This is a genomic window from Streptomyces erythrochromogenes (genome assembly GCF_040684695.1).
Classification (GTDB): domain Bacteria; phylum Actinomycetota; class Actinomycetes; order Streptomycetales; family Streptomycetaceae; genus Streptomyces; species Streptomyces erythrochromogenes_C.
Genome location: NZ_JBFBGM010000005.1, coordinates 226,626 through 282,122, shown reverse-complemented (window position 1 = coordinate 282,122; position 55,497 = coordinate 226,626). Strand labels below are relative to the sequence as shown.

Sequence of the window (55,497 nt, the reverse complement as noted above, 5' to 3'; positions counted from 1 at the left end):
GGCGCTGAACGTCGCCCGCATGCGCATGCTCGGCGCCGAGGTCATCGCGGTGAAGTCCGGCTCGCGGACCCTGAAGGACGCCATCAACGAGGCGTTCCGCGACTGGGTCGCCAACGTGGACCGCACCCACTACCTCTTCGGCACGGTCGCCGGCCCGCACCCCTTCCCGGCGATGGTCCGCGACTTCCACCGCGTCATCGGCGTCGAGGCCCGCCGCCAGATCCTGGAGCGCGCCGGCCGGCTGCCCGACGCCGTCGCGGCCTGCGTCGGCGGCGGCTCCAACGCCATCGGCCTCTTCCACGCCTTCATCCCGGACGCCGGCGTCCGCCTGGTCGGCTTCGAGCCCGCCGGGCACGGCGTCGAGACCGGCGAGCACGCGGCCACCCTGACCGCGGGCGAGCCCGGCATCCTGCACGGCTCCCGCTCCTACGTCCTGCAGGACGAGGAGGGCCAGATCACCGAGCCGTACTCCATCTCGGCCGGCCTGGACTACCCCGGCATCGGCCCGGAGCACTCCTACCTCAAGGACGCCGGCCGCGGCGAGTACCGCGCGGTCACCGACGACGCCGCGATGCAGGCCCTGCGCCTGCTCTCCCGCACCGAGGGCATCATCCCGGCGATCGAGTCGGCGCACGCCCTCGCCGGCGCCCTGGAGCTGGGCAAGGAGCTGGGCAAGGACGGCCTGCTCGTCGTCAACCTGTCCGGCCGCGGCGACAAGGACATGGACACGGCGGCCCGCTACTTCGGGCTGTACGACGGCGCGAGCGCCGAGGGGGAGTCGAAGTGAGCAACGGCAACATCCAGCTGCTGAGCGACACGCTCGCCAAGGCGAAGTCCGAGGACCGCGCCGCGCTCGTCGCCTACCTGCCGGCGGGCTTCCCGACCGTCGACGGCGCCATCGACGCGGTCAAGGCCGTCATCGCGGGCGGCGCGGACGTCGTCGAGATCGGCCTCCCGCACAGCGACCCGGTCCTCGACGGCGCCATCATCCAGACCGCCGACGACATCGCCCTGCGCGGCGGGGTCAAGATCGCCGACGTGCTCCGCACCGTGCGCGAGGCCCACGAGGCGACCGGCGCGCCGATCCTGGTGATGACCTACTGGAACCCGATCGACCGCTACGGCGTCGAGCGGTTCACGGCCGAGCTGGCCGCGGCGGGCGGCGCCGGCTGCATCCTGCCCGACCTGCCGGTCCAGGAGTCCGCGCTGTGGCGCGAGCACGCCGAGAAGCACGGTCTCGCGACCGTCTTCGTCGTGGCGCCGAGCAGCAAGGACGAGCGCCTGGCCACCATCACGGCGGCCGGCTCCGGCTTCGTCTACGCCGCCTCGCTGATGGGCGTCACGGGCACCCGCGAATCGGTCGGCAACCAGGCGCAGGACCTGGTGCGGCGTACGCGGGCCACCACCGAGCTCCCGGTCTGCGTCGGCCTCGGCGTCTCCAACGCCGCCCAGGCCAAGGAGGTGGCCGGCTTCGCCGACGGGGTGATCGTCGGCTCGGCCTTCGTGAAGCTGCTGCTGGACGCGCCGGACCTGCCGGCCGGGCTGGACGCCGTACGGGCGCTGGCGGGCGAGCTTGCGGCAGGCGTACGCAGGAGCTGAGACAAAACGGACACCTGATCGGGTTCTGTAGTCCGATCGGGTGGAATGGCGAGCAGGGAGGCACGCGAGTGCCTCCCTGCTTCGTTTGGCGGAGCGTGAGCGACAAGAACGACGGTGCCAACCGCGATGCGACGAAACGATCGGCCCGGGAGCGACTCCAAGCGGAGCGCGAGCGGCAGAAGACCCGGGACAAGCGCCGGCGGACCCTGATCGTGGCGGCGGCGGTGGTCGGCGTCCTCGGCCTGGCGACGGTCGTGGGCGTGATCGCGGCCAATGCCGGCAAGGACACCAGCGCCAAGGGCGGCCCGGTCGTCGCCCCGAGCGGCGCCACCGGCAAGGACGCTCTCGCCATCCAGACGGGCAAGCCCGAGGCGAAGGCCACCCTCACCGTGTGGGAGGACTTCCGCTGCCCGGCCTGCAAGTCCTTCGAGGACAACTACCGGGACACCATCCACGAGCTGGAGGCCAAGGGCCTGCTCAAGGTGGACTACCACCTGGTCACGCTCATCGACGGGAACATGGGCGGCAGCGGCTCCCTGAAGGGGGCGAACGCGGCGGCCTGTGCCCAGGACGCCGGCAAGTTCACCGAGTACCACGACGTCCTCTTCCAGAACCAGCCGCAGGAGGTCGACGATGCCTACGGCAAGAACGCCAAGCTGCTGGAGCTGGCGGGCAAGGTGGACGGGCTGGTCACCCCCGAGTTCACGGCGTGCGTCGAGGAGGGAACCCACAACAGCTGGGTGGCCAAGTCGCACGAGGCGTTCGCCGCCGGGAACTTCCGCGGCACGCCGACCGTGCTGCTCGACGGCAAGGACATCTTCTCCGACCAGGCCAACCCGCTGACCCCGCAGAAGCTGAAGGAGAAGGTGGAAGCGGGCGCCAAGGGCTCCGGCGGGGCCGGCGCGAAGGGTTCCGGGACGGAGACCGGCAAGGAGTCGGGCAAGGACACCGGGACGGACAGCGGGACGGACACCGGGAAGGGCGGGGCGAAGGCCTCACCGTCGGCGTCGAGGACGGCGTCGAGGAATTCCGCGACCGTTTCGGGGAGCGGGTCCGGGAACGGCACCGGGAACGGGACGGGGAACGGCTCCGGGAGCGGCTCCGGGAACGGGTCCTCGGGGGGCTGACTTCCGCCGATCCATGTCTGGATTTGGTTTCGACCCTGCCGGGCGGGTTGCGGTACGCACCGTCCGGCAGGGTAGCGTCAGGTCTGCCATGGACATTGCTTACATCCCCAGTCCGTCGACCGGCGTGATCCATCTCGGACCGATCCCGCTCCGCGGCTACGCGTTCTGCATCATCATCGGCGTCTTCGTCGCCGTCTGGCTCGGCAACAAGCGCTGGATCGCGCGCGGCGGAAAGCCGGGCACGGTCGCGGACATCGCCGTGTGGGCGGTGCCGTTCGGGCTGGTCGGCGGTCGCCTGTACCACGTGATCACCGACTACCAGCTCTACTTCGGCGAGGGCCGCAACTGGGTCGACGCCTTCAAGATCTGGGAGGGCGGCCTCGGCATCTGGGGCGCGATCGCGCTGGGCGCGGTCGGCGCCTGGATCGGCTGCCGGCTGCGCGGCATCCCGCTGCCGGCCTGGGCCGACGCCCTGGCCCCCGGCATCGCGCTGGCCCAGGCCTGCGGCCGCTGGGGCAACTGGTTCAACCAGGAGCTCTACGGCCGGGCCACCGACCTGCCCTGGGCGGTGGAGATCAGCGCCGGCCCCAACCGGGACGCCGGGACCTACCACCCGACCTTCCTGTACGAGTCGCTGTGGTGCGTCGGCGTCGCCCTCCTGGTGATCTGGGCCGACCGCCGCTTCAAGCTCGGCCACGGCCGGGCCTTCGCCCTGTACGTCGCCGCGTACTGCGTCGGCCGCGGCTGGATCGAGTACATGCGCGTCGACGAGGCGCACCACATCCTGGGCGTCCGGCTGAACGTCTGGACCTCGATCGTCGTCTTCGTGCTCGCGGTGGTCTACTTCGTCCTCTCGGCGAAGCTGCGGCCGGGCCGCGAGGAGATCGTCGAGCCGGACCGCCCCGGCGATGAGGGCGGCAAGGACGGCAAGGCTGCCGTCGACGCCAAGGACACGGGCAAGGCCGCGGTCGAGGCCAAGGACAACGGCGAGGCCGCTGTGGCGAAGACCGAGGACAAGCCGGCGGTGGAGGCGGCCGAGGCCGCGCCCAAGGGCTCCGCTCCGGCCCTCGCCCAGGGCGCCGTCAAGGCGGACCTGCGCAAGCCGGCCACGGACGCCGAGGCCACGGACGCCGACAAGTCCTGACCGGGAAACGGTCGCAAGGAGGGGTGCCGCGTACGACGCGGCACCCCTCTCGCACGTCCGGGCGGCGGGGCTTCAGTGGACCGCCACCCGCGCGGCCAGCGCCAGCGTGCGGTGCGCCGACGCCACGACGGCCGGATCCACGAACCGGCCGTCCGGCAGCGCCAGCGCCCCCGGCGCGGCCCGCGCCGCACTGAGCACCTCCACGGCGGCGCTGACCTCCTCGGGCGCCGGGAGGTAGGCCCGCTCGATCACCGGGAGCTGGCGCGGGTGGATCGCCGCCCGGCCGAGGAAGCCGAGGGCCCTGCCGCGGGCGCAGGAGACCGCCAGCGCCTCCAGGTCCCGGATGTCGGGGAACACCGACTGCGACGGGGGCGCCAGCCCGGCCGCGCGCGCCGCGACCACCACCCGGGAACGGCACCAGTCCAGGCCCTCCTCGGCGCTGACCGCCAGGTCCGCCCGCAGGTCCGCCTCACCGAGGGAGAGCCCGCGCAGGGCGGGGTGCGCGCGGGCGATCTCGTACGCGCGCTCCACGCCCACCGCAGACTCCAGCAGGGCGTACAGGCCCACCCCGCCCGTACGATCGGCGGCCGCGGCGATCTGCTCCGGCGCACAGATCTTGGGCAGCCGCAGCCCCGAGAGCCCGCGCAGCCCGGCGAGCGCGGCGAGGTCCGCGCCGCCCCACGGGGAATCGAGGGCGTTGACGCGGACGTGAACGGGGACCGGCGGCCGTTCGGAGAGCAGCTCGACGGTGGCGGCGCGGGCGTACTCCTTGCGCGAGACCGCCACCGCGTCCTCCAGGTCGACGATGACGGCGTCCGCCCCGCGGCCCAGCGCCTTGCCGACCACCGCCGGGCGGTCGCCCGGCGCGTACAGCCAGGTCAGGATCACAGGGCCCCCTCGGTGCGCAGCGCGGCGATTTCGGCCCCGGACAGTCCGAGCTCGGCCAGTACCTCGGTGGTGTCCGCGCCGTGCGGACGGCCCGCCCAGCGGATACCGCCGGGGGTCTCGGACAGCCGGAAGAGGACGTTCTGCATCCGCAGGGGGCCCAGTTCCGGATCCTCGACCTCGGTCACCGTGTCGAGGGCCGCGAACTGCGGATCGGCCATCACGTCGCGGACGTCGTAGACGAGCGCGACGGCCGCCTCGGCCTCCTCGAAGGCGCACACGACCTCCTCCGCCTTGCGCTCGGCGATCCAGCCGCCGACCGCGTCGTCGAGGACGTCGGCGTGCCGGGCCCGCCCGGCGCCGGTGGCGAACCAGGGCTCGGCGATCAGCTCCGGCCGGCCGACCAGCCGCATCACCCGCTCGGCGATGGACAGGGCGGAGGCGGAGACCGCCAGCCAGCGGCCGTCGGCGCTGCGGTAGGTGTTGCGCGGGGCGTTGTTGGCGGAGCGGTTCCCCGTGCGCGGCTGGACGTGGCCCAGTTGGTCGTACCAGAGCGGCTGCGGGCCGAGCACGGTGAGGATCGGCTCGATGATGGCGAGGTCCACGACCTGCCCGTGCCCGGTGCGGTCCCGTCCGGCGAGCGCCGTCATCACGGCGTACGCGCAGGTCAGCGCGGCGATCGAGTCGGCGAGCCCGAAGGGCGGGAGGGTCGGCGGGCCGTCCGGCTCCCCGGTGACCGCGGCGAAACCGCTCATGGCCTCGGCGAGCGTGCCGAAGCCGGGGCGGTGGGCGTACGGGCCCTGCTGGCCGAAGGCCGTCACGCGGGCCAGGATCAGGCGCGGGTTGGCCGCCGACAGCTCGGGCCAGCCCAGGCCCCACTTCTCCAGGGTGCCGGGGCGGAAGTTCTCGACGACCACGTCGGCGGTGGCGGCGAGCCGCAGCAGGGTGTCCCGGCCGCCGGGGGTGGACAGGTCGAGGGTGATGGTCCGCTTGTTCCGGCCGAGCAGCTTCCACCACAGGCCGATGCCGTCCTTGGCGGGGCCGTGGCCGCGGGAGGGGTCGGGGACGGCCGGGTGCTCGACCTTGACGACGTCGGCACCGAAGTCCCCGAGCAGGGTGGCGGTGAGGGGCCCGGCGAAGAGCGTCGCGAGATCGAGCACCCGCAGCCCGCGCAGGGGCCCCTTGGCGGGGCTCCGCCCCGGCCGGGCGGCGGGCGCGGGGTCGGAGCCTCGGCCGCGCTTCGGGGGGACGGGGCCGGTGCGGTGGGGGAGCGGGGTGGCCGCGGCTTCGGCGGGGCCGGGCGCCCGCCGGTGCGTCTCCTCGGGGCTCACGAGGCGGCTCCGGTCCCGGTCCCGGCCTCGCCGGAGCCGCGGCCCGCCGGGCGGGGTTCCGCTTCCCAGGCGGCCAGCGCGAAGGCGTCGGTCTCGGAGCGGGTCGGCATCGAGTCCTGGGCCCCGTGCCGCTGCACCGACAGCGCGGCCGCGGCCGAGGCCCACCGCAGCGCCTCCGGCATCGGCCGGCCCTCGCCCAGTGCCACGGCCAGGGCGCCGACGAAGGTGTCCCCGGCCGCGGTGGTGTCCACGGCCCGGACCCGGGGCGCGGGCACGCTCAGCGGGTCCCGGCCCCGCACCGCGTGCAGGACGCCGGCCGCGCCGAGGGTGATGACCACCTCGGGCACGGTGGCGAGCAGTGCCTCGGCGGCCTGCCGGGGGTCGGTCAGCCCGGTCAGGGCCGCCGCCTCGTGCTCGTTGGGCACCAGGAGGTCGGTGGCGGCGAGGAGCTCGGCGGGCAGCGGCTGGACGGGGGCCGGGGTGAGCACCGTACGGACGCCGTGCGCGCGGGCGGCGCGGGCCCCGGCGAGCACGGCGGACAGGGGCAGCTCCAGCTGGAGGAGGAGGGCGCCGGCGGCGGCGATCCGGGCCTCGTCCCCCGCCTCCAGGGCGGTGACGCTGCCGTTCGCCCCCGGGACGACCACGATGCGGTTGCCGCCCTCGTCGTCCACGGTGATGTGGGCGGTGCCGCTCGTGCCCTCGACGGTGCGCAGGGCCGCCGTCTCGACACCGGCGGCGGTGAGCGCGGAGCGCAGCCGTACGCCGAACTCGTCGGCCCCGACCGCGCCGATCATCACCACCTTCCCGCCGGAGCGGGCGGCGGCGACGGCCTGGTTGGCGCCCTTGCCGCCGGGGACGGTCCGGAACGCGCGGCCGGTGACCGTCTCCCCGGGGAGGGGGGCCTTGGCGACGTAGGCGACGAGGTCCATGTTGGTGCTGCCGAGCACGGCGATGGCCGTCATGAGCGTGCTGCCTCCTGTGCGGTGAGGTGGGCGAGGGTGTCGAAGCCGATGCCGTCGAAGCCGGGGACGCTGGTGGCGAGACGGTTCTTGAGGGGGGCGGTCCAGCGGTGCGGGATCCGGTCCGGGGAGCCGGTGAGCAGCCCGGCGAGGGCGCCGGCGGTGGCTCCGTTGGAGTCGGTGTCCCAGCCGCCGGACACCGCACGGCAGACGGAGCGGGTGAAGTCTCCGTCGGCGTGGGTGAGGGCGGCGGCGATCAGGGCGGTGTTGGGGACGGCGTGGACCCAGTGGTAGTGCCCGTAGCGGGCGTGCAGCCGGTCGACGACGAGGTCGAAGTCGGCCTCGTCGGCGGCCGTACGGACCCCGAAGCGGATCGCCTCGGCGAGGCGGGAGCGGGGCGGTACGGCGGCCAGCCCGGCGCGCAGGGCGGTGTGGACGTCGGCGCGGCCGGTGGCGGCCTCGGCGGTGGCGGCGGCGACGAAGAGGGCGGCGTAGACGCCGTTGCCGGTGTGGGTCAGGGCGGCGTCCCGGTACGCCTGGGCCGCCGCGGCGGCCGGGTCGCCGGGGTTGGTCCAGCCGTGCACGTCGGCGCGGATGAGGGCGCCGATCCACTCGCGGAAGGGGTTGTGGTGGGTGGCGGTCGCGGGGGGCTCCAGACCGAGGAGGAGGTTGCGGTACGCGACGCGCTCGGCGGTGAAGGTGCGTCCGGCGGGCAGCTCGTCGAGCCACAGGCGGGCGACGTCGGCGGTGGTGAAGGACCGGCCGTGGCGTTGGAGCAGGAGGAGGCCGAGGAGGGGGTAGTTGAGGTCGTCGTCCTCGGGCATGCCGTCGATGTTCTCGGCGAGGGAGGTGGGGGCGGAGCGGCGGTTCCACGGGTGGGCCGCGAGGAGCTCCGGGGGCACGCCGCGGGCGGTGAACCAGTCGCCGAGCGGCCAGTTCCCGGTGGCGCGGGCCAGGGCCCGGATCCCCTCCAGCGGCAGCTTCTCTACGGGCTTCCCGAGCAGGCACCCGACGGCCCGCCCGACCCAGGCGGCTTCGAGCCGTCCGCGCAGTGCGTCGCCGGGCGGCGGGCCCCCGTCGCCCGGCCGGGCGTGCGCGTCCCGGCCGGAGGCCGCGTGTCCGGCCCCCGGGCCGGCAGCCCGCGCCGCCCCGTCCGGCCCGGCCCCGGGAACCGGGCCGGACGGCCCCGGGCCCGTACGGGCGGGGGCCCGGGAGTCGGCCGTCGGGCAGGCGGCGACGATGGCCGCCCAGGCGGTGGGCTCGTCCGCGGTCAAAGGGGAGGGCAGGCGGGCGAGTTCGTCCAGCAGGCGGGCCGCCAGTGCGCGCAGGTGCGGGGGCGCGGGGGTGGGCGAGGCTCCGGCGCGCCCGGGCGCCGGGTGGCCGCCCGCGGCCGCCCAGGCCCGCTGCGCGGGGCCGGGGTCGCGCCCGTCCTCGGCCGCCTGGCGCAACTCGTGCCCGAGGAGGTCCTCGGGCTGCGCCCAGGTCAGCCGCACGCGGTCCGCGGAGGGCGGCGGCGCGGTACCCGCCGCCCTCGCGGCGGCGCGGGGCGCGGACGCGGGTCCATCGGGGCGCTCGGGGGCGTGGGGCGCCGGATCCGGCGACGCGGATCCGGCGTCGCGCTGCGGGCCGTCGGTCTCCGGGCTCCGGGGCGAGGGCCGACCGGTGGGGTCCGGGTCGACCGTCGGCCCCGTGGCCGCGCAGTCACGGGCGGCCGCGCGGGTGCTGAAGGCGGAAGCCGGTCCGGCGTCGCGCTCCGGGTGGGCGTTGTCCGGGCCCCGGGCCGGGCCGGGGCGGTCGGGCGGGGCGGCGGCAAGGCCGGGGCCGGCCGGCGGTGGGGGTGCGGTGGGGGCGTCCGGGACCGTGGCCCGGTGCCGGACGGCGGGGGGCGCGGGGGGCGCCGCCGGTCCGTGGTGGAGGGGGTCGCAGGGGGGCGGGGGCATCAGGGGGCCGTGATCGCGGCGAAGGCCGATTCGTGGGCGCGGCGGCGGGCCCGGTCGCGGGCGTGGATCTCCCGGGCCACGGCGGCCAGCGCAACGGCCGGGGCCTGCAGGTCCAGGCGGCTGGCCTCGGCCACCTGCTTCGCCCAGACCGCCGGCACCACGGCCTCGCCGCCCAGGGTCCCGGCGATCGCGCCCGCCATGGTGGCGATGGAGTCGCAGTCCCGCCCGTAGTTGACCGCCCCGAGCACGGCCCCCTCGTACCGTCCGTCCGCGACGAGCAGCATCCCCAACGCGATCGGCAGCTCCTCGATCGCATGGAGGCGGGACGGGCGGCGGGCGTCGAGCGACGGGGCGCGGTAGTCCGGGCCGACCGAGTCGTAGGGGGCCACCGCCGCCCGCAGCGGAGCGAGCGCCGACTCGAAGTCCCTGTACCCGCCCGCCACTTCGGCCACGGCCGCGATCGCCGCCCGCGTGCCGTCCTTGGCCAGGGACAGGGCCGTCTCCACCACGGAGGCGGCCGTCGCCCCCGGCACGCATGCCGCCGCCACCGCCGCCGCGAACACGCCCGCGGCCTCCCGCCCGTACGAGGACTGGTGCGCGCCGGCGATGTCGAGGGCCTCGGCGTAGGCCCCGGCCGGATCGCCCGCGTTGGCGATGCCGACCGGAGCCATGTACATGGCCGCGCCGCAGTTGACGATGTTGCCGGTGCCGGCCTCGCGCGGGTCCGCGTGCGCGTAGTGCAGGCGGGTCACCATCCACTTCTCCGCGAGGAAGATCCGCTGCAACGGCAGTGCCTCCGCCTCCAGTTCGGGGATCCAGCGCGGAACGGACATCAGGTCGGGGACGAGGTGCTCGGCGACGGCGTACGCGTCGAGGTGGTCCCGTACCGTCTCGTAGACCCGTACCAGCGCGTGCGTCATCAGGGTGTCGTCCGTGACGTGTCCGTCGCCCTTGTGGTACGGGGCGATGGGGCGGGCGGTGCGCCAGTTCTCGTGCCACGGGCCGACGATGCCGTGCACGCGGCCGCCGTGCCGTTCGACGATCTGGTCCGGGGTCCAGCCCTCCACCGGGCCGCCGAGCGCGTCGCCGACGGCGGCGCCGACGAGGGCTCCGCGGGCCCGGTCCTCCAACGTGAGCGTCATGTCCGAATCATCCTTTGGGTGAGGTGAGTTCCGTGTGCGCGAGGAGCGCGGCGAGTTCCACGAGGTCGGTGCCGGCGAGGCGGGGGAGGGCGCAGCCGGAGAGGGTGCGGCAGGCCTCGCGCCAGGCGGCCGGGACGGAGTCGCCGCCGCCGATCGCGCCGGTGAGCGCGCCGGCGAGGGCGGGGGCGGAGTCCGCGACGCGGGAGAGGCAGGCGGCGGCCGGTACGGCCTCGGCCGTCCTGCCGCGGGCGGCGGTCGCGAGGGCCAGGGCCACGGGGACGGTTTCGGCGGCGGCGATGCCGTAGCTGTACACGTGGTCAACGATCTCGTGTTCCAGGGTCGGGACGATGGCGAACGCGCCGCCGTCGGCGTGGGCGCGGGCCAGTCCGACGGCGTGCCGGGCGTTGCGGCCGATCTCGGTGGCCCCGGGGAGCTGGGCGAGGGCGGCGTCGACGGCCGCGTCGACGTCCGCGGTGGTGAGGGCGGTGGCGACGGCGGCGGCCATGGCGCGGGCGCCGTGCACGCCGTCGCCGTCCTGGGTGTAGCGGGCGTCGAACTCGGCGAGGTCGGCGGCGGCCAGGGCGTCGCCGGGGTGGACGACGGCGAGCACGCAGGCGCGGACGCAGGCGGCGTCGTCGAAGTAGTGCGGGTTGTCGTGGCCGGTGGCCGGCGGGCGCAGACCGGTGGCGAGGTTGCCGAGGCCGGCGCGTACGGAGATGCGGGCGCGGAGGGGGAGTACGGCGGACTCCACCTCGGGTGCGCGTTCCGCGGCGGCGGCGACCTCGGAGGCGAGGGCGTTCCAGGCGAGGTCGATGGCGGCGCGCATGCGGCGGGAACGGGACAGGTCGCTGAGGAGGACGCCGGCGGCGGTGAGCACGGACTCGGCGACGAAGGCCGCCCATTCGGCGTCGTCGGACGGGCCGAGGCGCAGCGGCTCCGGGGGCTGGTTGAGGGCGATGGGGACGGGGAGGGTGGTGGTGGCGTTCTGCTCGGCGAAGGTGTCGAGCTCGCGGGTGAGGCGGCGGGTCCACTCGGGCATCCGGCTGGCGCGGTGGCGGGCCGCGGGCCAGCCGGCCGCGTCGCCCGCGGCGAGCCCGAGGAGGAGGCCCTCGATGGGGCGGCGGTCCGCCGTCGGCTGCCCGGGCGGGGCGTCCGCGGGGTGCGGCGGCGCCCCGGCCCGGATCACGGCCCGCAGCGGAGCCGCCGCCCCTGCCGGCACGGGCCGCAGCCGGGCCCCCGCCCCGGGCTCCGCCGGGTCCGCCGGGAGGTCCGTCGGGACGGGCAGCGTCCGGGCGTCCGCCGCCGGGGCGGTCGGTACGGGCCACCTCCGGGCCTCCGGCCCGGGGCTCGGCGCCGGGTCGGGTGCCGGCGGGGCCGAGCGGTCCGCCGGGGCGGGGTCGTTCAGAGGGGTCTGGGTCATCGGGCGGCCTCGTATTCGGGGGTGAGGAGGTCCGCGATGTCCAGGACGTGGTAGCCCCGCATCGACGGGAGACAGCTGCCGCGCACCGGGCCGATGGCCGAGCCCCAGGCGGCGGGGATCGCCGCGGCTCCCGACATCGCGCCGGCCAGGGCCCCCGCCACCGCGGCCGTGGTGTCCGCGTCGCGGCCCATGTTCACGGCGGTGAGCACGGAGGAGGAGAAGTCGCCCCGGCAGGCGGCGAAGGCGCCGAACGCCAGGCCCACCGCTTCCGGAGCCAGGTCCGTCCACGGGTAGCCGCCGATGACCACCGCCGAGCGGACCGCCCGTTCCCCGCGCGGGGCGGCGGTGACCGCGCGGCGCAGGGAGCGGGCCGTCCACGAGTCCGACGGGATGACGGAGAGAGCCGCGGAGATCACGGACGCCGCGCTGCCGCCCGCCATCGCGGCCGCCACGCCCGCCGCCACGGCCTGGCCGCCGTAGATGCCCTCGCCGTCGTGGCTGACCGTGCCGTCGATGGCGACCAGCCGCGCCGCCTCGGCGGGCCGTCCCGCCGCGAAGACGCCGAACGGCGCGGCCCGCATGGCCAGTCCGTCCGACCACGCGTGCCGGTGCTGGGCGGAGATGGGCGCGGCCAGGCCCCGGCGGAGGTTCTCCAGGGTGCCGCGTTCGGAGAACCCCGCGCCCCGGAAGGGGCCTTCGTCGAGGTCCGCGATCCAGTGGTGCCACGCCCGTTCGACGTGGCTGACGGTGAGCGCCGAGCCGTGGCGGGCCAGCAGCAGCCCCGAGAAGATCGCGTACTCGGTGTCGTCCGTGCCCGCCGGGTCGTCCGAGACGAAGCCCTCGATGCGGCCCCATCTCGCCCGGATCTGCGACGGCTTCATGTTCTCCGCGGGGGCGCCGAGCGCATCGCCCACCGCGAGCCCCAGGAGTGCGCCCCTCGCCCGTTCCAGGAGGACCTGCGGATTGCATGCAATCTGCTTCACCGGCTCCATTGGCGCGCCTCTCCCGCTCGGATGGGGCCCATCATGGGCCCTTGGGGGATTTGTGCCATGTCATGCGGTTTGTCGCGCGCCGCGAAACACCCCGCGAACACCCGCGTCACCCGGTCGCCGAGGCGCAAAACCGCAGGTAAGTACGGCCTTCCTTGCTGGCGGGCGGCAAAAATCGTGCGTAGTTTCGAGGTGTCCAGGGGGAGCCGGGCGCGTCATGGCGCCCATGAAGACAATTGGGGAGATAGCACCGCATGTCCATCATCGACATCGAAGCACCGCTGCACACCGCCCACCGCGACAACCACACCCACCGCGACGTGAACGGTGGATGGCTGCGGCCGGCCGTCTTCGGTGCGATGGACGGGCTCGTCTCCAACCTCGCGCTGATGACCGGCGTGGCCGGCGGGGCCGTCGCCCCGCAGACCGTCGTGATCACCGGCCTCGCCGGCCTCGCCGCCGGAGCCTTCTCGATGGCCGCCGGCGAGTACACCTCCGTGGCCTCGCAGCGCGAGCTGGTCCTCGCCGAGCTCGACATCGAGCGGCAGCAGCTGCGCAAGCACCCCGTCGACGAGATGGAGGAGCTCGCCGAGCTCTACGTCTCCCGCGGCGTCGAGCCGGCGCTCGCCCGCGAGGTCGCCATGCAGCTGTCCCGCGACCCCGAGCAGGCCCTGGAGATCCACGCCCGCGAGGAACTCGGCATCGACCCCGACGACCTTCCGTCGCCGCTGGTCGCGGCCGTCTCGTCCTTCGGCTCCTTCGCGCTGGGCGCGCTGCTCCCCGTACTGCCGTACCTGCTCGGCGCCACGGCCCTGTGGCCGGCGGTGCTGCTCGCGCTGGCCGGGCTCTTCGCCTGCGGCGCGGTCGTCGCCCGGGTCACCGCCCGGTCGTGGTGGTACAGCGGCCTGCGCCAGCTGCTGCTCGGCGGCGCGGCCGCCGGTGTGACGTACGTCCTGGGAACCTGGATCGGCGCAGCCATAGGCTGACCGCCCTCGGAGTGAGACACTATGCAGGACGCAACATAAGTAGTCCGTTACTCGGCGGTTTCGATCCCGTGTCCGCCGGGCATTACTCCAGGACTCCGGGCGGGCAACGATGCTCGCCCTGTATCGGGACCTCCGCCCCACGCGATACGCCGGGATGCGCGGGAACACGCCGGGAACACCCAGCGCCACCCCCGCGATCCGCCCGTGGAGCGCCGCGGAAGTCCCCTCTTTCTGCCTCGCGCAGTGTCCGCATGCTGGAATGGCATATCCGCTTCTCGGGATTGTCGTCATCATGTAATCTGCACGAAATTTCGCAGAGGGCCAACGTCGTCCCTCGGCAAGCACCTATGCCACGACGACGACGGGAGAGCCGATGCGTTCCGCATCCACGCACTCCGCGACCGGCTCCAGCACCACCGCCTGGTCGCCCATGGACGGTCGCCCCGCCCAGCAGGGCATGTACGACCCGCGCAACGAGAAGGACGCCTGCGGCGTCGGATTCGTGGCGAACCTCACCGGCGAGGCCACCCACACACTCGTTGAGCAGGCCCTGACCGTTCTGCGGAACCTCGAGCACCGTGGCGCCACCGGCTCCGAGCCGGACTCCGGCGACGGCGCGGGCATCCTGTCCCAGGTGCCGGACGCCTTCCTCCGCGAGGTCGCCGGATTCGAGCTCCCCGAGGCCGGCGCGTACGCCGTCGGCATCGCCTTCCTCCCCGCCGACGGCACCGCACAGGCCGTCGCCGCGGAGCAGATCGAGGCCATCGCCGCCGAGGAGAACCTCACGGTCCTCGGCTGGCGCGAGGTCCCGGTCACCCCCGACCTGCTCGGCAACGGCGCCCGCGCCACCATGCCCGCCTTCCGCCAGCTGTTCGTCAGCAACGGCAGCACGGGCATCGAGCTGGACCGCAAGGCGTTCGTGCTGCGCAAGCGCGCCGAGCGCGAGGCCGGCGTGTACTTCCCGTCGCTCTCCGCCCGCACCATCGTCTACAAGGGCATGCTGACCACCGGCCAGCTGGAGCCCTTCTTCCCGGACCTCTCCGACCGCCGCTTCGCCTCGGCGCTCGCCCTGGTCCACTCCCGGTTCTCGACGAACACCTTCCCGTCCTGGCCGCTCGCCCACCCGTACCGCTTCGTCGCGCACAACGGCGAGATCAACACGGTCAAGGGCAACCGGAACTGGATGAAGGCCCGCGAGTCCCAGCTGGCGTCGGACGCCTTCGGCGACGGCGTGCTCGACCGCATCTTCCCGATCTGCACCCCGGACGCCTCCGACTCGGCCTCCTTCGACGAGGTCCTGGAGCTGCTCCACCTCGGCGGCCGGTCGCTGCCGCACAGCGTGCTGATGATGATCCCGGAGGCGTGGGAGAACCACACCTCCATGGACCCGGCCCGCCGCGCGTTCTACCAGTACCACTCCACGATGATGGAGCCCTGGGACGGCCCCGCCTGCGTCACCTTCACCGACGGCACCCAGGTCGGCGCGGTCCTCGACCGCAACGGCCTGCGCCCCGGCCGCTACTGGGTCACCGACGACGGCCTCGTCGTCCTCGGCTCCGAGGTCGGCGTCCTCGACATCGACCCGGCCAAGGTCGTCCGCAAGGGCCGCCTGCAGCCCGGCCGCATGTTCCTCGTCGACACCGCCCAGAAGCGGATCGTCGAGGACGACGAGATCAAGAACGAGCTCGCCTCCGCCGCCCCCTACGCCGAATGGCTGGAGACCGGCGAGATCGAGCTGACGGACCTGCCCGAGCGCGAGCACATCGTGCACACGCACGCCTCCGTCACCCGCCGCCAGCAGACCTTCGGCTACACCGAGGAAGAGCTGCGCGTCATCCTCGCGCCGATGGCCCGTACCGCCGGCGAGCCGCTCGGCTCCATGGGCACCGACTCCCCGATCGCGGCCCTCTCCGAGCGCCCCCGGCTGCTCTTCGACTACTTCACCCAGCTGTTCGCGCAGGTCACCAACCCGCCGCTGGACGCCATCCGCGAGGAGCTCGTCACCTCGCTGCTCTCCTCGATCGGCCCGCAGTCCAACCTGCTGGAGCCGACCGCCGCGTCCTGCCGCAGCGTCACCCTGCCCTTCCCGGTGATCGACAACGACGAGCTGGCCAAGCTCATCCACATCAACGCCGACGGCGACATGCCCGGCATGAAGGCCGCCACGCTCTCCGGCCTCTACCGGGTCTCCGGCGGCGGCGAGGCCCTCGCCGCCCGCATCGAGGAGATCCGCGGCGAGGCCGACGCGGCCATCGCCAACGGCGCCCGCCTGATCGTCCTCTCGGACCGCCACTCGGACGCCGAGCACGCGCCGATCCCGTCGCTGCTGCTTACCGCCGCCGTGCACCACCACCTCATCGCCACCAAGCAGCGCACCCAGGTGGGCCTGCTGGTCGAGGCCGGCGACGTCCGCGAGGTGCACCACGTCGCCCTGCTCATCGGCTACGGCGCCGCCGCGGTCAACCCGTACCTCGCCATGGAGTCCGTCGAGGACCTGCTGCGCGCCGGTACCTTCCTGTCCGGCCTGGAGCCGGAGCAGGCCATCAAGAACCTGATCTACGCGCTCGGCAAGGGCGTCCTGAAGGTCATGTCCAAGATGGGCATCTCCACCGTCGCCTCCTACCGCGGCGCCCAGGTCTTCGAGGCCGTCGGCCTGAACGACGAGTTCGTCGAGACCTACTTCAACGGCACCGCCACCAAGATCGGCGGCGCCGGCCTGGACGTCATCGCCAAGGAGGTGGCCGCCCGCCACGCCAAGGCGTACCCGGCCTCCGGCGTCGCGGCCACGCACCGCGCCCTGGAGATCGGCGGCGAGTACCAGTGGCGCCGCGAGGGCGAGCCGCACCTGTTCGACCCGGAGACGGTCTTCCGCCTCCAGCACGCCACCCGCAACCGCCGGTACGACATCTTCCGGCAGTACACGGACCGCGTGAACGAGCAGTCCGAGCGCCTGATGACGCTCCGCGGCCTGTTCGGCTTCAAGACCGGCCAGCCGGGCCGCGCCCCGATCTCCATCGACGAGGTCGAGCCCGTCTCCGAGATCGTCAAGCGCTTCTCCACCGGCGCCATGTCGTACGGCTCCATCTCCAAGGAGGCGCACGAGACCCTCGCCATCGCCATGAACCAGCTGGGCGCCAAGTCCAACACCGGTGAGGGCGGCGAGGACCCCGAGCGCCTGTACGACCCGGCGCGCCGCTCCTCCATCAAGCAGGTCGCCTCCGGCCGCTTCGGTGTCACGAGCGAGTACCTGGTCAACGCGGACGACATCCAGATCAAGATGGCGCAGGGCGCCAAGCCCGGCGAGGGCGGCCAGCTGCCCGGCCACAAGGTCTACCCCTGGGTCGCCAAGACGCGTCACTCGACGCCCGGCGTCGGCCTGATCTCCCCGCCGCCGCACCACGACATCTACTCCATCGAGGACCTCGCCCAGCTCATCCACGACCTCAAGAACGCCAACCCGGTCGCCCGCATCCACGTGAAGCTGGTCTCCGAGGTCGGCGTCGGCACGGTCGCGGCGGGCGTCTCCAAGGCCCACGCGGACGTCGTCCTGATCTCCGGCCACGACGGCGGTACGGGCGCCTCCCCGCTCACCTCGCTCAAGCACGCGGGCGGCCCCTGGGAGCTCGGCCTCGCCGAGACCCAGCAGACCCTGCTGCTCAACGGCCTGCGCGACCGCATCGTCGTCCAGACCGACGGCCAGCTCAAGACCGGCCGCGACGTGGTCATCGCCGCGCTGCTCGGCGCCGAGGAGTTCGGTTTCGCGACCGCGCCGCTCGTCGTCTCCGGCTGCGTCATGATGCGCGTCTGCCACCTGGACACCTGCCCGGTCGGCATCGCCACCCAGAACCCGGTGCTGCGCGACCGCTTCTCCGGCAAGCCCGAGTTCGTCGTGAACTTCTTCGAGTTCATCGCGGAGGAGGTGCGCGAGATCCTCGCCGAGCTGGGCTTCCGCACGATCGAGGAGGCCGTCGGCCACGCCGAGCTGCTGGACACCACCAAGGCCGTCTCGCACTGGAAGGCGCAGGGTCTCGACCTGGAGCCGCTCTTCCACGTGCCCGAGCTGCCCGAGGGCGCGGTCCGCCACGCCCTCATCGAGCAGGACCACGGTCTGGAGAAGGCCCTCGACAACGAGCTGATCGAGCTCGCGTCCGACGCGCTGAACGCCGAGTCCGCCGAGGCGGCCCAGCCGGTCCGCGCCCAGGTCGCCATCCGGAACATCAACCGGACCGTCGGCACGATGCTCGGCCACCACGTCACCAAGAAGTTCGGCGGTGCGGGCCTGCCCGACAACACCATCGACCTGACCTTCACGGGCTCGGCCGGCCAGTCCTTCGGCGCCTTCGTCCCGAAGGGCGTCACGCTCCGCCTGGAGGGCGACGCCAACGACTACGTCGGCAAGGGCCTCTCCGGCGGCCGGATCGTGGTCCGCCCGGACCGCGGCGCCGACCACCTCGCCGAGTACTCCACCATCGCCGGCAATACCATCGGCTACGGGGCCACCGGCGGCGAGATGTTCCTGCGCGGCCGCACCGGCGAGCGCTTCTGCGTCCGCAACTCCGGCGCCCTGGTCGTCTCGGAGGGCGTGGGCGACCACGGCTGCGAGTACATGACCGGCGGCACGGCGGTCGTCCTGGGCGAGACGGGCCGCAACTTCGCGGCCGGCATGTCGGGCGGCGTCGCGTACGTCGTCGACCTCGACCCGCACAACGTCAACGTCGGCAACGCGGGCGCGGTCGAGGCCCTGTCCGACACCGACAAGCAGTGGCTGCACGATGTGGTGCGCCGCCACGAGGAGGAGACCGGCTCGACCGTGGCCGCGAAGCTCCTGGCTGACTGGTCCGTCGCGGTGGACCGCTTCAGCAAGATCATCCCGACCACGTACAAGGCAGTGCTCGCCGCCAAGGACGCCGCTGAGCTCGCCGGACTCTCGGAATCCGAGACCACGGAGAAGATGATGGAGGCGGCGACCCATGGCTGACCCGAAGGGCTTCCTCACCACCACCCGCGAGACCGCCTGCTCCCGTCCCGTCGCCGACCGGCTGAAGGACTGGAACGAGGTCTACGTCCCGGGCTCGCTGCTGCCGATCATCAGCAAGCAGGCCGGCCGCTGCATGGACTGCGGCATCCCGTTCTGCCACAACGGCTGCCCGCTCGGGAACCTGATCCCCGAGTGGAACGACTACGCCTACCGCGACGACTGGGCGGCGGCGTCGGAGCGGCTGCACGCGACGAACAACTTCCCGGAGTTCACGGGCCGCCTGTGCCCGGCCCCGTGCGAGTCGGCGTGCGTGCTCGGCATCAACCAGCCGGCCGTCACCATCAAGAACGTCGAGGTCTCGATCATCGACAAGGCGTGGGACAACGGGGACGTCACCCCGCAGGCCCCCGAGCGCCTGTCCGGCAAGACCGTCGCCGTGATCGGCTCGGGCCCGGCGGGCCTCGCCGCCGCCCAGCAGCTGACCCGGGCCGGCCACACCGTGGTCGTGTACGAGCGCGCGGACCGCATCGGCGGCCTGCTCCGCTACGGCATCCCCGAGTTCAAGATGGAGAAGGTGCACATCAACCGCCGCATCGAGCAGATGCGCGCGGAGGGCACCAAGTTCCGCACCGGCATCGAGGTCGGCCGCGACATCACCGCCACCGACCTGCGCAAGCGGTTCGACGCGGTGGTCGTCGCGGCGGGCGCCACCGTCTCCCGCGACCTGCCGGTCCCGGGCCGCGAGCTCAACGGCATCCACTTCGCGATGGAGTACCTGCCGCTCGCCAACAAGGTCCAGGAGGGCGACTTCCTGGCCCCGCCGATCACCGCCGAGGGCAAGCACGTCGTCGTCATCGGCGGCGGCGACACCGGCGCGGACTGCGTGGGCACCGCCCACCGCCAGGGCGCGGCCTCGGTCACGCAGCTGGAGATCATGCCGAAGCCGGGCGAGGACCGCAACGCCAACCAGCCGTGGCCGACGTTCCCGATGCTCTACAAGGTCACCTCGGCCCACGAGGAGGGCGGCGAGCGGGTCTACTCCGTCTCCACCACCCACTTCGAGGGCGACGAGGACGGCAACGTCCAAGCCCTGCACCTGGTGGAGGTGGCCTTCGAGGACGGCAAGCTCGTCCAGAAGCCCGGCACCGAGCGCGTCCTCCCCGCGCAGCTGGTCACCCTGGCCATGGGCTTCACGGGCACCGACCAGGCGAACGGCCTGGTCCAGCAGTTCGGCGTGGACCTGGACGCCCGCGGCAACATCGACCGCGACGCCTCCTACGCGACCAACGTCGACGGCGTCTTCGTCGCCGGCGACGCGGGCCGCGGCCAGTCGCTCATCGTCTGGGCCATCGCGGAGGGCCGCTCGGCCGCCCGCGGCGTGGACCGCTTCCTGACCGGCAGCAGCACCCTCCCGTACCCGGTCAAGCCGACGGACCGCTCGCTCACCGTGTAGTCCTCCTGGACGCCGTGCTCGCACCGCTCGGCCGCGGGCGGCCTCCCGGGCTTCGCCCGGCTGCGCCGGCCGTCGGTGCGGGCCCGGGCCCCGGGGCCCTGCAGCGCCCCCGCCTCGCGAAGGGCGGGACCCCTCATACGGTCCGTACAACGGCGTACGGAACACCCGACGCAGCGCCCGCCACGTCCCCGACCAGGGGTGGCGGGCGCTGTGGCGTGTTCGGTCACGTCTCGGGCGCGAACTCGTACTGAAGCTCGTAGAGATGGCCGGCCTTGACCAGGACGGTGACTTCGACCGGTCGGGCGTCGTCGCCGTACACCGTGCGGAGGGTGCGCAGGACCGGCAGTTCACCGGGGAGTCGCAGGGCCCCGTACTGCTCCTGCGTCGCCACGCGGGCGGAGACGCGGTCGACGCTGTGGCGCGGCGGGAAGCCGAGAGCGGCCAGCAAGGTCGGTGTACCGCCCCGGATCAGGCGCGGCTCGGCAAGTGCCGTGGCGTGCGCGATGTCCAGGGGGTAGTAGGAGGCGACCAGTTCGGCCGGTTCACCGTCGATGGTGATCAGCTGTCGGCGGCGGACGGCCGTCTCCCCGCTCGGCAGGCCGAGGGCTTCGGCCACGTCGCCGGTGACCGGCACTTCCTCGACGGACAGCAGGACACTGCGCACGGAGGAGCGACGGTTCGTGACGTTCGCGAGCCACGGGTACGCCTCCCCGGAGCCCGCCGGAGTGAGGGATTCGGCCGGGCGGACGGTCCGCTGCCGGTTCGCCCGTACCGTCACGGCGGCTCCAGCCCGTCCGACCGCCAGTCCCTCGTCCTTGAGCAGCTGCACGGCCTTCTGGATGGTGGCATTGGAGGCGTCGAAGCGCTCCTTGAGTCGAGCGGTCGAGGGGAGCTTGGCACCCGCCGCCGGCTCGCCGCTCAGGATCTCCTCACGGAGATCGGCGGCGATGCGGGCGTGCAGCGGTCGAGGGTCGTGTCCGTCGGCTTCGTGGCTGGGCAAGGTCATCCGATCGTGATCTCGTACCGAAGGCTCTGGCGGCCGGCGGGCATGATCATGATGTCCGCCTGGATGGCCCGGTCCGTTGAGTCGTAGGTGGTACGGGCGAGTTGCAGAACCGGCTCCGTCGGAGCGAGGTCGAGCTGTGCGCACTCATGGGCGTCGGGCATCCGTGCCGTCACGTCCTCGACGACGCGTACGCCGACGTGCCCCAGGGCTGCCAGCAGGGTGACGGCACCGCCGCGGATCTTCGCCGTGCCGGCGAGAGCGGTACCGGTGGCGATGTCCGGAGGGTAGTAGGTGTCCGTCAGCTCGTTCGGTTCGCCGTCGAGTTCAATGATCCTTCGGCGCGTCACCACTGTGCTTCCGGCGGACAGGCCGAGCATCCGGGCTACGGCGGCGGGAGAGGTCACCTCTCCCGCGTGCAGGACGCGCTGACCGCCCCGTCGGCCGGCGTCCGCGGCCTCCCCCGTCCAGGCGTCCGTCGCGCCGGGCGGGCGCGCCGTCAGATACGGCATCGACCTACTGGTCCACTTGCTGCCGCTCACAGTGCCTCCCATGCCTGAAGTCCGCTCCGTAGCTTCCACGTTATGCGACGGAGCCCGGCGCACCCACAGTCTCCAACCTTGCTGGCTTTCGCGAAAAGCGATACTTTCTGTGCTGCTGTGAAAGCGCAGAGTGAGGTGGTGGGTCCGTGTCCTCCTTCAGGGAACAGCGATTCCCGCGAGTTCGCGTTTCGGCGCGTGCGGTCCGGCAGTTCGTCGGCGACACGCTTGCCGGGTGGGGCGTGTCGGAACGGTGGGACGACATACGCCTGTGCGCCTCCGAGTTGGCGGCGAACGCCGTGCTGCACGGGACTCCGCCCGGACGTGAGTTCTTGGTGAGGCTGACGCGGGAGCGGGACGTGCTGTGGATCGAGGTGCGCGACAGCGGACCGGGCTGCCCGGTGCTACGGCAGCCCGGTTCCGAGGCGGAAGGAGGGCGTGGCCTCTGGCTGGTCGGCGTGCTCGCTGACGAGCTGGAAGTCCGCGAGGAGGTGGTGGGCAAGACGGTCAGGGCCGGGTTCAGGTGGGTGCCCGCCTGACAGGAGGGCGACGCAGCGCCCGCCACGTCCCCGACCAGGGGTGGCGGGCGCTGTGGCGCTTGTGGGGTTACTCGGGCTGGACGACCGTGGCGCCCCAGCGGGTGGAGGGGCCCGAGGCCGTCACCCAGGCCTGGAAGCCGCCCCCGAGGCCGGTGCCGAGGGGGACGGTGACGCGCGCCGGGTCGCTCTCGGGGCAGTCGACCGTGAAGGGCGCCGGGTCGCGGTCCGGGTGGTTCTCCAGGTGGAAGGCCACCTCTATGGTGCCGCCGCCCGCGCAGCCGAAGGTGATGAACGTGTCCAGCCGGGGCGAGAGGCCGCCCGAGACGAAGCCGCTGGAACCGGCCTGCTCGGGAATCCAGATCAGCCCGTCGGGTCCCGGGTAGCCGATGATCTCGTCGCCCGACGAGGCCTGGGCCGTACCGGCGGCGAGTGCCAGCGTGAGCGCGGCGGTCAGTGCGGTGACGGCGACGGCCCGGCCGCGCCCGTGTACCTGCTTCACGTGATCCCCCATGTGTCTCCGGTTCCGGACGAACGTTCCGGACGAACACCGTTCACGCTAACCAGCGGCACTGACAGCGACGTTCGCGAAAACCGTCGTCGCGCGAGCCACCCTGGGTTCAAGTGCGCCGTATCGCGAGGTGCCGGCCGCAGTCGCCTTCGAGGCACGCCTACGAGCGATGCTTCCCCCGCAGGGTCAGCGAACCCCTTCGTCCATCAGGACGTAGAGGAGGCCGACGAGGGAGCCGCTGCTGACGATCTCGCGGCGGTCGATCATGCCCCGGATGTTCGCCAGCGGGATCCACTCGATCCGGTCCGACTCGTTCTTCTCGGTCGGCGGGCCGTCGTACGTGGCGCCGTCGGCGCGGAACAGGTGGTGCTGGGAGTCGGTGATGCCGTTAGCCGGTTCTGCGTAGATCAGCGGCTTCATCGGGCCGGGACGCCAGCCGGTCTCTTCGAGGACTTCACGGGCGGCAGCCTCACCGGGTGTCTCGTCCGCTTCGACCAGGCCCATGGGCAGCTCCCAGGCCCACGCGTTCGTGATGAAGCGGTGGCGCCACATCATCAGGACTTCTTGGCGGTCGTTGATCACAGCGGCCACGGCCAGGTGGCGGAGCTTGACGACGTGGTGTTCCCAGCGGTGCCCGTCCGGCGTCTCGATGTCGGTGAGCCACAGGTTCACCCATGGGTTCTCATAGATCGGACGTTCCCCGTGGATCTTCCACTGCATCGCTGCGGCCCCTCTCGATCGGCCCCAAGCATCGCAGAGCAGGCTGAACGACGCCTAAGTGCAAGCAAATTCGCGTCATGGTGACGAATATGGTGTGGGATGCGCAGAGGGCTGGGGGCCCGGCGCCGTGAAACGTGCAGGTCAACCACCAGAGCAATGCCACCCGCAGTACTCTCTTGAAAACCGTTGCGCGGACCGGCGTGGCCGCTGGTACGTTTCCGTGGGCCGTGCGACAGCAGGAGGAGGTGGTACCCGTGAACGCAGTATCGACATGGGTGCTCCCCTGCGGGGTCACGGTCGGGCGGTAGGCAGGTCGTCCGGGAGCGCCGTCAACGCGCATTCCCGAAGGGCACGACCATGCACGTCACCTCCGAACGCCGCCTCGACGACGGCGTCCTCGCACGCGAATTCACCCTCGGCGAGATCCCCGGCACCCTGTGGACGCCCGAGTCCGCCGCGCCCGTCCCGCTGATCCTGATGGCCCACAACAACGGCCTGCCCAAGAGCGCGGACCGGCTGGTGGCCCGGGCCCGGCACTGTGCGGCGGCCGGCTACGCGGTGGCGAGCATCGACGCTGCCGGGTGCGGCGACCGGCCCCGGTCCGCCGCCGACGAGCAGGTGCGGGCCGAGCTCCGCCGCGCGATGCAGGCCGGCGAGCCGGTCGACGGGATCTTCGAGTCCCTGATCGGCCCGCTGGTCGAGAACGCGGTCCCGGAATGGCGGACCACCCTGGACGCCCTCCTCGAACTGCCCGGGATCGGCGGCCCGGTCGGGTACTCGGGGTGGACCGCCCTCGGCATCCGCCTCGCCGTGGCCGAGCCGCGCATCGCCGCCGCCGGCCTCTTCGCCGGGGGCTACGTGCCCCGCGCCCAGCGCGAGGAGGCCCGGCAGGTCACCGTGCCGCTGCTGTTCCTGCTGCAGTGGGACGACGAGGGGAACCCCCGGCAGCGGGCCCTGGACCTGTTCGACGCCTTCGGCGCCGAGGAGAAGACGCTCCACGCCAACCTGGGCGGACACACGGGCACCCCGTGGTTCGAGGTGGAGGACGGGAACCGGTTCTTCGACCGCCACCTGAAGTAGACGGTCCGAACCGTCGGCCCCTGCCGAACTACCGGCGGGGGCCGACGTGGATTCGGTGATCGGTCACTCGGCGTTCGGGTCGCCGCGGAGCTCGGACCGCAGAGCGAGGGCCGTCCGGTCCGCCTGCTCAGCCGTCACCCGTTCCCGCTCCGGTCGCCGGAGCAGCTCGAAGACGCCCGGTCCGCGATGCTCCGGGGGCAGATCGGCCATGCGCGGCACGATGTGGAAGTGGACGTGCGAGAAGCCCTCGGCTTCGGCGAACTGCACGACGTAGGTCTTGGCGCAACCCGTCACGTTCTGCAGGGCCCGGGAGAGCCGGACCTGCCACACCCCCAGGGTTGACGCCTCGGCATCGGTGAGGTCGTGAACGGCGGTGACGTGGCGTCGCGGCAGGAGCACCAGCCAGCCGGGCAACGCGGTGTTGAAGTCGTGAGCCACTCGCCAATGCCGGTCCTGCACCACGCACTCCCGTGGCGGGAGGCCCTTCGACTCGGCTTCGGACTCCTTGCCGCACGCGTAGCAATCGGGCGTCGTCATGGACCGAGATCCTAAGAGCCCGTTCCCGTGCTGCCCACCGCCACCTTCCGGCCCTACTCGCCCGGGCCCGTCTCACTCGTGCAGGTGACCCGCCCCGACGGGCCGGGCTGGGACCCGATGGGCCGGACGGTCCAACTGCGCGCGATCGGAGCACCGTTCACGAGGTCCGGCGTCTGGTACCCCTCTGGACCATGGCCCCCATCCGAACGCTGCTGAGCGGGCTCCTCGGCGCCGCCGCCCTGCTCATTCCCGGCGCGACCGCCACGCCCGCCGCCGCCGAGGCGCAGACCGTCGACTACCACGGGCTGCGCCTCGCCCTCCCCGCCGACTGGCGGGTCGTCGACCTCGACCGGAACCCCGACGCCTGCCTCCGCCTCGACCTGCCCACCCTGTACCTCGGCCACGCCGGCACGCAGGGCGAATGCACCGGCCGGGCCGTCGCCGCCCGCGCCGACACCCTGCACCTCGAACCCCTCGACGGGGCCCCCGAGCGCGCCGACATCCCCACCGTCACCGTGGAATCCGCCCGCTCGCTGCCCGGAGCCCCCCACCGGTCCGCGAGCAACGAGCTGCGCTACGCCCTGCTCCGGCCCGGGGTCATGGCCACCGTCTCCTACGGGGCCGCACCCGACGCCGTACGCAGGGTCCTCGGCCGGTCCCGCGCCGTGCCGGCCGACGCCGCCCCGCCGGCTCCCGGTCCCGCCGCCCCGCCGGCCCCCGGCCCCGCCGCCCCCTCGGCTCCCCGCCCCGCCGCCCCGCCGGCCCCCGGTCCCGTCGCCACGCCCGCCGCGAACGCCGGCGGCGCGAAGCCCCGCACGGTCCAGGAGGCCTTCAGGGGCGAGGGCTTCGACACCTGCACCGCCCCCACCCAGAAGGCCATGGACACCTGGCGCACCGCCTCGCCCTTCGGCGCGATCGGCGTCTACATCGGCGGCCCCGCACGGGCCTGCGCCCAGCCGCGCCTCACCGCCGACTGGATCCGGCGGCAGGCCGCGGCCGGCTGGCACCTGATGCCGATCTGGGTGGGCCCGCAGCCCTGGCACAACGCCGCCACCGGGATGTCCGCCGACCCCTCCGAGGCGAACGCGCAGGGCCGGACGGCCGCCGAGGGCGCCGTGGCGGCGGCCCGCTCGCTGGGCCTGCCCCCCGGCACGCTCCTCTACAACGACGTGGAGAACCACCAGGACCGCGCCACCTGGGACGCCCCGGTCGTCTCCTACCTGACCGCCTGGACGGTCCGGCTGCACGAGCTCGGCTACCGCTCCGCCGCCTACGTCTCGGCGAGCGCCGGCGCCAAGACGCTGAGCGCCCACCACCACCAGGCCCCCGAGGCCATGCCGGACGTGCTGTGGGTGGCCCGCTGGAACCTCTCGGCCTCCGTCGGCGACGCGGACATGGGCCTGCCCGCGCGCACGACCCAGTGGGCCGGCCCGCGCCGCGCCCACCAGTTCCGCGGCGACCACGCCGCCGGCTACGGCGGGGTCACCCTCACCATCGACCGCAGCTGGGTGGACGTCGACCCGTCCGCCCTCGGCCCGGCGGGTACCGCCCCGGTCGCCGGGAAACCCCGCTAGCGGGCCAGGCCCCCGCCGCCCGGCTCGTCCTGCGGCGCCGGGTCCTCGCGCGGCGGTTCGTCGTCGTTGCCCCGGCGCCAGGTGCGCAGGCCGTGCTCCGGGACCCAGGTCCGCACCACCAGGTCGTCGCCCTCGATGCCGATGTGGACGACCTCCGTGAGGTCGGCGTAGAAGAGGTGGAAGGGGTGCGGGGTCTCCGTCTCCTCCGCGTACCGGTGGAGTTCGGGCGGGTCCAGGAGCTCCACCGCGCGCCCGGAGATCCGTACGTCCCCGTCCGGCATGGTCTCGCCCTCGCCCGGATTGGTGTGCAGCGCGAACCGCGGGTCGCGCTCCAGGTCCCGGGCCTTCATCGAGCCCGCCATCATCCCCAGCCACAGCTCGCCGCCCCGGATGTCGACGTTCAGGCCGGTCACCCGGGGGGAGCCGTCCTTGCGCAGGGTCGCCAGGACGTGGTGCGGGTACTGCGCGAAGCGGGCCTCGACGGCCGCCGCGAAGTCCGGTTCCGCCTTCTCGAACACTGCCCAACTGGTATGCGTCATACGTCCATCAAAGCGCGGCCACCGGCGCGCCCCGGTCAGGCGCGCACGATGCCCGCACCGCGCGCCGCCGCCAGCCAGGCCGGGAACTCCCCGACGAGGCGGTCGTAGAGTTCGCCGTCCGGTACGGTCCGCGGGTCGAGGCCCGCGTGGAAGTAGCCCGCGTTGTCCACGGGCCGCTTCTCGGGCACGGGCAGCTCGTCCAGCCGGCGCAGGAAGTCGAACTGCGTGCTGCGGGTGTTGCCGAAGCCGACGAACTGCCAGAACAGCGGCAGCCGGGCCGCCTTGCACACGTACTTCTCGGCCAACGGCTTGTTGATCGGCCCGCCGTCGGTCTGGAAGACGACGAGGGCGGGGGCCGTCGCACCGGAGTCGAGGTAGTGGTCGATGACCGCGTCCATCGCCGCGTGGTAGGCCGTCTTGCCCATGTGGCCCAGGCGGGAGGCGATCTCGGTGACCCGGCCCTCGTGCCCGGGCAGGGAGATCTCCTCGACTGCGTCGACCTCCGTGGAGAAGAAGACCACCGGCACGCGGGCGTCGTCGTCCAGGTGGGCGGACAGCCCCAGCACCCGGTCGGCGAGGGCCTGCACGCTGCCGTCCTGGTAGTACGGCCGCATCGACCCGGAGTAGTCCAGGACCAGGTAGACGGCGGCGCGCCCGCCCTCCAGGCCGTGCTTGCGCAGGGATATGCCGGCCGTCTTGTAGAGGTTCACGAGGGCCGGAGCCGACTCCTCGACCTTGCGGAGGCTGATGGCGCTGCTCGTCATGGGCCGAGGGTACGGGGAAGGGCCGCCGCCGCGGGCTACGACGACGGATCGGCCGACCGGCCCCGGTCGGGCCCGCCGGCCCCGCCGAGCCCGGCGATGTCGTCCAGCGCGGCGGCCGCCAGGTCCCGCTCCGAGGCGTAGTAGCGCTCGGCCCACTTGAGGGTGAGGGCGGGGTAGGCCCAGGCCGGGTCGGCCTGCGCCGCTTCCGCGTCCGCCGCCGCGCGGCGGCGCATGTCCTCAGCGAACTCCTGCTGCTGGAGCAGGAGTTCGCGCATCTGCTCCGGCTCCAGCAGGTGTCCCAGCCACAGTCGCAGCATCGGCCCGTGCTTGAGGACGGGCGGGTCGACCGGGGCCGTCCGGGCCCAGTCCCGAACGGCCGCCATGCCCTCGTCGGTGATCCGGTAGACCCGCTTGTCGCGCGTCCCGGTGTCGTGGCCGATCCGGCGCGAGGTCGCGTAGCCCGCCTTCTCCAGGCGCTTGAGCTCGCTGTAGATCTGGCTGAAGGACGGGCTCCAGTAGAAGAACCGCAAGGAGAGGTCCGACCACTTCTTCAGGTCGTAGCCGGAGAGCTCCTCCCCGAAGGAGAGCAGTCCGAGCACCGCCCAGCCGGTCGCGGGGAGCGCGCGCGTGTTCGTCTCGTCGGCCACGCAGGGCAGTCTACGACCGGCTCCCGTGGCGCCCCCGGCGCCCTTCCGCCCGACGGACCCGCCTGCTAGAAGTATGCCTAATCGTCATATGGGGAGGGGATGGAAGTGGCGCGCACCGGGCTGGACGGGAAGGTCGTCGTCATCACCGGCGCCGGGCGCGGCCAGGGAGCCGCCGGGGCGCGGCTCTTCGCCGGGGCCGGCGCGCGGGTCGTGGTCACCGACGTACGGGAGGACGAGGGCCGGGCCGTCGCCGCCGAACTGGGCGACCGGGGGCTCTACGTACGCCACGACGTCGCGGACCCGGCGAGCTGGGCGGCGGTGATCACCGAGGCGGTCCGCGCCTTCGGCACCGTGTCGGCCCTGGTCAACAATGCCGCCCTGTGGCGCACGGCCCACGTGGAGAAGCAGCGGCTCGACGACTTCGAGGCCCTCCTGCGGGTCAACCTGCTGGGACCGTTCCTCGGCATCCAGGCGGTGGCCCCGGTGCTGCGGGCGGGCGGGGGCGGCTCGATCGTCAACGTCTCCTCCACCGCCGGGCTGGTCGGGATACCGGGCCACGCGGCCTACGGCTCCACCAAGTTCGCCCTGCGCGGGCTGACCCGGTCGGCGGCGCTCGACCTGGCCGGTGACCGCATCCGCGTGAACTCGGTGCACCCGGGGGCCATCGACACCCCGATGGTGGCCGGGGCCGTGGAGGGGCGGGACTGGTCGCACCTGCCGCTGGGGCGGATCGGGCGGCCGGAGGAGGTCGCCGAGCTCGTCCTCTTCCTCTGCTCGGACGCGTCCTCGTACGTGACGGGCGCCGAGTTCACGGTCGACGGCGGGATGACCACCGCCTGACGCCTGCCCGATCACGGCCCCGCGACCGCCTGGCGGACGGGGTGCCCCCGCTCCGCCGGGCCCGGGCATGATGTGTCCATGGCTGATCTGACACGGAGGCTGACGGGAGCGGTCCTGCGCAACTGCCTCCTCCTGGCGGTGGAGTTCGGCGCGATCTGGATGCTGCGCGGGCCGGAGGGCCTCTGGGTTCCGGTCCTGCTGGCCGTCTTCGTCGCCGGCGCGGCCGTACCGCACGGCACGGACGCCGAGTTCGTGGCCCGTACCGCCGTGGCGCTCACCGCCGTCGGGATCGCCGTGCTCGGCGGGATCACCTGGGACCGGCACGTCCTGCACGACCGGGGCCGGGAGGAGGTGGCGGTGGTCGCCGGGCGGACGATGGTGGAGGACGGCGGCGGCCTGTCACCCTCGCTGCGCCTGCGCACCGAGGCCGGCCGCGAGCTGCCCGGCCCGCTGACGATGGACCTCGCGGTCGGGGCGCGGCTGACGGTGACGGTGGATCCCGACGGGCCGGCCTGGGCCCCGGGCGGCCGCCCCGAACGGCCGTTGTGGCAGGCGGCCGGCACCGGCGCCCTCCTGCTGCTCCAGACCGCCGTCCTGGTCCGGATCTCCCTGCGCCGTTCTCCCGCCTGACGGCAGGACGGCAGGGCGGCAGGGCGGCGCGTGGCGCGCGGCACCGCGGCAGGGTGGCGCAGGGGTCCGCCGGCTACTGCTTGATCGTGTAGGAGCAGCCCTTCACGTTCGTCACGCCGTCGCTCTGCGCGACGACCTTGCCGTCCACCTTGATGGTGCAGGGGGCCTGCTGGAGCTTGCCGTCGGCGCCCGTGACCGTGCCGGGGACGACGCTGACCAGGTAGCCCACCTTCTGCTCCGCGGCGGTCAGTTCGGCCGTGCCCGACTTCGACCACGGCAGGTCCTGCTGCTCGAAGCCGCTGCCGAGGCCGTTGTACATGACGGCCGTCCTGCCCGTACCGCCGACCTCCAGGGTCACGTCGTGCTTCGCGCCGCCGCCGGCGGCCGGGGCCGGCGCGGGCTTCTGGCCCTGGTCCTGCGAGGCCGCGGGCTGCGGCTGCTGCTTCCCGCCCTCCGGGGCGGGCTTCGGCTCCGCACTCCCGCAGCCGGTGAGCAGCAGCGCCGCCGCGCACAGCGTCATGGCGGAGATGGTCCTGCGCATGTCCTGATACCTCGATCTTGTTGCCTGGTACGTGTGATCGAAAACAATGGACGCATGACGACACGTGCCCGTTCCTTCGATGCCGCAGCCGCTTCCTACGCCGCTCACCGGCCCGGCTACCCGCCGGCCCTCCTCGACGCCGTCGAGGAGCTCGCCGACCGCCCGCTCGCCGGGGCGCGCGTGGCCGACGTGGGCGCCGGCACCGGCATCGCCACCGCCCTGCTGCACGAGCGCGGCGCCGAGGTCGTCGCCGTGGAGCCCGGGGACGGGATGGCCGCGCAGCTGCGCCGGGCGCACCCCGCGATCCCGGTCGTGCGCGGCGACGGGGACCGGCTTCCGCTGGCCACCGGCGCGTTCGACCTGCTCACCTACGCCCAGGCCTGGCACTGGACCGACCCGGCCCGCTCCGTCCCCGAGGCCCGCCGCGTGCTGCGCCCGGGCGGTGCGCTGGCCATCTGGTGGAACGACGCGGACCTCACCGTGCCCTGGATCGCCGAGCAGGAGGAGCGGCTGGCGGACTTCTTCGGCGCGGCCAAGGGCAACGGCTTCCGTACGCTGCCCCGCGGGCTCGGCGGGTTCACCAGCCGGTCCGTGCGCTGGTCCCGGCGCATCCCGCTGGACGCGCACCTCGCCAACCTCGCCAGCCACTCCGCCTTCCTGATGCTGGGCGAGGCCGGCACCCGCGCCTACTTCGCCGCCGAACGGGAGCTGCTCGCCCCGCTCTTCCCCGACGGCACCGTCGAGGAGAGCTACGTCGTCAGCCTCCATGTCACCCGGGTGTGACCGACCGCAGGACCTCGGCCCGGCAGGCCGACGGCGTGCCCCAGGCGTCCCGCAGCGGGCGCGCCTTGCGCAGCCACAGCGACAGGTCCAGCTCCTCGGTGTAGCCGACCGCACCGTGGAGCTGGAGCGCCGTCATCGCCGCGCGGTACGCCGCCTCGCCGCACCGCAGCTTCGCGGCCGCCACGTCGCCCGGTGCCAGCGTCAGCGCCGCCGCCCACACCAGCGGGCGGGCGAACTCCAGGGCCAGCAGGGTGTCGGCCAGCCGGTGCTTGACCGCCTGGAAGGAGCCGATCGGCGTCCCGAACTGGGTGCGCTGCTTGACGTATCCGACCGTCCGCTCCAGCAGGGCCTCGCCGACGCCCAGGCACTGGGCCGCCGTCAGCAGCCGGGCCCAGCGCCCGGCCGCCCCGGCCGCGCGGGCCACCGCCGGGCCCGCCGCGAGGAGTTCGCCCCCGGCCACCGCGGGCCGGGACAGCCGCCGCGCCGGGTCCGTGGACCGCAGCGCTTCCCCCGGGGCCGGGTCCGGTGCGGCGAGCCGCAGTTCGCCCGCCGCCGACACGGTGAAGCAGTGCGCCGCCGCGTCCGCGTCCAGGGCGTAGGGACTTCCGCCCGGCAGCGTCAGCGTCGCCCAGGCCCGGCCCGCGACCAGGTCCGGCAGGAACCGCTTGGCGAGGGCCTCGTCCCCCAGCTCCGAAAGCAGCACCGACACCGCCGCGCTCTCCACCGCCGGCCCCGGCACGCCCGCCCGGCCCAGCTCCACGAAGCCCAGCGCCAGTTCCAGCGGCAGCAGGCCGGCCCCCTCGTACGCCTCGGGTGCGGCCAGCGCGAACAGGCCCGTCCCGGCGAGCCGCGACCGCAGCGCCAGCCCGGGCCCGTGATCGCCGTCCGCCCAGGCCCGTACCGCCGCCGGGACCTGCGCCGAGCCCAGCAGGGAGCGCAGCGTACGGGCGAAGTCCGACTGCTCGTCGGTCGGCAGGAAGCGCATCAGCGGCGGCCCTTCGGCAGGCCGAGCAGCCGCTCGGCGATGATGTCGCGCTGGATCTCGTTCGTTCCCGCGTAGATCGGCCCGGCCAGCGAGAAGACCCACGGCTCGGCCCACTCCCCGTCCGCGAGCTCGGCGTCGGCGCCCAGCAGGTCCAGCGCCGTCTCGTGCAGGGCGATGTCGTACTCCGACCAGAACACCTTGTTCAGACTGGACTCGGCGCCCACGGCCCCGCCCGCCGCGAAGCGGGAGGCGCCGGCCCAGGTGAACAGCTCGTAGGCGCGCGCCCCGACCACCGCGTCGGCCACCCGGTCGGCCAGCGCCGTGTCGGCGGGGTCCCCCTGGGCGCGCCACAGGGCGGCCAGCCGGTCCGCGGCCGCCAGGAACCGGCCGGGGGAGCGCAGGGTCAGCCCGCGCTCGTTGCCGGTGGTCGACATCGCGATCCGCCAGCCCTGCCCGGGCTCCCCGATCACGTCCTCGTCCGGTACGAAGACCTCGTCCAGGAAGAGTTCCGCGAAGGCCGGCTTACCGTCGAGGCGGCCGATGGGCCGCACCGTGACCCCGGGCGCCCGCAGGTCGAACATCAGGTACGTCAGCCCCTGGTGCGGTTTCGGGGCGTCCGGGTCGGTGCGGAAGATGCCGAAGGCCCGGTCGGCGAAGGCCGCCCGCGAGGACCAGGTCTTCTGCCCGGACAGCAGCCAGCCGCCCTCCGCGCGGACCGCGCGCGAGGTCAGCGAGGCCAGGTCGGAGCCCGCCTCCGGCTCCGACCAGGCCTGCGCCCAGACGACCTCTCCGCCCGCCATCGGCGGCAGCACGCGCGCCCGCTGCTCCGCCGTCGCGTGGTCGAAGAGCGTCGGTGCCAGCAGGCTGATGCCGTTCTGCGAGACCCGGCCGGGCGCGCCCGCCGCCCAGTACTCCTCCTCGAAGACCAGCCACTTCACGAGGTCGACGCCCCGGCCGCCGTACTCCTCGGGCCAGGACACCACCGCCCAGCGGTCGGCGTGCAGCAGGGCCTCCCACTCCCGGTGCGCGGCGAAGCCCTCCCGGGTCTCCAGCGAGGGCAGGGGGGAGGCGGGTACGTGGTCGGCCAGCCAGGCGCGCGCCTCGGCCCGGAAGGCCGCCACCTCCGCCGTCTGGGTCAGGTCCATCGGGTGCCCGCCTCCTCGAACGCCGTCACTTCCCTAACAAGTGTTTGGTAGGTTAACGTACGGCCATGAGCAGCGTCGAGGAGTTCGCATGAACGAGCCCCGGTACACCGCCGGCCACCACCTGCTGCAGGGCCGCACCGCCGTCATCACCGCCGCCGCGGGGGCCGGGATCGGCGGGGCCACCGCCCGCCGCTTCCTGGAGGAGGGCGCCCGCATCGTCATCGGCGACGCCCACGCCCGCCGGCTCAAGGAGACCGAGGACGCGCTCACGGCCGAGTTCGGAGCCGGCCGCGTCGCCTCCCTGCCCTGCGACGTCACCGACGAGGACCAGGTCCGCGCCCTCTTCGCGCTCGCCGAACAGGCCCACGGCCAGCTCGACATCGTCGTCAACAACGCCGGGCTCGGCGGCACCGCGGCCCTCGTCGACATGACCGACGAACAGTGGACCCGCGTCCTCGACGTCACCCTGAACGGCACCTTCCGCTGCACCCGCGCCGCACTGCGCTCCTTCAAGGCATCCGGCGGGGGCGGAGTCGTCGTCAACAACGCCTCCGTCGTCGGCTGGCGCGCCCAGACCGGCCAGGCCCACTACGCCGCCGCCAAGGCCGGGGTCATGGCGCTCACCCGCTGCGCGGCCCTGGAGGCCGCGGGGTTCGGCGTACGCGTCAACGCGGTCGCCCCGAGCCTGGCCATGCACCCGCACCTGGTGAAGGTCACCAGTGAGGAGCTCCTCGCCGAACTCACCGCCCGCGAGGCCTTCGGCCGGTACGCCGAGCCCTGGGAGGTCGCCAACGTCATCGTCTTCCTGGCCAGCGGCTACGCGTCGTACATGACCGGCGAGACGGTGTCCGTCAGCAGCCAGCGCGCCTAGCCCGACAATGGACGCGTGCCCACGAACAAGCCCGCGGCCCAGCCCGCAGCCAAGAAGAAGCCGCAGGTGACCCCCTCGCCCGAGCGGCGCCGCGAACTCCTCGACACCGCCGCCGAGGTCTTCGCCGCCCAGGGCTACAACGCCACCACCGTCCGCAAGATCGCCGACGCCGCCGGGATGCTCGCCGGCAGCCTCTACTACCACTTCGATTCCAAGGAATCGATGCTCGACGAGATCCTCTCGGCCTTCCTGACCGAGCTGTGGGACGGCTACGACGCCGTCCTCGCCGCCGGACTCGGCCCCAGGGAGACCATCGAGGCCCTCGTCACCGAGTCCTTCCGCGAGATCGACCGGCACCGCGCCGCCGTCGCGATCTACCAGAAGGAAGCCCGCACCCTCTCCGCCCAGCCCCGCTTCCACTACCTGTCCGACTCGCAAGTGAAGTTCGAGAAGGCCTGGCTGGGGACGCTGGAGCGGGGGGTCGCCGCCCAGGTCTTCCGGGCCGACCTCGACATCCGCCTCACCTACCGCTTCGTGCGCGACACGGTCTGGGTGGCGGCCTCCTGGTACCGGCCGGGCGGACAGCACAGCCCCGACGAGATCGCCCGCCAGTACCTGTCGATGGTCCTGGACGGGATCGCCCTGCGCCCCACCTGACCGGTCCGACCGGTCCGACCGTCCGAGGAGTCCCGATGCCCGAGGCCTACATAGTCGACGCCGTGCGCACCCCCGTGGGGCGGCGCGGAGGCGGTCTGTCCGCCGTCCACCCGGCCGACCTCGGCGCACACGTCCTGAGGGAACTCGTCGCACGCTCCGGGGTGGACCCGGCGGCCGTGGAGGACGTGGTCTTCGGCTGCCTCGACACGGTCGGCCCGCAGGCCGGGGACATCGCCCGCACCGCATGGCTCGCCGCCGGCCTGCCCGAGGAGGTCCCCGGGGTCACCGTCGACCGCCAGTGCGGCTCCTCCCAGCAGGCGGTGCACTTCGCCGCGCAGGGAGTGCTCTCCGGCACCCAGGACCTGGTGGTCGCCGGCGGCACCCAGAACATGTCGATGATCCCGATCGCCTTCGCCTCACGGCAGGCCGCCGAACCCCTGGGCCTCACCGAGGGCCCCTACGCGGGCTCCGCGGGCTGGCGCGCCCGGTACGGCGACGCCCCCGTCAACCAGTTCCACGGCGCCCAGTTGATCGCCCGGAAGTGGGGGATCTCGCGCCGCGACATGGAGGAGTACGCGCTCACCTCCCACCGGCGGGCCGTGCGCGCCGCCGACGAGGGCCGCTTCGACCGCGAGATCGCGCCCTACGGGGCCGTCGCCGCGGACGAGGGGCCGCGCCGGGACACCACCGCGGAGAAGATGGCGGCGCTGAAGCCCGTCGTCGAGGGCGGCACCATCACCGCCGCCGTCTCCTCCCAGGTCTCCGACGGCGCGGCGGCCATGCTGCTCGCCTCCGAGCGGGCCGTCCGCGAACACGGCCTGCGGCCCCGGGCCCGCATCCACCACCTCTCGGTGCGCGGCGAGGACCCCATCCGCATGCTGTCCGCACCCATCCCGGCGACGGCGTACGCCCTGAAGAAGACCGGCATGTCACTGGCCGACATCGACCTGGTGGAGATCAACGAGGCCTTCGCCCCGGTCGTGCTGGCCTGGCTGAAGGAGACCGGCGCCGACCCGGAACGCGTCAACGTCAACGGCGGCGCCATCGCCCTGGGCCACCCGCTCGGCGCGACCGGGGTCAGGCTGATGACCACCCTCCTGCACGAGCTGGAACGCACCGGCGGCCGGTTCGGCCTCCAGACCATGTGCGAGGGCGGCGGCCAGGCCAACGTGACGATCATCGAACGCCTCTGAGGGGTGTCCGGCGCGTCCCGGCGGGGCCCGGCGCGTCCCGGCGGGGCCGGCGGTCCGCCGCCCCCGCCGCGGCGGTCAGGAGGAGACCAGGGCGAAACCGAGGAGGACCGCGGCGTCGACGCGGACCGAGCCCGGGGCGAGGGTGCCGTCGTGCTCGTGGTCCGCGCCGCCGACGCTGTGGCCGTGGCCGCCGCCGAACTCCGGGTTCACGTCCTCGATGTGGATCACCGCTCCCAGCTCGACCCCGCAGGCCTCCGCGTAGACCTCGGCCTTGCGCCGGGCGGCCGCCACCGCGCGCTGCCGCGCCTCGTCGCGCATCGCGGGCTTGTCCAGGACCTCGAAGCGCACGTCGTCGACGCGGTTCGCGCCGGCCGCGACGGCGTCCTCGATCAGCAGCTCGATCCGGTCGAGCGCCTCCGTCTGCACCGTGTACCGCGCCTCGCAGCTGTAGCCGAGGAAGGCGCGGTCCGCGCCGTACCCGCTGTGCTGCGAGGTCAGCCGCAGCCGCGAGCCGGAGACGTCCGCGTCCGGTATGCCGTGGTCCCGCAGGGTCTGCCGCAGCCGGGCGACGGCCGCCCCCGCCTCCGCGAAGGCCACCTTCGGCGTCGGGGCCATGAGGTCGACCGCAAGGTCCACGAAGGCGAGACGGGGTTCGGCGGACACGCTGCCCGCACCGAGCACACTGAGCCCCCAGGGCTCTCTGATCGCTGCCATCCGATGATCAAACCAGCTGGGGGAGCCCGCCACCAGGCACTTCCGAGCCCCGGCCGGTAGCACGCGGGGCGCAGTTCACACCCGCCCGTCCACACCTCGGGACCAGGATGTGCTAGCTTAGGCAGCGTTGCAGTTGTGGTACCCATGAACTTTATGTGCGCCTGACGGGAATGTTCCTCAGGCGCTTTTATTGTTTTTCCCGGGATCTCCGGATGGGGCCCTTGCCGCCTATTCAGGAGATTCAAAATGGCACTTGGCACCGTGAAGTGGTTCAACTCGGAAAAGGGCTTCGGCTTCATCGAGCAGGACGGTGGCGGTCCGGACGTGTTCGCCCACTACTCGAACATCGCCACCCAGGGCTTCCGTGAGCTCACCGAGGGCCAGCGCGTGTCCTTCGACGTGACGCAGGGCCAGAAGGGCCCCCAGGCGGAGAACATCATCCCCGCCTAATTTCTTCAGCATGCCGGGGTCCGCACCGCGAGGTGCGGGCCCCGGCTTGTCTGCTGTCTCGACCTTTGTTCTACCTGCCGGTTTCAGGAGGGCTTTCTCGCATGACCAGCTCCAGCTCCGCACGTCCCAGCCGCCGCCCCACCCGGGGACGAGGAGCGGCCCAGGGGCGTCCGAAGGCTGGCGCGGGACGGCAGAAGTCCGCCCCGCCCGCACCCCGGCCGCAGGAATTCACCATGCCCGAGCCGACCGTCCCGGCGCTGCCGCCGGTCGCCGCGTTCGAGGACATGGACATGCCCGAGGCGCTGCTGAAGACCCTCGCCGCCCAGGGCGTCACCGAGCCGTTCCCCATCCAGGCCGCGACCCTGCCGAACTCCCTCGCCGGCCGCGACCTGCTCGGCCGCGGCCGCACCGGCTCCGGCAAGACCCTCGCCTTCGGCCTGGCGCTGCTGGCCCGTACCGCCGGCCGCCGCGCGGAGCCGAAGGCGCCGCTCGCGATGGTCCTCGTACCGACCCGCGAGCTCGCGCAGCAGGTCACCGACTCCCTGGCTCCGTACGCCACGGCCGTCAACCTGCGCATCGCCACCGTCGTCGGCGGCATGTCGATCAACCGGCAGTCGGGCGCCCTGCGCCGCGGCGCCGAGGTGCTCGTCGCCACCCCCGGCCGTCTGAAGGACCTCATCGACCGCGGTGACGCGGACCTCTCGCAGGTGTCGATCACCGTCCTCGACGAGGCCGACCAGATGACCGACATGGGCTTCATGCCGCAGGTCACCGCGCTGCTCAAGCAGGTCCGGCCCGAGGGCCAGACCATGCTCTTCTCGGCGACCCTCGACAAGAACATCGACAAGCTCGTCAAGATGTTCCTGTCCGACCCGGTCGGCCACTCCGTCGACCCGTCGGCCGGCGCGGTCACCACCATGGAGCACCACGTCCTGTACGTCATGGACGAGACCGACAAGAAGGCCGTGGCGACGCGCATAGCCGCCCGCGACGGCCGGGTGATCATGTTCGTGGACACCAAGCGCGGCGTGGACCGCATGGTCAAGAAGCTCCTGGCGGACGGCGTACGCGCCTCCGGCCTGCACGGCGGCCGCTCCCAGCCGCAGCGCAACCGCACCCTGGACTGGTTCAAGACGGGCGAGGTCACCGCGCTGATCGCCACCAACGTGGCGGCCCGCGGCATCCACATCGACGACCTCGACCTCGTCGTCAACGTGGACCCGCCCACCGACCACAAGGACTACCTGCACCGCGGTGGCCGCACCGCGCGCGCCGGCGAGTCCGGCAGCGTGGTCACGCTGGTGCTGCCCGACCAGAAGCGGGACATGACCCGGCTGATGTCGGACGCCGGGATCTCCCCGCGCACCGCGCAGATCAAGTCCTCCGACGAGGAGCTGGCCCGGCTGACCGGCGCCAAGGAGCCCTCGGGCATCCCGGTGGTGCTGGAAGTGCCGCAGCAGCCCGCGCCGAAGGCGCGCAGCGGCTCCGGTTCGGGCTCCGGCTCGCGCCGCCGCTCGGGCGGCCCGCGCACCGGATCCGCCACCGGCGGCGCCCCGGCGGCCGGCGGCCGCAGCCGCCGTTCCGGCGGCGGCTCCGGTTCCGGCCAGGCCCCGGCGGCCTCCGGCGCGGGCCAGGCCCGCCGCGGCGGCCAGGGCGGCGGTCAGGGCGGCTCCGGCGGCTCCGGCGAGCGCGGCCGGCGCGGCACGGGCGGCTCCGGCGGCGGCGCCGCCGCGGCCTCCGCGCGCAGCCGGGTCGGCACCGGCGGCCAGGGCCGCCGCCGCGCCGTCTGATCCGCTCCCCGCGACGGACGACGACCGACGTACGACGACCGGTATACGACGACGGGCAGTGCTTCGCGCACTGCCCGTCGTCGTGTCCGCTACCGGACCAGCCGGCTCTGCAGCTTCGCCAGCGTCCGCAGGTCCAGGCCGAGGCCCTCGGTCAGGTAGCCGTAGAAGCTGCCGTAGTCGGCCTCCATCTGCGCCGTCGCCGAGTCCAGGTAGTCCTGGCGGACCTCCTGGAGCGGGATCAGCAGGTCCGGGTTCTGCATCCGGCCCGACTGCTTCAGACCCGCCCGCACCTTGGCGTCGTAGGCGGCGCGGAAGGTGTTCGACGCCAGGTAGTCGCGCTCGGCGGTGCCCTCGGGGACGGCGAGGGCGCGCAGCAGCACGTAACTCATCCAGCCCGTCCGGTCCTTGCCGGACGTGCAGTGGTACAGGACCGGGCCCTGCCGGCCGTCCGCGAGCTCCCGCAGCGTCGCCGCGAACTGCGCCCGGTTCTCGGGGCTCGTCACGAACGTGCGGTAGATGTCGCGCATGTAGGCCTCGGCGCGCCCGCCGCCGAGCATCTGCTCCTGCGTGACGGGGTCGCCGCTGCCGATGGCCCCGACGAGGGTCGCATAGAGGCCGAGGTCGCTGACCGGGCGGGCGGTGGCGGACAGTCCTGCGGGCAGCCGGTCGGCGCCGTCGTACTGGACCTCCATAGGGATGCGGAAGTCGATGACCTTCGTGAGGCCGAGACCGGAGACGGTGGTGACGTCGGCATCGGTCAGCTTGCCCAGTGCGTCGGACCGGTAGACCAGGCCCTGGCGGACCTGGCCGCCGGTCCAGGTGCGGTAGCCGCCGAGGTCGCGGACGTTGACGGCGCCCTGGAGAGTGATCTGGCGGATCGTTTCAGCCTGCTGGTGGTGCCGGGCAGCGACCCCGGCTGCGGGCGCCGCCGACGCGTACGCGGCGGTCGGTGAGGCGGCGAGGGCGAAGGCGGCGACGGCCGCCGCGGCCACTCTGCGGATTCTGACACGGCTCATGGGAGCGACTCCTGTGACGGAGAAGGGGGATCACCCTGGTGGTGGCAGGGCGTCGAGCGGGTGCGGTCCGTGCGACCCGTGGAGACGGTCCAGCACGGAGTGGGCCTCGGCCATGACGCGGGAGACGAGCTCCGCACAGGACGGAAGATCGTCGATCACCCCCGCGACCTGGCCCGATGCCATGACGCCGAGGTCCGTGCGGCCCTCGACCATGGACGCCTTGAGGAGCATGGGAGTGTTCGCGGCCAGCAGGACCTGGCTCCAGGACAGGTCCTTGCCGTGCTTCATCGCCAGGCCGTCGCGGACCATCTGCGGCCAGCTCAGGCCGGTCAGCTTGCGCAGGCCCGCCGCGTGCCGGACCGCCCGGACCAGCGCCCGGGCCCGGCCGGCCCGCTCCAGGGACTCGACCAGCTCCGTACGGAGCATGCGGTGCGGGAGCCCGTCGACGGCCGTGGTGACGGTGACGTCCCGGACCGTCGCCCTCAGGTACTCGGCCTTCACCGCGTCCGGGACGGTCGAGTCCGAGGTCAGCAGGAACCGCGTGCCCATCGCGATGCCCGCCGCCCCGTACGCCAGGGCCGCGACCAGACCGCGGCCGTCGCCGAAGCCGCCCGCCGCGACCACCGGGATGTCCACGGCGTCCACGACCTGCGGCAGCAGGACGGTGGTGGCCACGTCCCCGGTGTGCCCGCCGCCCTCGCCGCCCTGCACGATCACCGCGTCGGCGCCCCAGGCCGCCACCTTCTCGGCGTGCCGCCGGGCTCCGATCGATGGGATGACGACCACGCCCGCGTCCTTCAGCCGGCCGATCAGCTCCTCGGACGGCGCGAGTGCGAAGGAGGCGACCCGCACCCCCTCGTCGATGATCAGCCGGACGCGTTCGGGTGCGTCCCCGGCGTCGGCGCGCAGGTTGACGCCGAAGGGGGTGCCCTCCGGGACGCGGGACCTGACCTCGCGGACCGCCGAGCGCAGCTGCTCCGTGGTCATCGTCGCCGAGGCCAGGATGCCGAGGGCGCCGGCGTTCGCCGCGGCCGACACCAGGCGGGGGCCGGCGACCCAGCCCATGCCCGTCTGCACGATGGGGTGCCGGACCCCGACCAGCTTCGTGAACGCCGTCTCCACCGGATCAGCCCCGCACTTCCCGGTCGCGCAGACCCTTCGGATCGATGACCTCGCGGATCAGCCGCAGTTCGGGCCCGGTCGGCTCCCGCGTGTACGGGACCTCGTCGGGCAGCGCCAGCTCGAAACCGGTCGCCGCCCGGACCTGCTCGACGGTGACCCCGGGGTGCAGGGAGGCCAGCCGCATCGTGCGGCCGGGGCCGGCGAAGTCGAAGACGCCCAGGTCGCTGACGACCCGCGGCAGCCGGTGGAAGCGGGTCACCCCGGCCTCGGCGGCCCGGTCGTGGCCGACGCCGCAGACCATGTCGACGCGCTCGACGAACACCCGCGTCGAATGCCGGGGGATCCAGTAACTCACCGGATTGTTCAGGGTGTTCACGGGAGCGCCGCGCACACCGAGCAGCTGGCGGTCGGGCCGCTCCCAGTCGCCGATGCAGGAGATGTTCTGGTTGCCGAACCGGTCGATCTGGCTCGCGCCCATCATCACGTGCCGCCGGCCGCCGGTGACCATGGTCAGGTGGCGCCGGTACGGGAGCCAGCCCTCGGGCGTGCCGTCGAGCCCGACGAGCAGGGCCTCCCCGTCCGTGAGCAGCAGGTCGGGGGAGAAGGTCCGCTTCGCCAGCCGGGCCCCGAAGGAGGGGATCAGGCCCATCGGGCTGGCGAGTACCTCGCCGTCGCCCCGCCAGGCCTCGGCGCAGGCGATCACGCAGTACTCGGCGCGGGTGGCGGTCGTCGTGGTCACTGCTGCTCCTCCTGCCAGGCCCGGACGGCCTGCTGGTAGTCGTGCTCGCCCGCCCCGGACAGGAAGCGGGCCGAGAACTCGGGCCAGGGCGTGCTCGCGTAGAGCTTCTGGAAGGCCTCGTCGCGGCCGTAGTCGGGCGCGCAGGAGGTGAAGTGCGCGCCGTTCGGGGTCTCCACCACCCCGGTGACGCAGTGCCGGCTGATCAGCAGGGACTGCGGCGGCCCGCCCTTGGCGAGCTCGGCGGTCTCGACGAGCTGTTCGCAGGAGACGTAGGCGGCGTCGGCGGCCTCGCAGAACAGGTCGTCGAAGTACGGGTCCGGGCCCAGGTACTGGGCGTTGCCGAGGCGGTCGGCGCGGTTGAGGTGGACCAGGGCGGCGTCCAGGCGCAGGGCGGGCACGGCGACGAGCTCCTCGCCGTCGGCGTAGGGCGAGGTCACGGTGCGCAGCTCCGGGTTGACCCGCATCACGTCGGAGCCGAGGCCGGCCCGGACCGGCAGGAAGGGCAGCCGGTTGGCGGCGGCGTGCAGGCCCCACATGAACATGGCCTCGTCGTACTCGGTGAGCGCGAAGGCGGCCCGTTCGCGGGCGGCCCGGTAGTGGGGCTCCAGGGGGACGGAGTCGAGGGTGACGAAGGGGGCGACGAGCCGGCGGATCCGGCCGGCGGCCGCCAGCAGGCCGACGTCCGGGCCGCCGTACGCGACCACGGTGAGATCGGTGATCTCGGACCGGAGTAGGGCTCTGACCAGGGCCATGGGCTTGCGCCGGGACCCCCAGCCGCCGATCCCGAGGGTCATTCCGCTGCGCAGCCGCCCGACCACCTCATCGACGGTCATGGACTTGTCGCTCATGCGCGCTCTTCCTTCCCGAAGGTGTCGCGGACCCGGTCGGCCACCCCGCTGAGGTTGGCCTCGAAGGTGAAGCCCTGTTCGAAGCGGTAGCTGCGGCGCACGTCCACGGGGTCGATGCCGTTGATGGCCGCCTTCGCCAGCCGGATCAGGTAGCCGTCCTTCCGTGCGATCTCGGCGGCCAGCTCCAGCGCGGCGCCGCGCAGTGCCCCGGGCGCGACCACCTTCCAGACCGAGCCGTGGGCGTGCAGTTCGGCGGCGGTCGCGGTGCGCGAGGTGTAGTACAGGGCGCGCATCAGGTGCTGGGGGACCAGCCGGGCCAGGTGGGTGGCGGCGCCGAGCGCGCCCCGGTCGAGCTCGGGCAGGCCGAAGACGGCGTCGTCGGAGGCGACGATCGCGTCGGCGTTGCCGACCAGGCCGATCCCGCCGCCCAGGCAGAAGCCGTTCACGGCGGCGACCACCGGCACCTCGCACTCGTAGACGGCGGCGAAGGCCTCGTAGCAGCCCCGGTTGGCGCCGATCAGGGCCGCGTGGCCGGTGTCGCGCTGCATCTCCTTGATGTCGACGCCGGCGTTGAAGCCGCGGCCGTCGGCGGCGAGGACGACGCAGCGGACCTCGGGGTCGCGGCCCGCGGCCCGCAGGGCGTCGGCGAGGTCGTACCAGCCCTGCACGGGCAGCGCGTTGACGGGCGGGAAGTCGACCGTGACCAGTGCGACGCCCTTGTCCGGGGCGGAGGTGGAGACACCCATGAGAGGATCAGCTACCTTTCCACCAAACATTTGTTAGGTGAGGAAGGTAGCAGCCGATGGAGCTCGACGGGAGGGTTGTCGTCGTCACCGGTGGAACCAGGGGCGTCGGGGCCGGGATCGCCCGATCCTTCCTCGCGGCCGGCGCGGAGGTCGCCGTCTGCGCCCGGCGGCCCCCGGACCAACCGGTGGCGGCGGGCGGCCGCGAGGCGTCCTTCACCCCGCTCGACCTGCGCGACCCGGGCGCCGTACGGGAGTTCCTCGACGCGGTCGCCGACCGGTACGGGCGACTGGACTGCCTGGTCAACAACGCCGGCGGGACCCCGTACCGGCTCCTCGGGGAGGGCGACGCCGAGCGCCACGCACGGGTCGTCGAGCTCAACCTGGTCGCCCCGATGACGGCCTCACTCGCGGCCCGCCCCTGGCTCGCGCGGACCCGGGGCTCGGTGGTGATGATCGGCAGCGTCAGCGGGACCCGCCCCTCGCCGGGGACGGCGGCGTACGGGGCGGCCAAGGCGGGCCTGGAGAACCTGGCCCGCTCGATGGCCGTCGAGTGGGCACCCGAGGTACGGGTGAACACCCTGGTCCTCGGCATGGTGCGGACCGAACTCGCGCACCTGCACTACGGGGACGAGGCCGGGATCGAAGCCGTCGGGGCGACCGTCCCGCTGGGACGGCTCGCCGAGCCGGCCGACGTGGGGGACGCGGCGGTCTTCCTCGCCTCCGACCGGGCGCGGTACGTGAGCGGGGCCAGCCTGCTGCTGCACGGTGGCGGGGAGCGCCCGGCGTTCCTGGATGCGGCAACTGTCAACAAGGAGAGCTGAGATGGCGGGACTGTGCGAGGGCCGGGTCGTGATCGTGACGGGCGCGGGGCGGGGGCTGGGCCGGGCCCACGCGCTGGCCTTCGCCGCCGAGGGGGCGAAGGTCGTCGTCAACGACCTGGGCGTGGGCCTGGACGGGCTGCCCGGGCCGGACGGCCCGGCGGCGCAGGTGGTCCGGGAGATCGAGCAGCTCGGTGGCGAGGCGGTCGCGCACGGCGGGGACATCGCGACCCCGCAGGGAGCGGACTCCCTGGTGGAGGCGGCCCTCGACGCCTTCGGGCGCCTCGACACCCTCGTCAACAACGCCGGATTCCTGCGGGACCGGATGCTGGTGAACCTGGGTGAGGACGACTGGGACGCCGTCATGCAGGTCCACCTGAAGGGGCACTTCCTGCCGCTGCGGGCCGCCGCCGCGTGGTGGCGGGCCGAGGCGAAGGCGGGCCGCCCGGTGGCCGCCCGCGTCGTCAACACCTCCTCCGGGGCAGGGCTGCTGGGCTCCGTCGGCCAGGGCAACTACAGCGCCGCCAAGGCGGGCATCCTCGGCCTCACGCTGGTCGCGGCCGCCGAGATGGGCCGGTACGGGGTCCAGGTCAACGCGATCGCCCCGGCCGCGCGGACCCGCATGACGGAACGGACCTTCGCGCAGACCATGGCCGCCCCCGAGGACGGCGGCTTCGACGCGATGGCCCCCGAGAACGTGTCACCGCTCGTGGTCTGGCTCGGCGCGGACGCCTCGGCCGGGGTCACCGGCCGGGTCTTCGAGACCGAGGGCGGCCGGATCACGGTCATGGAGGGCTGGCGGCCGGGCCCCACCGCGGACCGCGGAGCCCGGCGCACCCCCGCGGAGGCCGGCGAGACCGCGCTCAAACTCCTCGCCGCGGCCGAACCCCCGCTCCCGGCCTACGGATCCGGCCCGGCCCAGGGGTGAGACCGGCCGAGGGCTGAGGCCGGCCCAGGGGTGAGACCGGCCGATCGGCGCAGGCCGGCCCGGCGTTACTTCGCGGACACGGCCCCGGCCGTGTCCGCGGACGGCTTCTCCAGGCCCAGCATCTCCAGGGCCGAGTCCATCTCCGCCTGGAACAGCACCCGCGGGTTCGCGTCCGGGCCGAACTGGCGGTAGACCTCCAGCGCGACGGGGCCGTACATCCGGCCCCACACGCGCAGCGACGCCAGCAGCGCCTGCGGCGGGAGGTGGGGGAAGCACTCGCGGGCGAGCGCGGCCAGGGAGGGGACGAAGTCGGCCCACTCCGCCTCGGCCCGCTTGAGCTGCTCGGGCGCCTGCGGCCAGGCGGCGTCCACGAGACCGAGGAGGATCATGCAACATCGGCGGGCGGCCGCCACCACGATGTCGGCCGTCGGGGCGTAACCCGGGGAGCTGTCCCCGTAGGTCAGGCGGAACTCCGCCGGGTGGGTGCGGGCCCACTCGCGGAAGGTGCCCGCGACCGCGAGCAGCCGGGCCGCGGTCGCGTCCTCGGGCAGCGCGTCCCGGGCCGCCTCCTGCTGGTCGGCCAGCCGGTTGTAGGTGTCCGCGGCCAGCGTGGCGAGGAGGTCGTCCCGGGTGTCGAAGTAGCCGTACAGGGCCGCCGCCGTCATGCCCATCTCGCGCGCGATGCCGCGCAGGGTGATCCCCGCGACGTCACCGGCGGCGAGCAGGCCGAGCGCGACCTCCTTGATCTGCGCGGTGGTCTCGATCCGAAGGCGTTCGCGGCGGGACAGGGTCTGCATGGGGGGCTCCTCCTCAGGGACAGGGCGAGAGTGTCGCACCCCCCGTACAAACACCGTTTACTTACCTTACCGTGTTGACGAACCGCAACTCGCCGGTCCTCCTCCGCCGGCCGCGCGTCAGGACGCACGCCACCAGCACCACCCCCAGACTGCCCAGGCTCATCAGCAGTTGGGGCCGCGTCTGCGCGGAGAACAGCATGGAGCACAGCACCGCCGACAGCGCCAGCACCACCAGCAGCGTCAGGTACGGGAACCCCCACATCCGGAAGGTCAGCCTCTCGGGCTCGGCGCGCTCGGTGCGGATCCGCAGCACGAACTGCGAGAGGGCGATCCCCAGATACATGATGACCAGCACCGCACCGGTCGAGTTGAGCAGGAAGGGGAAGGTCCGCCCCGGGCTCACCGCCTGCGCCACGACCGCCCCGCAGCCCACCACGGTGCCGAGCAGCACCGCCCGCCGCGGCGCGGCCGCCCACCCCGGCGCGTCCCCGTGCCCGGCCAGCGTGTGCAGCATGCGCGAGGAGGCGTACAGCGTCGAGCCCAGTACGGACATCAGCGCGGTCAGGATCACCGCGCTCATCGCCGACGCCGCGAAGGGCACGCCGATCCGGTCCAGCGCCGTCACGTACGGGCTCTGTCCGCCGGAGATCTCCGGCCAGGGCACGATCGCGACCACCAGCAGCACCGACCCGAGGAAGAACACCAGGATCCGCCAGACGATCTGACGGGTGGCCCGCGCGACGGCCCGGCCCGGATCGGGGCACTCGGCGGCCGCGACCGCCACGATCTCCGTCCCGCCGAAGGCGAAGACGACACCGACGGTGGCGGTGAGGACCGCGCCGAACCCGTGCGGGGCGAACCCCCCGTGCGCCGTGAGGTTCCCCAGCGCCGGACCGGACGGCCCGCCGCCCAGCAGGTACGCGCCGCCCAGGACCAGGAACGCGAGGATCGCCCCGATCTTGACGACCGCGAACCAGAACTCCGCGGTCCCGAAGGACCGGCTGGAGCGCAGGTTCACCGCGGTCAGCGCCCCCAGCAGCACCAGGCTGCACGTCCACGCCGGGACCTGCGGCAGCCACCCGTGCACGATCTGGCCGCCCGCGATCGCCTCGATGGCCACGATCGCGACGAAGGCGTACCAGTAGAGCCAGCCGACCGTGAAGCCCGCCCAGTCGCCGAAGGCGAGCCGGGCGTAGTCGGCGAAGGAGCCCGCCATCGGCCGGGCCGCGACCATCTCGCCGAGCATCCGCATGACCAGCAGCACCAGCAGCCCCGCCAGCGCGTAGCTGACCAGGGCGGCCGGACCGGCCGCGCGGACGGTCTCGGCCGAGCCGACGAAGAGTCCGGTGCCGACCGCGCCGCCCATGGCCATCATGGTCAGGTGGCGTCCGCGGAACGTCTGCCCGCCGCCGTCCGTCACGGCGCGACCGAGAGCTTGTGCCGCAGGACGTCGTGCGGGTCGTAGGCGCGCTTGACCGCCCGCAGCCGCTCGTAGTTGCCCTTGTAGAACAGCTCGTGCCAGGGGACGCCGGAGGTGTTGACCGCCGGGTCCGCCAGGTCGGTGTCGGGGTAGTTGATGTAGCAGCCGTCGGTCACCCCGCCGGTGACCGGGACGCCGCGGGTCTCGGCGTGGACGTCGGCGTAGAAGGCCCGCAGCCGGGCCGTCTCCTTCGCGTCGTCCTTCGCGTCCGACCAGATCACCTGGTAGAGGACCTTGAAGACGGAGTCGCGCTGGGCGGCCGCCGTGTCCTGCTCCCGGTGGGCGTTGATGGCGCCGCCGAAGGAGAGCAGGACCATCGAGGTGTCGGGGTTGTCCGTCCGCGACAGGTGCCGGTACGCGGCCTTCAGCTGGTGGTCGGTGAAGTTCCGGCGGTGGTAGGCGGACTTCAGGCCGACGCGGGCCAGCGGGTTGGCCCACACCGGGTTGGGCGAGCCGACCATCCGGGCGGCGTCCAGCCAGGGCAGTTCGCGGGGCGTGAGGAGGTTCGGCATGGCGGCCAGTTCACCGCTGGGGCGCTCCACGGCGCGCGGGGTCAGGCCGGTGCCGCGCAGCAGGGCGGCGAGGTAGCCGTCGAGGCTCTCGCGGGAGGAGGACTGCGCGTAGTGGGTCAGGGAGCCGAAGCTGCGGGCGTTGGCGTTGAAGAGGGTGGACAGGTGCCGGCCCGGCGAGTCGGGGCCGGAGTGGTGCTCGTGCCAGTCGCCGTAGTTCTTCAGCAGCCGGACGAAGCGCTCCTCGGTGAGGCCGGCCCACGGCAGGTCGATGGCCGAGGCGTGCAGCCGGGCCGGCGGGGCGGGCAACTGGCGCTCCGGAGCGGCGTGTTCGGTGCCGGGCGTGCGGAACCAGTAGCGGGTGACGAGGCCGAAGTTGCCTCCGCCGCCACCGGTGTGGGCCCACCACAGCTCGCGGTGCGGGTCGCCGGGCTCGCGGGTGGCGACGACCGTGCGGGGGCGGCCGCCGGAGCCGGGGACGACCACCTCGACGGCGTACAGGTGGTCGACGACCAGGCCGAAGTCGCGGGAGAGCAGGCCGTAGCCGCCGCCGCTGATGTGGCCGCCGGCGCCGACGGAATGGCAGACGCCGCCCGGCAGGGTCACCCCCCACCCCTTGTAGAGGGCCTCGTAGACGGCCATCAGGTGGGCGCCGGGCTCGACGTGGAAGGCGCGGCGCCGCTCGTCGTAGCCGACCGCGGTCATCTCGGAGAAGTCGAGGAGGACCTCGACCTCGGGGTTGCAGGTGAAGTCGGCGAGGCAGTGGCCGCCGGAGCGGACGGAGATCCGCTTGCGCCCCCGGATCGCCTCGCGCAGCGCGTCCTCGGCGTCGCGGGCCGAGCGGATCATCTTGACGTACTCGGGGCGGGCCACGTGGCGCCGGTTGATCCCCGTCTGCAGGGACGGGTAGCGGGGGTCGGCCGGCAGGATCTTCGGGCCGGCCGGGCCGGGTGTGCCGGCCGGGCCGCGTGCCGGAGCGGCGGCGGCGTCGGTGGCGGTGAGCGGGCCGGCCATCCCCGCGCCGGCGGCGGCGACGGCGGAGGCGGCGAGGAATCCGCGGCGGTCCAGATGCGGCATGACAGGTTCCCTTGCGTGGCGCGAGTGCGTTACGTGGTGGGGGGACTGTGTGGTGGTGGGGGAGGGGGCCGGGCCCCGGAGCGGAGCAGGGGGCTCGATGCGTCTCCGGGACCCGGCGTCGCGGGGGCGGCGCGCCGTCAGGCGTTGGCGCCGCCGTCGACGGTCAGGGTGGTGCCCGTGACGAACGAGGCCTCGTCGCTCGCCAGGTAGAGGACCGCGCTCGCGATCTCCTCGGCGCGGCCGTAGCGCCCGAAGATGTTGAGGCCGCGCTGGAAGTCGGCGGACGGGCCGTCGGCCGGGTTCATGTCGGTGTCGATCGAGCCCGGCGCCACCTGGTTGACGGTGATGGCGCGCTCGCCCAGGTCGCGGGCGAGACCCACGGTCAGGCCGTGGACGGCCGCCTTCGACATGGCGTACGGGGTGAAGCCCGGGGCGGGCACCTGCGTGGCGAGGCAGGAGCCGATGTTGACGATGCGGCCGCCGTCGGGCATGGACCGGGAGACGGCCTGGGCGGTGAGGAAGGCGCCGCGGACGTTGATGTCCAGGGTCCGGTCGAGGGTGGCGAGCGGGACCTCGTCGAGCGGCGGGCAGGTCATGTCCGCGTACCCGGCGTTGTTGACGAGGATCCGCACCGGGCCCAGTTCGCGTACGACGCGGTCCACGGCCGCGGTCACGGCCTCCGCGTCGGCGGCGTCCGCCTCGACGGTCACGGCGCGCCGGCCCAGCGCCCGTACCTGGCCGGCGACCTCCTCGGCCTGTTCCTTGTTCGAGCGGTAGGTGATCGCTACGTCGGCGCCGTGGGCGGCGAGCGTACGGGCGATCTCGGCGCCGATGCCGCGGGAGCCGCCGGTCACCAGGGCCACGCCGTGGAGAGTGGTCGTCACAATGATTCCTTTTCTGTGTGCGGGAGTCGGGTGGAGTCGGGTGGTCCGGAAGGGTGCCGGACTCAGGCCGCGGCGGGCTGCCGCTCGGGGGCGGCACCGGCGGAGCCGCCGGTGCCGCCCTTCGTGCGCCGCAGGTCCGGGAGGAGGGTGAACAGGCCGAGGAAGGCCATGACCACGCCCAGGACGAGCGGGGCCCGCAGGCCGTAGGCGTTGATGCCGACACCGCCGAGCCAGGAGCCGATGACGATGCCGAGAGTGATGAAGGACGAGTGCACGGTGTTGACCAGCGGGCGGGCGTTCGCGGTGCGCTGGACCCGGGTGATCATGCAGGGGTTCATCGTGACGCCGACCAGGCCGATGCCCATCATGAAGATCAGCGCGGGCGCGGTGACCTCGGCGAAGAGGGCGAAGCCGGCGAGGAAGACCATGTTGAGGCCGAGCCCGACGAGCTGGGTCACGATGGTGTGCTTGTCGGCGAAGCGGCCCACGATGTTGTTGCCGACGACGGTCGCGGCCCCGTAGGCCACCAGGAGCCAGGGCACCGCGCCCTCGCTGAAGCCCGTGAGCTCGGTGAGGATCGGGGTGAAGTAGCTGAACGCGGAGAAGGTGGCGCCGATGATCAGCGTGGAGGTGGAGAACACCAGCCACAGCCGTGGGTTCTTGAAGGCGCGCATCTCCTCCTTGACGGAGGGGCCGCCCCCAGCCTCGGCGCCGGTCACCGACGGCACGCCGAAGACCGTGGCCACGGCGGCGACGACGGTCAGGGCGGAGATCGCCCAGAACGCGGCCCGCCAGCCCAGCTGACCGCCCACGAAGGTGGAGATGGGCAGGCCGAGCAGGGTGCCGAGCATCAGGCCGTTCATGGCGGCGCCGATCGCCTTGCCGCGCATCTCTGGCTTGGTGATCTCGGCGACGACCGAGAGCGACACGCCGAAGAAGGCGGAGGAGGCGACACCGGTGATGACGCGGCCGACGGCCATCGTCACGTAGTCGGTGGACAGGGCGGCCAGGACGTTGCCGCCGAGGAAGACGGCGAAGAGGACCATCAGGGCGCTCTTGTGCGGGAGCTTCAGCACGGCGGTGGCCAGGAACGGCCCGCCGAGGGCCATCGCGACGGCGAACGCCGTGATGAGGTAGCCGACTTGGGGGATGGTGGCCCCGAGTCCCTCGGAGATCTGGGGCATCAGGCCGGCCACCACGAATTCGCTGGTGACCATGGCGAAGATGCCGAGGGCGAGGACGTACACGGCCTTGGGCACGGCCGACACAACCTTTCGGTATATAAACGATCGTTCCAGAATGCGGGCAGGCTCAACCCAGGTGCGGAGCAGGCCAATTGGGCTTCGGTCAGGTGGGCGTCAGGCGGACGTCAGGTGGTGGTCGGGTGGCGGTCAGGCGGTGCGGGACAGGCCCGCCAGGGCCTGGTCGACGACCTGGGCCAGGTAGTCCCGGTCCGCCGTCCGCTCCATCACGCGCAGCCCCTGGGTGAGGGTGACGAGGAAGCGGGCGGTGGACCGTACGTCGGTACCGGGCGCCAGCTCGCCGGCGGTCCGGGCCCGCAGCAGGAGGTAGGCGAAGGCCTCCTCCAGCGAGCCCAGCGCGCCGCCGAGCCGCTCGGCCGCCTTCTCGTCCCCCGGCAGCCGCTCCAGCACGCCGTGCGTGACCATGCACCCGCCGCGCAGCGGGTCGGCCAGCGCGGAGTCGACGTACGAGAGGAGGAAGGCCCGCAGGACCGGCAGGGCGGGGCCGGCGTCGGACCCGGTGAGGTTCTCCCGGGCCCGGTCCGCCTCGACGGCGCAGTACAGGTCCAGCGCCTTGAGGTAGAGGTCGTGCTTGGAGCCGTAGGCGGAGTACATGCTGGAGCGGTTGATGCCCAGCGCGTCCACCAGGTCCTGGATCGAGGTGGCCTCGTACCCCTGGCGGCGGAAGAGTTCCATCGCCGCCACCAGGGCGGTCTGCGGGTCGAACTCCTTGGGCCTGGCCATGGGCACGAGGCTACCCCATTTCCAACCGGTCGTTTCAGAAAGGCGGTTCGGCAGTCCGCGCTCAGTCGAAACTGGCCGGAATCACACCGTGGCGCGCCCCCACCTCGGCCACCCCCGGCGGGTCCTCCACCGGCACCGGCACGCCCGCGACGGGCTCCGTACCGGCCTCCAGGAAGAAGTTCTCCACACCCCCCGGAGTGAAGATGAGCAGCAGCTTCGCGTGGTGCAGCGAGTGGTTGTGGAACTGGTGCGCCGTGTCGCGCGGCACGAACACGAAGTCACCGGTGCCCGCCTCGTAGGTGTTCTCGCCGACCCGGATGGTCAACCGGCCGTCCAGGACGTAGAACGCCTCGTCCTCGTCGGCGTGCCGGTGCGGGGGAGGACCGCCACCGGGCGGGACGGAGGCCTCCAGCACGGCGATCGACCCACCGGTCTCCGCCGCGCCCGCCTTCACGCTGTAGACGTCACCGGACAGCCAGGTGGCCTTCCCGCCGCCGGCCGGCACGTGCAGCACCCGCCGCACCTGCGTCGGCACCTCGGCCTGCTGTGTCGCTTCGAACAAGGACATCGCTCACCCCACCGTCGTCGCTTCGCCGAGGAGCGCGAGGGCCGGGTCGTCCACGGCCACCTCGCGTCCACCGCATTCCACCGTGACCAGCCGCAGCCAGTCGCCGTCCGCACAGGCCACGTACAGCCCGCCGCCGTCGCGCACCAGCGTGCCGGGCGGCCGTTCGCCGAGCGCCGGGCGCTCCTCCTCGCCGTACGCCGCCGACAGCAGCCGGATGCGCTGCCCGCCGGGCGCGGTGAACCAGGCCCCGGGGCTGCGGTACGCGGCCCGGACGTGGCGTTCCACGACGGCGGCCGGCAGGGAGAAGTCCAGCCGGTAGTGCTCGTCCCGCGGCCGCCCGTAGTAGGAGCGGCGGGACGCGTCCTGGGGCGTGCGCTCCAGGGTGTCCTCCACCAGGTGCGGGATCAGGTCGAGGAGCATCAGGACGTTGGCCCGCTCCTGCATGGTGCGCAGCTCCAGGCCGGTCTCGCGGCCCGAGAGCGGGATGTGGTGCTGCATCAGCAGGTCGCCGTCGTCGAGCTTGCGGCCCATCTCGATCGCGGACACCGCGCCGGCCGAGGCGCCCTCGCGGACCATCCAGTAGAACGGCGCGAGCCCGGCGAACTCGGGCAGCGGCGAGGGGTGGAAGTTGACGGCGGTGCGCCGCGGCAGGTCCAGCAGCGGGGCCTTCAGCAGCTGCTGGAAGTTGCCGACGAGGAAGTGGTCGGCCTCCAGGGCGGCCAGGGCCTCCACGGCGTCGGGGTCGTTGACCGAGCGCGGGCGCAGGACCCGCACGCCCAGGGCGCGCGCCTGGTCGGCGACGTCGACGGCCTCCTCGTCGTCGGTGAAGTACGAGCACAGCTTCCCGGGCGGAGAGGTGACCACGGCGGCCAGTTCCACGTTCGGGTGGCCGTGCAGGATGCTCAGGAACGGTGATCCGAGTTTGGAGTTGACTTCGGTGAACAGCACAACACGTATGGAATCCATGACGGTTGGACGCTTCTCTCGCTTGTGTCTCTAGAAGAAGGGGGAGGTGGACGTGCCGCCCAGCAGGACGTTCCCGGTCAGCTGCAGGACCGAGTCCTGCGCGACGGCGTGCTGGCACATCGTGTTGGCGTCGCGCAGCCAGCGGTCCAGCGGGTTCGGCTTGTAGACGGACGACCCGCCGACGAGGTCGAAGAGCTCGTGGACGATGGACCGGGCCGTCCGGAAGGCGTGGCGCCGGGCGATCGCGGTGGCCACCCGGGCGTCGTCGCTGAGCGCGTCGCCCGAGGAGAGCGCGTCCCACTGCACCTGGAGCGTGCTGAACACCCCGGCGCGCGCGGCGATCAGCTCGCCCTCCAGGCGGGCGATCGTCGACTGGATCCGGTAGTCGTCCCGCCACGGGGTGCCGGTCTCGCGGTCGGTGCGCTGCGCGGCCAGTTCCCGTACGTGGTCCAGCGCGGCGCGTGCCATGCCGAGCGGGATGCCGGGCATCTTGCGCAGGATGGCGTCCGGGGTGGCGTGCAGCGGGCCGGTGCGCCGGGGGTCGGAGAAGGAGAAGGACCGCTCCTCGGGCACGAACAGGTCGGTGCAGGAGTAGTCCTGCGAGCCGGAGCCGGCCAGGCCGGTGGTGTGCCAGGTGTCGTGGAACGCGTACGCGCCGGGCCGGGCGATCATCACCCGCCAGTGCCGCGGGGCGCCCGTGACCGGGTCGGCCTCCGGCCGGCCGTCCTCGTCGAAGACGTGCACGCCGGCGCCGAGCCAGTCGCAGTGCGAGGAGCCGGAGCCGAACTTCCACCGGCCGGTGACGCGGAAGCCGCCGGGGACCCGGACGGCCCTGCCCTGCGGGTAGATCCAGCCGGAGTTGGCCAGGTCGAGGGTCGGCCACATCCTGCGGGCCACCTCGTCGTCGAGGTAGCCGGAGTAGATGCCGGAGTCCATGCCGATCATCGCGCACCAGCCGACGGAGACGTCGCCGGCGGAGAGGATCTCCAGGAGTTCGGCCTGCTGCATCGAGGTCAGCTCCGGACCGCCCCACGTCTTGGGCATGGCGGCACGGAACACCCCGGCGCCGCGGAGCAGCTCCACGACGTCCTCGGGCAGCCGCCGCTCGGCCTCGATGCGTGCGGAGTTCTCCCGCAGGACCGGTACGAGCTCGCGGGCGCGGTCCAGGATCGCCTCGGCGGTGTCGGGTACGTACGGCGTCGTCGTCATCACGTTCTCATCAGGGGTGCGGGTCGGGTGGGACGGGGCGGCGGCGCTCACGCGTAGCGTCCGGCGGCCATGACCCCGAGGGGGTCGACGGCGGTGCGCAGGGCGCGCTGGAGGGCGGCCTCGGCGGCGGCGCCCCCCGCGACGGAGCGGGCGTGCCCGGAGTCGAGGCGGTAGGGGCGCAGGCCGGCCTCGGCGAACCAGGTGTGGGCGAGGTCGAGGGCGCTGTGGGCGGCCTCGGCCTGCGTGGCCCGGTCGAAGGGGAAGGACACGACGAGGTCGATGACGTCGGCGTCCAGGGCGTTGACCGTGGAGCCGGGCCGGATGCCGGTGGCGAGGTGGATGCGGTCCAGGATGTCCAGGGCCCGCACCACCGAGGCGCCGTCGAAGGGCAGGAACGGCAGGAAGAACAGCCAGCCGTTGCCGTCGGCGTCCACCCGGTCGGCGGTGGCGCCGGTGGCGGCGGCGAGCATGCGCTCGTTGTGCGCGACCGAACCGCGGTAGGCGGCGTCCACCACGTGGGCGACGACGTCGTCGTCGGCGGGAGGCCGCTCCTCGCCGGGACCGTCGGAGGTGAACAGCCCCGTCCCGGCCATCTCGGCCAGCAGGGCCTCCTGGAGGGCAACGGCCGAGCGGTCGGTGCCCTCCACGCTCAGGTGGGCGACGTAGCCGCCGCCGGTGTCCCCGCCGCCGTAGGTCGCGGTCGACGCGGTGTCGTACACCTTGATCACACCGGAGACCAGGCCGTTCGCCTTCCACGTGCGCAGCGCGTCGACCGCCTCGGCCAGCGCCTCGCGGCGGAAGCG

At 73.5% G+C, this 55,497-nt stretch carries 53 protein-coding genes and 1 pseudogene (2 of these 54 running past the window's edge); 20 read left to right on the top strand and 34 right to left on the bottom strand.

All coding sequences use genetic code 11. The features are described from left to right. The 4 genes and pseudogenes from trpB to lgt all read left to right on the top strand — a co-directional run. Positions 1-787, top strand: partial view of a tryptophan synthase subunit beta gene (gene trpB, locus AB0O53_RS11720; protein WP_350996266.1) — the 3' portion only. The gene continues 464 nt to the left of window position 1, outside the view; 787 of the gene's 1,251 nt are visible here — the last part of the coding sequence; its start codon lies off the left edge, out of view; the stop codon is at positions 785-787. Further along, positions 784-1,599, top strand: a complete 816-nt coding sequence (gene trpA, locus AB0O53_RS11715; RefSeq protein WP_350996263.1) for a tryptophan synthase subunit alpha — start codon at positions 784-786, stop codon at positions 1,597-1,599. The genes trpB and trpA overlap by 4 nt, the downstream gene beginning before the upstream one ends. 95 nt (positions 1,600-1,694) lie before the next feature. Continuing rightward, a pseudogene (locus AB0O53_RS11710) lies at positions 1,695-2,486 on the top strand (DsbA family protein); the annotation flags it as partial. Positions 2,487-2,814: 328 nt separating this feature from the next. Continuing rightward, positions 2,815-3,870 carry a prolipoprotein diacylglyceryl transferase gene (gene lgt / locus AB0O53_RS11705; RefSeq protein WP_365194786.1) on the top strand — a complete coding sequence of 352 codons (1,056 nt, stop codon included), beginning with the start codon at positions 2,815-2,817 and terminating at the stop codon, positions 3,868-3,870. A 72-nt stretch (positions 3,871-3,942) separates the two neighbouring features. Here the strand turns inward: lgt and AB0O53_RS11700 are convergent, their stop codons facing one another. The 7 genes from AB0O53_RS11700 to AB0O53_RS11670 form a co-directional block, all read right to left on the bottom strand. Beyond that, entirely contained in the window at positions 3,943-4,758 is an 816-nt protein-coding gene (locus AB0O53_RS11700; RefSeq protein ID WP_350996254.1) for an HpcH/HpaI aldolase/citrate lyase family protein, read from the bottom strand. Further along, positions 4,755-5,930: a CaiB/BaiF CoA transferase family protein gene (locus AB0O53_RS11695; RefSeq protein ID WP_365194852.1), complete on the bottom strand. Its 1,176-nt coding sequence runs from the start codon at positions 5,928-5,930 to the stop codon at positions 4,755-4,757. The genes AB0O53_RS11700 and AB0O53_RS11695 overlap by 4 nt, the downstream gene beginning before the upstream one ends. A gap of 152 nt (positions 5,931-6,082) precedes the next feature. Next, positions 6,083-7,048, bottom strand: coding sequence for a ribokinase (gene rbsK, locus AB0O53_RS11690; RefSeq protein WP_350996251.1), 966 nt, complete (start codon positions 7,046-7,048; stop codon positions 6,083-6,085). After that, positions 7,045-8,538 carry an ADP-ribosylglycohydrolase family protein gene (locus AB0O53_RS11685; protein WP_365194849.1) on the bottom strand — a complete coding sequence of 498 codons (1,494 nt, stop codon included), beginning with the start codon at positions 8,536-8,538 and terminating at the stop codon, positions 7,045-7,047. Before AB0O53_RS11685 ends, rbsK begins: the two co-directional genes overlap by 4 nt. 446 nt (positions 8,539-8,984) lie before the next feature. Continuing rightward, the gene (locus AB0O53_RS11680; RefSeq protein ID WP_350996248.1) at positions 8,985-10,127 is read right to left on the bottom strand and encodes an ADP-ribosylglycohydrolase family protein; all 1,143 of its coding nucleotides are present in this window, start codon (positions 10,125-10,127) and stop codon (positions 8,985-8,987) included. 7 nt (positions 10,128-10,134) lie between these two features. Continuing rightward, entirely contained in the window at positions 10,135-11,547 is a 1,413-nt protein-coding gene (locus AB0O53_RS11675) for an ADP-ribosylglycohydrolase family protein (RefSeq protein ID WP_365194781.1), read from the bottom strand. Then, positions 11,544-12,539, bottom strand: a complete 996-nt coding sequence (locus tag AB0O53_RS11670; protein ID WP_350996242.1) for an ADP-ribosylglycohydrolase family protein — start codon at positions 12,537-12,539, stop codon at positions 11,544-11,546. The genes AB0O53_RS11675 and AB0O53_RS11670 overlap by 4 nt, the downstream gene beginning before the upstream one ends. A gap of 251 nt (positions 12,540-12,790) precedes the next feature. On the opposite strand from AB0O53_RS11670, the gene AB0O53_RS11665 reads away from it, so the two are divergent. The 3 genes from AB0O53_RS11665 (at position 12,791) to AB0O53_RS11655 (ending at position 19,953) form a co-directional block, all read left to right on the top strand. Continuing rightward, on the top strand, positions 12,791-13,522 hold the full coding sequence (locus tag AB0O53_RS11665; RefSeq protein WP_350996239.1) for a VIT1/CCC1 transporter family protein: 732 nt from the start codon (positions 12,791-12,793) through the stop codon (positions 13,520-13,522). Between the two features lie 430 nt (positions 13,523-13,952). Continuing rightward, complete coding sequence (gene gltB / locus AB0O53_RS11660) at positions 13,953-18,500, top strand: glutamate synthase large subunit (RefSeq protein WP_365194846.1); 4,548 nt, start codon at positions 13,953-13,955, stop codon at positions 18,498-18,500. Then, positions 18,493-19,953, top strand: a complete 1,461-nt coding sequence (locus AB0O53_RS11655) for a glutamate synthase subunit beta (protein WP_350996237.1) — start codon at positions 18,493-18,495, stop codon at positions 19,951-19,953. The genes gltB and AB0O53_RS11655 overlap by 8 nt, the downstream gene beginning before the upstream one ends. Before the next feature lie 223 nt (positions 19,954-20,176). Here the strand turns inward: AB0O53_RS11655 and AB0O53_RS11650 are convergent, their stop codons facing one another. Together AB0O53_RS11650 and AB0O53_RS11645 are read right to left on the bottom strand one after the other, a co-directional pair. Beyond that, positions 20,177-20,959 carry a GntR family transcriptional regulator gene (locus tag AB0O53_RS11650; protein ID WP_350996234.1) on the bottom strand — a complete coding sequence of 261 codons (783 nt, stop codon included), beginning with the start codon at positions 20,957-20,959 and terminating at the stop codon, positions 20,177-20,179. Further along, complete coding sequence (locus AB0O53_RS11645) at positions 20,956-21,498, bottom strand: GntR family transcriptional regulator (protein ID WP_350996231.1); 543 nt, start codon at positions 21,496-21,498, stop codon at positions 20,956-20,958. Before AB0O53_RS11645 ends, AB0O53_RS11650 begins: the two co-directional genes overlap by 4 nt. Positions 21,499-21,644: 146 nt before the next feature. On the opposite strand from AB0O53_RS11645, the gene AB0O53_RS11640 reads away from it, so the two are divergent. Beyond that, a complete protein-coding gene (locus AB0O53_RS11640; RefSeq protein WP_350996228.1) occupies positions 21,645-22,034 on the top strand; it encodes an ATP-binding protein in 390 nt (129 codons plus the stop codon). Between the two features lie 67 nt (positions 22,035-22,101). Here AB0O53_RS11640 and AB0O53_RS11635 read toward each other — a convergent pair whose 3' ends face one another. Beyond that, positions 22,102-22,533 carry a hypothetical protein gene (locus tag AB0O53_RS11635; RefSeq protein ID WP_350996225.1) on the bottom strand — a complete coding sequence of 144 codons (432 nt, stop codon included), beginning with the start codon at positions 22,531-22,533 and terminating at the stop codon, positions 22,102-22,104. 195 nt (positions 22,534-22,728) lie between these two features. Beyond that, entirely contained in the window at positions 22,729-23,262 is a 534-nt protein-coding gene (locus AB0O53_RS11630) for an NUDIX hydrolase (protein ID WP_365194775.1), read from the bottom strand. A 357-nt stretch (positions 23,263-23,619) separates the two neighbouring features. Between AB0O53_RS11630 and AB0O53_RS11625 the strand changes: the two genes are divergently transcribed. Further along, positions 23,620-24,342, top strand: a complete 723-nt coding sequence (locus tag AB0O53_RS11625) for a dienelactone hydrolase family protein (protein ID WP_365194772.1) — start codon at positions 23,620-23,622, stop codon at positions 24,340-24,342. A 63-nt stretch (positions 24,343-24,405) separates the two neighbouring features. Here the strand turns inward: AB0O53_RS11625 and AB0O53_RS11620 are convergent, their stop codons facing one another. Further along, a complete protein-coding gene (locus tag AB0O53_RS11620; RefSeq protein WP_365194770.1) occupies positions 24,406-24,879 on the bottom strand; it encodes an HIT family protein in 474 nt (157 codons plus the stop codon). Between the two features lie 191 nt (positions 24,880-25,070). Between AB0O53_RS11620 and AB0O53_RS11615 the strand changes: the two genes are divergently transcribed. Further along, positions 25,071-26,453: a DUF1906 domain-containing protein gene (locus tag AB0O53_RS11615; RefSeq protein WP_365194768.1), complete on the top strand. Its 1,383-nt coding sequence runs from the start codon at positions 25,071-25,073 to the stop codon at positions 26,451-26,453. Here AB0O53_RS11615 and AB0O53_RS11610 read toward each other — a convergent pair. Genes AB0O53_RS11610 through AB0O53_RS11600 form a run of 3 tightly spaced genes read right to left on the bottom strand, consistent with a single transcriptional unit; the run spans position 26,450 to position 28,403 of the window. Next, a complete protein-coding gene (locus AB0O53_RS11610; protein WP_350996213.1) occupies positions 26,450-26,992 on the bottom strand; it encodes a pyridoxamine 5'-phosphate oxidase family protein in 543 nt (180 codons plus the stop codon). The two genes, AB0O53_RS11615 and AB0O53_RS11610, sit on opposite strands and share 4 nt — an antisense overlap. 35 nt (positions 26,993-27,027) lie before the next feature. Next, entirely contained in the window at positions 27,028-27,756 is a 729-nt protein-coding gene (locus AB0O53_RS11605) for a VWA domain-containing protein (RefSeq protein ID WP_365194766.1), read from the bottom strand. 35 nt (positions 27,757-27,791) lie between these two features. Next, positions 27,792-28,403 carry a PadR family transcriptional regulator gene (locus AB0O53_RS11600; protein WP_365194763.1) on the bottom strand — a complete coding sequence of 204 codons (612 nt, stop codon included), beginning with the start codon at positions 28,401-28,403 and terminating at the stop codon, positions 27,792-27,794. Positions 28,404-28,508: 105 nt separating this feature from the next. On the opposite strand from AB0O53_RS11600, the gene AB0O53_RS11595 reads away from it, so the two are divergent. Both AB0O53_RS11595 and AB0O53_RS11590 read left to right on the top strand, forming a co-directional pair. Continuing rightward, on the top strand, positions 28,509-29,243 hold the full coding sequence (locus tag AB0O53_RS11595; protein WP_365194761.1) for a glucose 1-dehydrogenase: 735 nt from the start codon (positions 28,509-28,511) through the stop codon (positions 29,241-29,243). A 78-nt stretch (positions 29,244-29,321) separates the two neighbouring features. Next, entirely contained in the window at positions 29,322-29,873 is a 552-nt protein-coding gene (locus tag AB0O53_RS11590) for a hypothetical protein (protein WP_350996204.1), read from the top strand. 73 nt (positions 29,874-29,946) lie between these two features. Here AB0O53_RS11590 and AB0O53_RS11585 read toward each other — a convergent pair whose 3' ends face one another. Beyond that, positions 29,947-30,414: an LptM family lipoprotein gene (locus AB0O53_RS11585; protein ID WP_365194758.1), complete on the bottom strand. Its 468-nt coding sequence runs from the start codon at positions 30,412-30,414 to the stop codon at positions 29,947-29,949. 54 nt (positions 30,415-30,468) lie between these two features. Between AB0O53_RS11585 and AB0O53_RS11580 the strand changes: the two genes are divergently transcribed. Continuing rightward, positions 30,469-31,197 carry a class I SAM-dependent methyltransferase gene (locus AB0O53_RS11580; protein ID WP_365194756.1) on the top strand — a complete coding sequence of 243 codons (729 nt, stop codon included), beginning with the start codon at positions 30,469-30,471 and terminating at the stop codon, positions 31,195-31,197. On the opposite strand, the gene AB0O53_RS11575 is transcribed toward AB0O53_RS11580, so the two are convergent. Together AB0O53_RS11575 and AB0O53_RS11570 are read right to left on the bottom strand one after the other, a co-directional pair. Next, entirely contained in the window at positions 31,184-32,182 is a 999-nt protein-coding gene (locus AB0O53_RS11575) for an acyl-CoA dehydrogenase family protein (protein WP_365194754.1), read from the bottom strand. The genes AB0O53_RS11580 and AB0O53_RS11575 overlap by 14 nt on opposite strands. Next, positions 32,182-33,327 carry an acyl-CoA dehydrogenase family protein gene (locus AB0O53_RS11570; RefSeq protein WP_350996192.1) on the bottom strand — a complete coding sequence of 382 codons (1,146 nt, stop codon included), beginning with the start codon at positions 33,325-33,327 and terminating at the stop codon, positions 32,182-32,184. The genes AB0O53_RS11575 and AB0O53_RS11570 overlap by 1 nt, the downstream gene beginning before the upstream one ends. Before the next feature lie 88 nt (positions 33,328-33,415). Here AB0O53_RS11570 and AB0O53_RS11565 point away from each other — a divergent pair, with 88 nt between their 5' ends. From AB0O53_RS11565 to AB0O53_RS11555, 3 genes are read left to right on the top strand one after another with little or no spacing between them, the layout of a single operon-like run. Further along, positions 33,416-34,198, top strand: a complete 783-nt coding sequence (locus AB0O53_RS11565) for an SDR family oxidoreductase (RefSeq protein ID WP_365194751.1) — start codon at positions 33,416-33,418, stop codon at positions 34,196-34,198. 15 nt (positions 34,199-34,213) lie between these two features. Beyond that, a complete protein-coding gene (locus AB0O53_RS11560; RefSeq protein ID WP_350996188.1) occupies positions 34,214-34,855 on the top strand; it encodes a TetR/AcrR family transcriptional regulator in 642 nt (213 codons plus the stop codon). A gap of 35 nt (positions 34,856-34,890) precedes the next feature. Next, on the top strand, positions 34,891-36,048 hold the full coding sequence (locus AB0O53_RS11555; protein ID WP_365194748.1) for an acetyl-CoA C-acetyltransferase: 1,158 nt from the start codon (positions 34,891-34,893) through the stop codon (positions 36,046-36,048). A gap of 75 nt (positions 36,049-36,123) precedes the next feature. Here the strand turns inward: AB0O53_RS11555 and AB0O53_RS11550 are convergent, their stop codons facing one another. Beyond that, on the bottom strand, positions 36,124-36,762 hold the full coding sequence (locus AB0O53_RS11550) for an SIMPL domain-containing protein (RefSeq protein ID WP_350996182.1): 639 nt from the start codon (positions 36,760-36,762) through the stop codon (positions 36,124-36,126). A 246-nt stretch (positions 36,763-37,008) separates the two neighbouring features. Here AB0O53_RS11550 and AB0O53_RS11545 point away from each other — a divergent pair, with 246 nt between their 5' ends. Next, entirely contained in the window at positions 37,009-37,212 is a 204-nt protein-coding gene (locus AB0O53_RS11545) for a cold-shock protein (RefSeq protein ID WP_030028954.1), read from the top strand. Between the two features lie 101 nt (positions 37,213-37,313). Then, positions 37,314-39,002 (top strand): DEAD/DEAH box helicase, encoded by a 1,689-nt coding sequence (locus AB0O53_RS11540; protein WP_350996179.1) that lies wholly within the window; start codon positions 37,314-37,316, stop codon positions 39,000-39,002. A gap of 89 nt (positions 39,003-39,091) precedes the next feature. Here AB0O53_RS11540 and AB0O53_RS11535 read toward each other — a convergent pair whose 3' ends face one another. From AB0O53_RS11535 to AB0O53_RS11515, 5 genes are read right to left on the bottom strand one after another with little or no spacing between them, the layout of a single operon-like run. Next, on the bottom strand, positions 39,092-40,018 hold the full coding sequence (locus AB0O53_RS11535) for a tyrosine-protein phosphatase (RefSeq protein WP_365194743.1): 927 nt from the start codon (positions 40,016-40,018) through the stop codon (positions 39,092-39,094). Positions 40,019-40,048: 30 nt separating this feature from the next. Next, positions 40,049-41,140, bottom strand: a complete 1,092-nt coding sequence (locus AB0O53_RS11530; RefSeq protein ID WP_365194741.1) for an NAD(P)H-dependent flavin oxidoreductase — start codon at positions 41,138-41,140, stop codon at positions 40,049-40,051. A gap of 4 nt (positions 41,141-41,144) precedes the next feature. Beyond that, complete coding sequence (locus AB0O53_RS11525) at positions 41,145-41,879, bottom strand: CoA-transferase subunit beta (protein ID WP_365194738.1); 735 nt, start codon at positions 41,877-41,879, stop codon at positions 41,145-41,147. Then, on the bottom strand, positions 41,876-42,727 hold the full coding sequence (locus tag AB0O53_RS11520; RefSeq protein WP_350996167.1) for a CoA transferase subunit A: 852 nt from the start codon (positions 42,725-42,727) through the stop codon (positions 41,876-41,878). Before AB0O53_RS11520 ends, AB0O53_RS11525 begins: the two co-directional genes overlap by 4 nt. After that, positions 42,724-43,473, bottom strand: a complete 750-nt coding sequence (locus AB0O53_RS11515; protein WP_350996164.1) for an enoyl-CoA hydratase family protein — start codon at positions 43,471-43,473, stop codon at positions 42,724-42,726. The genes AB0O53_RS11520 and AB0O53_RS11515 overlap by 4 nt, the downstream gene beginning before the upstream one ends. 56 nt (positions 43,474-43,529) lie before the next feature. Between AB0O53_RS11515 and AB0O53_RS11510 the strand changes: the two genes are divergently transcribed. Both AB0O53_RS11510 and AB0O53_RS11505 read left to right on the top strand, forming a co-directional pair. Next, the gene (locus AB0O53_RS11510; RefSeq protein ID WP_350996161.1) at positions 43,530-44,294 is read left to right on the top strand and encodes an SDR family oxidoreductase; all 765 of its coding nucleotides are present in this window, start codon (positions 43,530-43,532) and stop codon (positions 44,292-44,294) included. A 1-nt stretch (position 44,295) separates the two neighbouring features. Continuing rightward, complete coding sequence (locus tag AB0O53_RS11505) at positions 44,296-45,219, top strand: SDR family oxidoreductase (RefSeq protein ID WP_365194735.1); 924 nt, start codon at positions 44,296-44,298, stop codon at positions 45,217-45,219. A 65-nt stretch (positions 45,220-45,284) separates the two neighbouring features. On the opposite strand, the gene AB0O53_RS11500 is transcribed toward AB0O53_RS11505, so the two are convergent. The 10 genes from AB0O53_RS11500 to AB0O53_RS11455 all read right to left on the bottom strand — a co-directional run. Then, the gene (locus tag AB0O53_RS11500; RefSeq protein ID WP_350996155.1) at positions 45,285-46,016 is read right to left on the bottom strand and encodes a TetR/AcrR family transcriptional regulator; all 732 of its coding nucleotides are present in this window, start codon (positions 46,014-46,016) and stop codon (positions 45,285-45,287) included. 61 nt (positions 46,017-46,077) lie between these two features. Beyond that, positions 46,078-47,436 (bottom strand): amino acid permease, encoded by a 1,359-nt coding sequence (locus tag AB0O53_RS11495; protein WP_365194732.1) that lies wholly within the window; start codon positions 47,434-47,436, stop codon positions 46,078-46,080. Next, positions 47,433-49,082, bottom strand: coding sequence for an FAD-binding oxidoreductase (locus AB0O53_RS11490; protein WP_365194729.1), 1,650 nt, complete (start codon positions 49,080-49,082; stop codon positions 47,433-47,435). Before AB0O53_RS11490 ends, AB0O53_RS11495 begins: the two co-directional genes overlap by 4 nt. 137 nt (positions 49,083-49,219) lie before the next feature. Continuing rightward, positions 49,220-49,966 (bottom strand): SDR family NAD(P)-dependent oxidoreductase, encoded by a 747-nt coding sequence (locus AB0O53_RS11485; RefSeq protein ID WP_350996149.1) that lies wholly within the window; start codon positions 49,964-49,966, stop codon positions 49,220-49,222. 62 nt (positions 49,967-50,028) lie between these two features. Continuing rightward, positions 50,029-51,225, bottom strand: coding sequence for an MFS transporter (locus tag AB0O53_RS11480; protein WP_350996146.1), 1,197 nt, complete (start codon positions 51,223-51,225; stop codon positions 50,029-50,031). A 132-nt stretch (positions 51,226-51,357) separates the two neighbouring features. Further along, complete coding sequence (locus tag AB0O53_RS11475) at positions 51,358-51,951, bottom strand: TetR/AcrR family transcriptional regulator (protein WP_365194724.1); 594 nt, start codon at positions 51,949-51,951, stop codon at positions 51,358-51,360. A 61-nt stretch (positions 51,952-52,012) separates the two neighbouring features. Then, entirely contained in the window at positions 52,013-52,519 is a 507-nt protein-coding gene (locus tag AB0O53_RS11470; RefSeq protein WP_365194721.1) for a cupin domain-containing protein, read from the bottom strand. A gap of 3 nt (positions 52,520-52,522) precedes the next feature. Beyond that, on the bottom strand, positions 52,523-53,485 hold the full coding sequence (locus AB0O53_RS11465; protein WP_350996138.1) for a methionyl-tRNA formyltransferase: 963 nt from the start codon (positions 53,483-53,485) through the stop codon (positions 52,523-52,525). Between the two features lie 30 nt (positions 53,486-53,515). Continuing rightward, the gene (locus AB0O53_RS11460; RefSeq protein WP_350996135.1) at positions 53,516-54,694 is read right to left on the bottom strand and encodes an acyl-CoA dehydrogenase family protein; all 1,179 of its coding nucleotides are present in this window, start codon (positions 54,692-54,694) and stop codon (positions 53,516-53,518) included. Positions 54,695-54,741: 47 nt separating this feature from the next. Beyond that, a protein-coding gene (locus AB0O53_RS11455; protein WP_350996132.1) for an FAD-binding oxidoreductase crosses the window boundary here: on the bottom strand, positions 54,742-55,497 show its 3' portion. The gene runs 732 nt beyond the window's last position; only the last 756 of its 1,488 coding nucleotides appear in the window; its start codon lies beyond the right edge, outside the window — the gene reads right to left on this strand; the stop codon is at positions 54,742-54,744.

Excerpts from the sequence above, each read along its gene's own strand:
- lgt (WP_365194786.1), top strand. The coding sequence starts at position 2,815 with ATGGACATTGCTTACATCCCCAGTCCGTCGACCGGCGTGATCCATCTC.
- rbsK (WP_350996251.1), bottom strand. The coding sequence starts at position 7,048 with ATGACGGCCATCGCCGTGCTCGGCAGCACCAACATGGACCTCGTCGCC.
- AB0O53_RS11680 (WP_350996248.1), bottom strand. The coding sequence starts at position 10,127 with ATGACGCTCACGTTGGAGGACCGGGCCCGCGGAGCCCTCGTCGGCGCC.
- AB0O53_RS11675 (WP_365194781.1), bottom strand. The coding sequence starts at position 11,547 with ATGACCCAGACCCCTCTGAACGACCCCGCCCCGGCGGACCGCTCGGCC.
- AB0O53_RS11670 (WP_350996242.1), bottom strand. The coding sequence starts at position 12,539 with ATGGAGCCGGTGAAGCAGATTGCATGCAATCCGCAGGTCCTCCTGGAA.
- AB0O53_RS11665 (WP_350996239.1), top strand. The coding sequence starts at position 12,791 with ATGTCCATCATCGACATCGAAGCACCGCTGCACACCGCCCACCGCGAC.
- gltB (WP_365194846.1), top strand. The coding sequence starts at position 13,953 with ATGGACGGTCGCCCCGCCCAGCAGGGCATGTACGACCCGCGCAACGAG.
- AB0O53_RS11655 (WP_350996237.1), top strand. The coding sequence starts at position 18,493 with ATGGCTGACCCGAAGGGCTTCCTCACCACCACCCGCGAGACCGCCTGC.
- AB0O53_RS11650 (WP_350996234.1), bottom strand. The coding sequence starts at position 20,959 with ATGACCTTGCCCAGCCACGAAGCCGACGGACACGACCCTCGACCGCTG.
- AB0O53_RS11630 (WP_365194775.1), bottom strand. The coding sequence starts at position 23,262 with ATGCAGTGGAAGATCCACGGGGAACGTCCGATCTATGAGAACCCATGG.
- AB0O53_RS11625 (WP_365194772.1), top strand. The coding sequence starts at position 23,620 with ATGCACGTCACCTCCGAACGCCGCCTCGACGACGGCGTCCTCGCACGC.
- AB0O53_RS11620 (WP_365194770.1), bottom strand. The coding sequence starts at position 24,879 with ATGACGACGCCCGATTGCTACGCGTGCGGCAAGGAGTCCGAAGCCGAG.
- AB0O53_RS11615 (WP_365194768.1), top strand. The coding sequence starts at position 25,071 with ATGGCCCCCATCCGAACGCTGCTGAGCGGGCTCCTCGGCGCCGCCGCC.
- AB0O53_RS11610 (WP_350996213.1), bottom strand. The coding sequence starts at position 26,992 with ATGACGCATACCAGTTGGGCAGTGTTCGAGAAGGCGGAACCGGACTTC.
- AB0O53_RS11605 (WP_365194766.1), bottom strand. The coding sequence starts at position 27,756 with ATGACGAGCAGCGCCATCAGCCTCCGCAAGGTCGAGGAGTCGGCTCCG.
- AB0O53_RS11590 (WP_350996204.1), top strand. The coding sequence starts at position 29,322 with ATGGCTGATCTGACACGGAGGCTGACGGGAGCGGTCCTGCGCAACTGC.
- AB0O53_RS11585 (WP_365194758.1), bottom strand. The coding sequence starts at position 30,414 with ATGCGCAGGACCATCTCCGCCATGACGCTGTGCGCGGCGGCGCTGCTG.
- AB0O53_RS11580 (WP_365194756.1), top strand. The coding sequence starts at position 30,469 with ATGACGACACGTGCCCGTTCCTTCGATGCCGCAGCCGCTTCCTACGCC.
- AB0O53_RS11575 (WP_365194754.1), bottom strand. The coding sequence starts at position 32,182 with ATGCGCTTCCTGCCGACCGACGAGCAGTCGGACTTCGCCCGTACGCTG.
- AB0O53_RS11570 (WP_350996192.1), bottom strand. The coding sequence starts at position 33,327 with ATGGACCTGACCCAGACGGCGGAGGTGGCGGCCTTCCGGGCCGAGGCG.
- AB0O53_RS11565 (WP_365194751.1), top strand. The coding sequence starts at position 33,416 with ATGAACGAGCCCCGGTACACCGCCGGCCACCACCTGCTGCAGGGCCGC.
- AB0O53_RS11555 (WP_365194748.1), top strand. The coding sequence starts at position 34,891 with ATGCCCGAGGCCTACATAGTCGACGCCGTGCGCACCCCCGTGGGGCGG.
- AB0O53_RS11550 (WP_350996182.1), bottom strand. The coding sequence starts at position 36,762 with ATGGCAGCGATCAGAGAGCCCTGGGGGCTCAGTGTGCTCGGTGCGGGC.
- AB0O53_RS11545 (WP_030028954.1), top strand. The coding sequence starts at position 37,009 with ATGGCACTTGGCACCGTGAAGTGGTTCAACTCGGAAAAGGGCTTCGGC.
- AB0O53_RS11540 (WP_350996179.1), top strand. The coding sequence starts at position 37,314 with ATGACCAGCTCCAGCTCCGCACGTCCCAGCCGCCGCCCCACCCGGGGA.
- AB0O53_RS11535 (WP_365194743.1), bottom strand. The coding sequence starts at position 40,018 with ATGAGCCGTGTCAGAATCCGCAGAGTGGCCGCGGCGGCCGTCGCCGCC.
- AB0O53_RS11520 (WP_350996167.1), bottom strand. The coding sequence starts at position 42,727 with ATGAGCGACAAGTCCATGACCGTCGATGAGGTGGTCGGGCGGCTGCGC.
- AB0O53_RS11515 (WP_350996164.1), bottom strand. The coding sequence starts at position 43,473 with ATGGGTGTCTCCACCTCCGCCCCGGACAAGGGCGTCGCACTGGTCACG.
- AB0O53_RS11510 (WP_350996161.1), top strand. The coding sequence starts at position 43,530 with ATGGAGCTCGACGGGAGGGTTGTCGTCGTCACCGGTGGAACCAGGGGC.
- AB0O53_RS11505 (WP_365194735.1), top strand. The coding sequence starts at position 44,296 with ATGGCGGGACTGTGCGAGGGCCGGGTCGTGATCGTGACGGGCGCGGGG.
- AB0O53_RS11500 (WP_350996155.1), bottom strand. The coding sequence starts at position 46,016 with ATGCAGACCCTGTCCCGCCGCGAACGCCTTCGGATCGAGACCACCGCG.
- AB0O53_RS11490 (WP_365194729.1), bottom strand. The coding sequence starts at position 49,082 with ATGCCGCATCTGGACCGCCGCGGATTCCTCGCCGCCTCCGCCGTCGCC.
- AB0O53_RS11475 (WP_365194724.1), bottom strand. The coding sequence starts at position 51,951 with ATGGCCAGGCCCAAGGAGTTCGACCCGCAGACCGCCCTGGTGGCGGCG.
- AB0O53_RS11470 (WP_365194721.1), bottom strand. The coding sequence starts at position 52,519 with ATGTCCTTGTTCGAAGCGACACAGCAGGCCGAGGTGCCGACGCAGGTG.
- AB0O53_RS11465 (WP_350996138.1), bottom strand. The coding sequence starts at position 53,485 with ATGGATTCCATACGTGTTGTGCTGTTCACCGAAGTCAACTCCAAACTC.
- AB0O53_RS11460 (WP_350996135.1), bottom strand. The coding sequence starts at position 54,694 with ATGACGACGACGCCGTACGTACCCGACACCGCCGAGGCGATCCTGGAC.